Origin of the sequence: Volucribacter amazonae, assembly GCF_029783845.1 — a bacterium.
GTDB classification, from domain to species: Bacteria; Pseudomonadota; Gammaproteobacteria; order Enterobacterales; family Pasteurellaceae; genus Volucribacter; species Volucribacter amazonae.
Genome location: NZ_LWID01000001.1, coordinates 2,165,514 through 2,223,184, shown reverse-complemented (window position 1 = coordinate 2,223,184; position 57,671 = coordinate 2,165,514). Strand labels below are relative to the sequence as shown.

At 37.1% G+C, this 57,671-nt stretch carries 44 protein-coding genes and 1 pseudogene (1 of these 45 only partly in view); 29 read left to right on the top strand and 16 right to left on the bottom strand.

All coding sequences use genetic code 11. From position 1 onward, the window contains the following. The first annotated feature begins 55 nt into the window (after positions 1-55). Together hfq and hflX are read left to right on the top strand one after the other, a co-directional pair. The gene (gene hfq / locus A6A20_RS10645) at positions 56-361 is read left to right on the top strand and encodes an RNA chaperone Hfq (RefSeq protein WP_279573406.1); all 306 of its coding nucleotides are present in this window, start codon (positions 56-58) and stop codon (positions 359-361) included. Beyond that, positions 361-1,755, top strand: a complete 1,395-nt coding sequence (gene hflX / locus A6A20_RS10640) for a ribosome rescue GTPase HflX (protein WP_279573791.1) — start codon at positions 361-363, stop codon at positions 1,753-1,755. The genes hfq and hflX overlap by 1 nt, the downstream gene beginning before the upstream one ends. 59 nt (positions 1,756-1,814) lie before the next feature. Here hflX and A6A20_RS10635 read toward each other — a convergent pair whose 3' ends face one another. Then, positions 1,815-2,612 carry a hypothetical protein gene (locus A6A20_RS10635; protein ID WP_279573405.1) on the bottom strand — a complete coding sequence of 266 codons (798 nt, stop codon included), beginning with the start codon at positions 2,610-2,612 and terminating at the stop codon, positions 1,815-1,817. 85 nt (positions 2,613-2,697) lie between these two features. On the opposite strand from A6A20_RS10635, the gene gloA reads away from it, so the two are divergent. The 3 genes from gloA (at position 2,698) to A6A20_RS10620 (ending at position 5,417) form a co-directional block, all read left to right on the top strand. Then, positions 2,698-3,105 carry a lactoylglutathione lyase gene (gloA, locus tag A6A20_RS10630; protein WP_279573404.1) on the top strand — a complete coding sequence of 136 codons (408 nt, stop codon included), beginning with the start codon at positions 2,698-2,700 and terminating at the stop codon, positions 3,103-3,105. Positions 3,106-3,213: 108 nt separating this feature from the next. Then, entirely contained in the window at positions 3,214-3,849 is a 636-nt protein-coding gene (rnt, locus tag A6A20_RS10625; protein ID WP_279573403.1) for a ribonuclease T, read from the top strand. A 212-nt stretch (positions 3,850-4,061) separates the two neighbouring features. Beyond that, complete coding sequence (locus A6A20_RS10620) at positions 4,062-5,417, top strand: Na+/H+ antiporter family protein (RefSeq protein ID WP_279573402.1); 1,356 nt, start codon at positions 4,062-4,064, stop codon at positions 5,415-5,417. Between the two features lie 159 nt (positions 5,418-5,576). Here the strand turns inward: A6A20_RS10620 and A6A20_RS10615 are convergent, their stop codons facing one another. Further along, positions 5,577-6,068 carry a helicase gene (locus tag A6A20_RS10615; RefSeq protein WP_279573401.1) on the bottom strand — a complete coding sequence of 164 codons (492 nt, stop codon included), beginning with the start codon at positions 6,066-6,068 and terminating at the stop codon, positions 5,577-5,579. 211 nt (positions 6,069-6,279) lie between these two features. Next, positions 6,280-7,653 carry a murein DD-endopeptidase MepM gene (gene mepM, locus A6A20_RS10610; protein WP_279573400.1) on the bottom strand — a complete coding sequence of 458 codons (1,374 nt, stop codon included), beginning with the start codon at positions 7,651-7,653 and terminating at the stop codon, positions 6,280-6,282. Positions 7,654-7,900: 247 nt separating this feature from the next. Between mepM and znuC the strand changes: the two genes are divergently transcribed. The 4 genes from znuC (at position 7,901) to ruvB (ending at position 11,343) form a co-directional block, all read left to right on the top strand. Further along, positions 7,901-8,710, top strand: coding sequence for a zinc ABC transporter ATP-binding protein ZnuC (znuC, locus tag A6A20_RS10605; RefSeq protein WP_279573399.1), 810 nt, complete (start codon positions 7,901-7,903; stop codon positions 8,708-8,710). Positions 8,711-8,713: 3 nt separating this feature from the next. Then, on the top strand, positions 8,714-9,493 hold the full coding sequence (gene znuB, locus A6A20_RS10600; protein WP_279573398.1) for a zinc ABC transporter permease subunit ZnuB: 780 nt from the start codon (positions 8,714-8,716) through the stop codon (positions 9,491-9,493). A gap of 210 nt (positions 9,494-9,703) precedes the next feature. After that, complete coding sequence (ruvA, locus tag A6A20_RS10595) at positions 9,704-10,315, top strand: Holliday junction branch migration protein RuvA (RefSeq protein ID WP_279573396.1); 612 nt, start codon at positions 9,704-9,706, stop codon at positions 10,313-10,315. Positions 10,316-10,335: 20 nt separating this feature from the next. Further along, on the top strand, positions 10,336-11,343 hold the full coding sequence (ruvB, locus tag A6A20_RS10590) for a Holliday junction branch migration DNA helicase RuvB (RefSeq protein WP_279573394.1): 1,008 nt from the start codon (positions 10,336-10,338) through the stop codon (positions 11,341-11,343). A 218-nt stretch (positions 11,344-11,561) separates the two neighbouring features. Here the strand turns inward: ruvB and A6A20_RS10585 are convergent, their stop codons facing one another. Both A6A20_RS10585 and A6A20_RS10580 read right to left on the bottom strand, forming a co-directional pair. Then, a complete protein-coding gene (locus A6A20_RS10585; RefSeq protein ID WP_279573393.1) occupies positions 11,562-17,351 on the bottom strand; it encodes an Ig-like domain-containing protein in 5,790 nt (1,929 codons plus the stop codon). Positions 17,352-17,356: 5 nt separating this feature from the next. Then, on the bottom strand, positions 17,357-19,741 hold the full coding sequence (locus A6A20_RS10580) for an Ig-like domain-containing protein (protein ID WP_279573392.1): 2,385 nt from the start codon (positions 19,739-19,741) through the stop codon (positions 17,357-17,359). 613 nt (positions 19,742-20,354) lie between these two features. Here A6A20_RS10580 and A6A20_RS10575 point away from each other — a divergent pair. From A6A20_RS10575 to rnb, 6 genes are all read left to right on the top strand, one after another. Next, positions 20,355-21,110: a Nif3-like dinuclear metal center hexameric protein gene (locus A6A20_RS10575; protein ID WP_279573391.1), complete on the top strand. Its 756-nt coding sequence runs from the start codon at positions 20,355-20,357 to the stop codon at positions 21,108-21,110. A gap of 135 nt (positions 21,111-21,245) precedes the next feature. Further along, positions 21,246-21,557: an ElaB/YgaM/YqjD family protein gene (locus A6A20_RS10570; protein WP_279573389.1), complete on the top strand. Its 312-nt coding sequence runs from the start codon at positions 21,246-21,248 to the stop codon at positions 21,555-21,557. A gap of 166 nt (positions 21,558-21,723) precedes the next feature. After that, positions 21,724-22,128 (top strand): phage holin family protein, encoded by a 405-nt coding sequence (locus A6A20_RS10565; protein WP_279573388.1) that lies wholly within the window; start codon positions 21,724-21,726, stop codon positions 22,126-22,128. A gap of 10 nt (positions 22,129-22,138) precedes the next feature. Then, on the top strand, positions 22,139-22,393 hold the full coding sequence (locus tag A6A20_RS10560; protein WP_279573387.1) for a hypothetical protein: 255 nt from the start codon (positions 22,139-22,141) through the stop codon (positions 22,391-22,393). A gap of 76 nt (positions 22,394-22,469) precedes the next feature. Further along, positions 22,470-23,252: an enoyl-ACP reductase FabI gene (locus tag A6A20_RS10555; protein WP_279573386.1), complete on the top strand. Its 783-nt coding sequence runs from the start codon at positions 22,470-22,472 to the stop codon at positions 23,250-23,252. 214 nt (positions 23,253-23,466) lie between these two features. Continuing rightward, positions 23,467-25,449: an exoribonuclease II gene (rnb, locus tag A6A20_RS10550; RefSeq protein ID WP_279573385.1), complete on the top strand. Its 1,983-nt coding sequence runs from the start codon at positions 23,467-23,469 to the stop codon at positions 25,447-25,449. Between the two features lie 150 nt (positions 25,450-25,599). Here rnb and A6A20_RS10545 read toward each other — a convergent pair whose 3' ends face one another. Next, positions 25,600-25,968, bottom strand: coding sequence for a helix-turn-helix domain-containing protein (locus tag A6A20_RS10545; protein WP_279573384.1), 369 nt, complete (start codon positions 25,966-25,968; stop codon positions 25,600-25,602). A 130-nt stretch (positions 25,969-26,098) separates the two neighbouring features. Between A6A20_RS10545 and A6A20_RS10540 the strand changes: the two genes are divergently transcribed. Beyond that, complete coding sequence (locus A6A20_RS10540; RefSeq protein WP_279573383.1) at positions 26,099-26,422, top strand: hypothetical protein; 324 nt, start codon at positions 26,099-26,101, stop codon at positions 26,420-26,422. Positions 26,423-26,884: 462 nt separating this feature from the next. On the opposite strand, the gene hldE is transcribed toward A6A20_RS10540, so the two are convergent. Next, entirely contained in the window at positions 26,885-28,312 is a 1,428-nt protein-coding gene (gene hldE / locus A6A20_RS10535) for a bifunctional D-glycero-beta-D-manno-heptose-7-phosphate kinase/D-glycero-beta-D-manno-heptose 1-phosphate adenylyltransferase HldE (RefSeq protein ID WP_279573382.1), read from the bottom strand. A 126-nt stretch (positions 28,313-28,438) separates the two neighbouring features. Here hldE and lpxL point away from each other — a divergent pair, with 126 nt between their 5' ends. Beyond that, positions 28,439-29,386, top strand: coding sequence for an LpxL/LpxP family Kdo(2)-lipid IV(A) lauroyl/palmitoleoyl acyltransferase (gene lpxL / locus A6A20_RS10530; RefSeq protein WP_279573381.1), 948 nt, complete (start codon positions 28,439-28,441; stop codon positions 29,384-29,386). An 85-nt stretch (positions 29,387-29,471) separates the two neighbouring features. Next, positions 29,472-30,677, top strand: a complete 1,206-nt coding sequence (locus A6A20_RS10525) for an aspartate aminotransferase family protein (RefSeq protein WP_279573380.1) — start codon at positions 29,472-29,474, stop codon at positions 30,675-30,677. A 153-nt stretch (positions 30,678-30,830) separates the two neighbouring features. Here A6A20_RS10525 and A6A20_RS10520 read toward each other — a convergent pair whose 3' ends face one another. Both A6A20_RS10520 and yjgA read right to left on the bottom strand, forming a co-directional pair. Further along, entirely contained in the window at positions 30,831-34,400 is a 3,570-nt protein-coding gene (locus A6A20_RS10520; protein ID WP_279573379.1) for a tetratricopeptide repeat protein, read from the bottom strand. A 58-nt stretch (positions 34,401-34,458) separates the two neighbouring features. Then, on the bottom strand, positions 34,459-34,995 hold the full coding sequence (gene yjgA, locus A6A20_RS10515) for a ribosome biogenesis factor YjgA (protein ID WP_279573378.1): 537 nt from the start codon (positions 34,993-34,995) through the stop codon (positions 34,459-34,461). Between the two features lie 207 nt (positions 34,996-35,202). On the opposite strand from yjgA, the gene pmbA reads away from it, so the two are divergent. Both pmbA and hpt read left to right on the top strand, forming a co-directional pair. After that, positions 35,203-36,552: a metalloprotease PmbA gene (gene pmbA, locus A6A20_RS10510; RefSeq protein ID WP_279573377.1), complete on the top strand. Its 1,350-nt coding sequence runs from the start codon at positions 35,203-35,205 to the stop codon at positions 36,550-36,552. A 266-nt stretch (positions 36,553-36,818) separates the two neighbouring features. After that, positions 36,819-37,358, top strand: a complete 540-nt coding sequence (gene hpt / locus A6A20_RS10505; RefSeq protein ID WP_279573376.1) for a hypoxanthine phosphoribosyltransferase — start codon at positions 36,819-36,821, stop codon at positions 37,356-37,358. A gap of 209 nt (positions 37,359-37,567) precedes the next feature. Here hpt and A6A20_RS10500 read toward each other — a convergent pair whose 3' ends face one another. From A6A20_RS10500 to A6A20_RS10490, 3 genes are all read right to left on the bottom strand, one after another. Next, entirely contained in the window at positions 37,568-38,728 is a 1,161-nt protein-coding gene (locus A6A20_RS10500) for a glycerate kinase (protein ID WP_279573375.1), read from the bottom strand. Positions 38,729-38,738: 10 nt separating this feature from the next. Next, positions 38,739-40,115, bottom strand: coding sequence for a GntP family permease (locus A6A20_RS10495; protein WP_279573374.1), 1,377 nt, complete (start codon positions 40,113-40,115; stop codon positions 38,739-38,741). Positions 40,116-40,349: 234 nt separating this feature from the next. Beyond that, positions 40,350-41,447: a CdaR family transcriptional regulator gene (locus A6A20_RS10490; protein WP_279573373.1), complete on the bottom strand. Its 1,098-nt coding sequence runs from the start codon at positions 41,445-41,447 to the stop codon at positions 40,350-40,352. A gap of 446 nt (positions 41,448-41,893) precedes the next feature. On the opposite strand from A6A20_RS10490, the gene aceE reads away from it, so the two are divergent. The 3 genes from aceE (at position 41,894) to lpdA (ending at position 48,060) form a co-directional block, all read left to right on the top strand. After that, positions 41,894-44,557: a pyruvate dehydrogenase (acetyl-transferring), homodimeric type gene (gene aceE, locus A6A20_RS10485; protein WP_279573372.1), complete on the top strand. Its 2,664-nt coding sequence runs from the start codon at positions 41,894-41,896 to the stop codon at positions 44,555-44,557. 95 nt (positions 44,558-44,652) lie between these two features. Continuing rightward, on the top strand, positions 44,653-46,554 hold the full coding sequence (aceF, locus tag A6A20_RS10480; RefSeq protein ID WP_279573371.1) for a pyruvate dehydrogenase complex dihydrolipoyllysine-residue acetyltransferase: 1,902 nt from the start codon (positions 44,653-44,655) through the stop codon (positions 46,552-46,554). 81 nt (positions 46,555-46,635) lie between these two features. Continuing rightward, positions 46,636-48,060: a dihydrolipoyl dehydrogenase gene (gene lpdA, locus A6A20_RS10475; protein WP_279573370.1), complete on the top strand. Its 1,425-nt coding sequence runs from the start codon at positions 46,636-46,638 to the stop codon at positions 48,058-48,060. 212 nt (positions 48,061-48,272) lie between these two features. On the opposite strand, the pseudogene tnpA reads toward lpdA, so the two are convergent. From tnpA to smrB, 3 genes and pseudogenes are all read right to left on the bottom strand, one after another. Beyond that, a pseudogene (tnpA, locus tag A6A20_RS10470) lies at positions 48,273-48,608 on the bottom strand (IS200/IS605 family transposase); the annotation flags it as partial. Positions 48,609-48,814: 206 nt separating this feature from the next. Next, the gene (locus A6A20_RS10465; protein WP_279573369.1) at positions 48,815-49,552 is read right to left on the bottom strand and encodes an NYN domain-containing protein; all 738 of its coding nucleotides are present in this window, start codon (positions 49,550-49,552) and stop codon (positions 48,815-48,817) included. 489 nt (positions 49,553-50,041) lie between these two features. Further along, positions 50,042-50,554: an endonuclease SmrB gene (gene smrB, locus A6A20_RS10460; RefSeq protein WP_279573368.1), complete on the bottom strand. Its 513-nt coding sequence runs from the start codon at positions 50,552-50,554 to the stop codon at positions 50,042-50,044. Positions 50,555-50,722: 168 nt separating this feature from the next. Between smrB and prmB the strand changes: the two genes are divergently transcribed. The 3 genes from prmB (at position 50,723) to A6A20_RS10445 (ending at position 53,624) form a co-directional block, all read left to right on the top strand. Next, a complete protein-coding gene (gene prmB / locus A6A20_RS10455) occupies positions 50,723-51,652 on the top strand; it encodes a 50S ribosomal protein L3 N(5)-glutamine methyltransferase (protein WP_279573367.1) in 930 nt (309 codons plus the stop codon). Positions 51,653-52,248: 596 nt separating this feature from the next. Next, on the top strand, positions 52,249-53,259 hold the full coding sequence (gene purR / locus A6A20_RS10450) for an HTH-type transcriptional repressor PurR (protein WP_279573366.1): 1,011 nt from the start codon (positions 52,249-52,251) through the stop codon (positions 53,257-53,259). Between the two features lie 101 nt (positions 53,260-53,360). Beyond that, positions 53,361-53,624, top strand: a complete 264-nt coding sequence (locus A6A20_RS10445; RefSeq protein ID WP_279573365.1) for a GlsB/YeaQ/YmgE family stress response membrane protein — start codon at positions 53,361-53,363, stop codon at positions 53,622-53,624. 78 nt (positions 53,625-53,702) lie between these two features. Here A6A20_RS10445 and A6A20_RS10440 read toward each other — a convergent pair whose 3' ends face one another. Further along, positions 53,703-54,122, bottom strand: coding sequence for a hypothetical protein (locus A6A20_RS10440; protein ID WP_279573364.1), 420 nt, complete (start codon positions 54,120-54,122; stop codon positions 53,703-53,705). Positions 54,123-54,241: 119 nt separating this feature from the next. On the opposite strand from A6A20_RS10440, the gene A6A20_RS10435 reads away from it, so the two are divergent. The 3 genes in view from A6A20_RS10435 to A6A20_RS10425 are tightly spaced (at most 6 nt apart) and all read left to right on the top strand, a layout consistent with a single transcriptional unit that may run on beyond the window. After that, complete coding sequence (locus A6A20_RS10435; protein WP_279573363.1) at positions 54,242-54,865, top strand: DNA methyltransferase; 624 nt, start codon at positions 54,242-54,244, stop codon at positions 54,863-54,865. Then, positions 54,846-56,372 (top strand): Eco57I restriction-modification methylase domain-containing protein, encoded by a 1,527-nt coding sequence (locus tag A6A20_RS10430; protein ID WP_279573362.1) that lies wholly within the window; start codon positions 54,846-54,848, stop codon positions 56,370-56,372. Before A6A20_RS10435 ends, A6A20_RS10430 begins: the two co-directional genes overlap by 20 nt. Before the next feature lie 6 nt (positions 56,373-56,378). Next, positions 56,379-57,671: the 5' portion of a DEAD/DEAH box helicase family protein gene (locus tag A6A20_RS10425; RefSeq protein WP_279573361.1), read on the top strand. It continues 1,197 nt past the right edge of the window; only the first 1,293 of its 2,490 coding nucleotides appear in the window; the start codon lies at positions 56,379-56,381; its stop codon lies off the right edge, out of view.

Genomic DNA, 57,671 nt, shown 5'->3' with positions numbered 1-57,671 from the left:
CATAAGTAATTATGCTTTGTTTAATCAAACGAAGAAAAATAAGAAGGAAAGTAAAATGGCAAAAGGACAATCATTACAAGATCCTTATTTAAACGCATTACGCCGTGAGCGTATTCCTGTTTCAATTTATTTAGTAAATGGCATTAAATTACAAGGACAAATAGAATCTTTTGATCAATTTGTGATTTTATTAAGAAATACAGTAAGTCAAATGGTTTACAAACACGCCATTTCTACCGTTGTACCTGCTCGGGCGATTTCGCACCACAATAACAACAATAATCATCATCAGCAACAAGTACAACATACCGCAGAAAATCAGATTGAACAACCAAGCGGTGCAGAACCCGTAGCAGAATAATTCTATTGAGTACGATTGAGCATCAACCTAATAAGACAAGTGCGGTAAAAAAAACAGAAAAATCTACCGCACTTTCTGTTTTGCCTGATAACCAAGATCAGGCAATTATTTTACATATTTCCTTTAACAAACAAGACCAACAAGAAGAACTGCAAGAATTTTGCTTATTGGCTAAATCTGCCAAGGTGCATATTTGTCAAATTATCTCTGCCCCACTTAACCAAGCTCAAGCGAAATATTTTGTTGGCACAGGCAAAGCAGAAGAAGTGGCACATGCGGTCAAACAGCAACAAGCAAATGTTCTTCTTGTTAATCATCAACTTACCCCCTCACAAATTCGCAATTTAGAGCAATGTTGCCAATGTCGTGTGCTTGATCGTACAGGGGTTATCTTGGATATTTTTGCCCAAAGAGCCCGTTCACACGAAGGCAAATTACAAGTAGAACTGGCACAACTAAACTATTTAGCCACCAATTTAATCCGCCGCAAAACCCATTTAGATCAACAAAAAGGGGCGATTGGATTAAGAGGACCGGGGGAAACCCAATTAGAAACAGATAGACGGCTCATTAAAATCCGCATTGCTCAATTAAAAAACAAACTTGCCAAAGTGGCTAATCAACGACAACAAAATCGGCGTAGCCGACAAAAATCCAATATTGCAACCATTTCCTTAGTGGGCTATACCAATGCAGGCAAATCCACCTTATTTAACCGACTTACCCAAGCCAAGGTTTATGCCGCCGATCAGCTTTTTGCCACATTAGATCCTACTTTACGTCAATTATCTCTTGAGCATATCGGCAAGGTTGTCTTAGCCGATACCGTTGGTTTTATCCGCCATATTCCCCACGATTTAGTAATGGCATTTAAAGCCACGTTGCAAGAGGTCAATCAAGCTGATTTATTATTGCAGGTAATTGATATTAACGATAGTCGTCAGCAACAGCATATTCTCACTGTTGAACAAGTGTTACAGGAAATTCATGCGGATAATATTCCTAGGTTATTGGTCTATAACAAAATCGATCAAACAGAAAATTTCTCTGCCAAAATTGATTATGATCAACACCATGTGCCTATCGCCGTTTATCTCAGTGCCAACTCTGGCGAGGGCATTGATTTATTATTGCAAGCCATTAAACAGCGTTTAAATAAAGAAGTGCTTGAACTAGCCTTACAACTTAGCCCCACTCAGGGCAATTTACGTCATCATCTTTACCAACTCAATGCCATTAGCCAAGAAACCCTTGATCAACAAGGCAACCTGTTATTAAAGATAAACATTGATAAAGTGCAATGGTTGAAATTAGTTAAGCAATTTCCTTATCTTGCTGAGGGGCAAGACTATAACCATTCTACGTTGAGAAATAATATAGTCGTTTCAATTTAAAATGAGGCAAGGCATGCCAATACTGTATTATTTTAAAGTAGAACGACTATCAATCCCTGCTAAAGCATCATTAATATTGGCAAACAAAAGCCCATTTCAAGCATAAACAATAACGCAATATAATTTAATTTCTTGCTATACCAAATGGGATACGCCCAAAACAGTAACAATAGCAGGTGTAGCCCAAAATAAAGGCTGTAATAAAACATTACGTCCGTTAATTGCTGTTGGTAATTTAACAACATTATCAACCCTGCAATCGCATTGGCAATAAGCGCAAAAATGGCGATTAATGGCAATAATGCAATAAAATTTTGTAGGCGATTTTTACTGAGGATCAATAAAAGGTAAGCCAAAATAACGCCAATAACAAGTTGACTAAAAGGGCTAAATTGTAACCAAGTAATAGGGGGTAAATAGGTTAAGAGCCAAAAATAAATGCCAACACCAAGACAAAGAGCCAGCATACCCATTAACAGCAAACTATGGCGTACCTTTTCTTGTGGCGGTTGCCCCCAAACGGTAATACAAGCGATTATTCCACAAATTGCCATAATATCCATAAGAATATAATGATAATTAGAAAATAGGCTTAAACAAAACCATATTCCCCAAAATAAAGCAAAGACAAAATTAAGTTGTACTAACCGTCCACGTTGTCCCGGGCAAATTTCACCGCGTAAAAACACCATTTGGCAAAGAAATTGTGCGGTAAAAATCGCTAAACTAAAATGAGAAATAGCACGAAAAAAGCTATGACCTTCAAACATTGCCGTTATATCAATCACCAGTAAAAAGACTATCGGTAATAAGGCATAAAGTGCGGTTAAAAATGGAAAAGTTTTTTGTTCTGACATAATTTACCCAATAAAAAATGATTTATGTGGCAGATTATGCCATAATTTCCGTTCAATTACTTAACTTGTAAAAAGGAATATGATGATGAGATTATTACATACTATGATTCGTGTGGGCGATTTACAGCGTTCTATTGACTTTTATCGTGATGTATTAGGTATGCGTTTGCTGCGTACCAGTGAAAATCCTGAATACAAATATTCTTTGGCATTTTTAGGCTATGATGATGAAGACAAGGCCTCTGTGCTTGAGCTAACCTATAATTGGGGCGTGAGTGAATACGATTTAGGCTCGGGTTATGGGCATATTGCTATTGGCTGTGATGATATTTATGCCACTTGTGAAGCGGTGCGTAAAGCGGGCGGTAAGGTAACTCGTGAACCCGGCCCAGTCAAAGGAGGATCGACGGTAATCGCTTTTGTGGAAGATCCTGATGGTTATAAAATTGAATTTATTGAAAATAAAAGTGCCAAAGCTGGGTTAGGTAATTAAGCCGTAAAAGTGCGGTGTAAATTAGGTTATTTTTTAATTGATTAAGGGATATGGCTAATGAAAAAATGAGTTTTCAATCATTAGCCATTCCTAAATGACTTTCCAATTATGACAACAGAACAAACAACGGATTTCAAGCTACTTAAAAACCGTTTTCGTGGCTATTTACCTGTAATTATTGATGTGGAAACGGCGGGATTAAACGCACAAACTGATGCGTTATTAGAATTAGCGGCTATTACAGTGAAAATGGACGAAAATGGTTTACTTCAACCCGATAAAAAATGCCATTTTCATATTCAGCCTTTTGACGGGGCAAATATTAACCCTGAGTCATTAAAAGTCAATGGTATTGATATTCATAATCCTTTGCGTGGTGCTGTGCCTGAATTGCAAGCCATTAGTGAGCTATTTAAAATGGTACGTCAAGCACAAAAAGAGGCGGAGTGTCAACGTTCAATCATTGTTGCCCATAATGCGGCGTTTGATCAGGGCTTTGTTATGGCAGCAGCACAAAGAACAGGGGTAAAACGAAATCCGTTTCACCCTTTTGCAATGTTTGATACAGCTACCTTAAGCGGTTTTATGTTTGGACAAACCGTATTAGTTAAAGCCTGCCAAGCGGCAAATATTACCTTTGATGGTAAACAAGCTCATTCCGCTCTCTATGATACAGAGCGTACCACTGAACTTTTTTGTTATATGGTTAATCGTTTAAAATCCTTAGGGGGCTTTCCTTTATAACAATTAATAACAAAGTGCGGTCTTTTTTTGAAAAATTTTATCTGCTTTCCTTACCACAATAATTTAGGCAAAGAATGATGATTGCGATATTCGTATTCTTTTATGATGAACAAGGATAAAATCATAAAAAATCGCACAAACTGCTAGACAATCTAATAATTTTCGGTAAATTGGATAATCTTTTCATCAATCATCTTGAGCAGGAGAAATTTATGTTATTCACCAATGAAGTGGTGATTTCTATCATTGTATTACTGATACTGAGCTTGCTACGTATTAACGTTGTTATTTCGTTAATCATTTCAGCGTTAGTGGCTGGGTTATGTGGTAATTTAGGGTTATCAGAAACGATCAAAACCTTTACTGGGGGCTTAGGTGGTGGCGCAGAAGTGGCGATGAATTATGCCATTTTAGGGGCTTTTGCGGTTGCTATTTCTAAATCGGGCATTACGGATTTACTTGCTTATAAAGTGATAAAGAAACTTGGCAATACCCCAAATAGTCGCACCTTATTTTGGTTCAAATATTTTATTTTAGCGATTTTATTGCTTTTCTCAATTTCATCACAAAACCTTTTACCTGTGCATATTGCCTTTATTCCGATTGTTGTTCCACCGCTATTGAGTATTTTTAATAAGCTAAAAATAGATCGCCGGGCAGTGGCTTGTGTACTGACTTTTGGTTTAACCGCCACCTATATGTTATTACCCGTAGGCTTCGGTAAAATCTTTATTGAAAGCATTTTAATGAAAAATATTAATCAAGCTGGCGAGGCTTTTGGCTTGCAAACCAATGTGGCACAAATTTCATTAGCGATGCTTATTCCCGTTATTGGTATGATATTAGGTTTACTTATTGCTGTATTTATTAGCTATCGTAAACCTCGTGTATATCAAGTGGCGGGGCCTGAACCTACTACCGCAGAAATTGAAAGCCACATTGCACAAATTAAACCTTATTATATTTGGGTCAGTATTATTGCCATTGTGGCGACCTTTACCCTGCAATTATTTACTAGCTCAACCATTATTGGCGGTTTAGCAGGCTTAATTATTTTTGCCTTAGGGGGCGTATTTAAACTCAAAGAAAGCAATGATTTATTTCAACAGGGTTTACGTTTAATGGCAATGATTGGCTTTGTGATGATTGCGGCTTCTGGATTTGCGAATGTAATTAATGCTACTGGTGGTGTTAATGATCTCGTACAAAGTTTTAGCCAAGGGTTAGGTCATAGCAAAGGATTAGCCGCATTTTTGATGCTTTTTGTGGGATTATTAATTACCATGGGAATTGGTTCATCTTTCTCAACAGTTCCAATTATTACTTCAATTTATGTACCATTATGTATTTCCTTTGGTTTTTCTCCTTTGGCTACCGTATCCATTGTAGGCGTGGCAGCGGCTCTGGGCGATGCAGGATCACCCGCCTCAGATTCAACCCTAGGTCCAACTTCTGGTCTAAATGTGGACGGCAAGCATGATCATATTTGGGATTCTGTTGTTCCAACTTTTATTCACTATAATATTCCATTGCTAATTTTTGGCTGGATTGCAGCTATGGTGTTATAAGCTATAAATAAAAATGGTAGGAAATTTCCTACCATTTTTATTTTTGTTTGTTCTCATTACATCACTAATGGTTTTAACGTACCATTCTTTTTAGCTTGTTGATAAGCTTTTTTAAAATTTTGAGCTGCTTGCTTTTTCATTTCGGCAGCAGTAATTTTTTTAGTCATACTGTATCTCCTTATATGATGGTGTTTTCACAATAAAACAATCTTGGTTACTGCCTAAATCGGTAATTGATTTGAAGTCTAACATAAAATTACTTGGTTTGGCACATAATTTTTTGTACATTCTCACTAATGATGCTCGTTCCCCTACAAAAACATAACAATCGGGTTTAAAGAGTAAGTAATGTTGATATACCGCTTGTTCAAGTTTATTTTTTAATTCTGAAATTTGTTTTCTACCAAACTTATGTTCCAAAGGGGGAGAATATAAATCATTATTATTGTTATCATCAAGATAATCTTTAACTAAGAATTTTATAGAATAAGTTTGCTGATTGACTAAGTGTTCCGCTATATCTTCTTCATCATTAAAGTAGAATAATGTTTCATCATCTTTTGAAAAAATGACTAAATAAGTAACATTTTCAATGTTAAATTCAGTATGAATATATGTAATACCGCTTTCATTAGTTTCAATAAATTGCATTATTATTCCTTTCTTTAGCGATTACCTCTCTAACTATCTATAGTATAGTCGTTTCAATTTAAAATGAGACAAGGCGGTACGGCGAAGACAGTACAAGTAGTACGGCGAGGCGTACCAACGCTGTATCATTTTAAAGTGGAACGACTATAGTATTTAAAAGTTTGTTAGCAAGTTAAAATGGCAGGAAATTTCCTACCATTTTTTCTGTTTATTATAATTTCAACTTTTCTTCTGCACTTTTTGCCACAATCAAGAATTTACGCCGTTCTTGAGTTGCCAATCCGCTGCTTGTCCCCGGCAGTTTTACTGTCATTGGGTTTACTGCGCGTCCGTTAATATGAAATTCATAATGTAAGTGAGGGCCTGTTGAACGTCCCGTATTGCCAGATAGCGCAATACGTTCGCCTTTTTTCACTGTTTGCCCTGCTTTTACTAAAGCACGACTCAGGTGCATATAAACAGTTTTATATTCTCTGGAATGACGGATAATAAGATAGCGTCCAGCACCATTAGCCTGATAAGCTACTTTTTCTACTACACCATCAGCAGGGGCGATAATTGGCGTGCCTATTGGCATAGCAAAATCTACCCCTCTATGCGGTGCAATTCGCCCAGTAACAGGGTGGCGGCGATTAGGGTTAAAATGGGAGGATATTCTTGCTTGGCGTTGCATTGGATAGCGTGAAAAACCCCGATCAAGGGTCTCTCCGTTACGATTATAATAACGTCCATCTTCTGCTTGGATAGCGTAATAGCTTTTACCTTGCGTAATAATATGAATAGCTTCTACATTACCTTGCCCTGTTAATTGATTATCAATATATTCACGAGAAACTAAAAGGGCAAATTTATCACCGTTACGTAATCGCCGCATATTTACTTGCCATTGTAAGGCATTGGATAATTGGTTAATTTGTCGTCCATTCAGCCCCAAGGCTCGCAAACTCTGATCTAAACTATTCGTAATTTCCCCTTTCAATACTTCTTTTTTCCAAATACTTTGTTTTTCTAGTATTTCACGTTGATATTGATTATCCACCAATTCATAAATACGTTCTTCATTCGCCGAAACCAGCCAATTCATATATTCCAATTCATTTTGATTATTTAAAATCCAATAGAATTGTTGCCCAGGTTTTAAATTATTTAATTCAGGGTATTGGTTGGTAAGTTTACTACTGGTGGCTTCATCTAAACCTGATAAAGCTAAAATATCTTGTAAGGTATCGCCACTGACTACAACATGGCTAAACTGATTTTTAATTCGCCACGCCTGATCTGCCACATCAAATAAATCATTAATGGCACTTAAAGCATCTTCAGGTAATTCATCAACTTCATCGTCTTCATCTAATAATTCATCATCATAAGAGGTTGCACTTTCCTGATCATTTACGACATTATCTTGTCCAATAGGCAAAGATTGATTTATATTTTGTTCGTTATTTGGTTCATCAGCAACCTTATCTTGTTGCAATCCTAATAATATACCTGAAATAATAGATAATAATGCTAAACAAACAATGATTAATCTAATTTGTTTTCTTTTTTTTCGTCTATCTCGAGCTAACTTCACATGCTGCACTGGTTATCACGCCTTATTCTGCTTTTCTCGTTTTTATATCACAAAACAAAATCATTTTAACAGTATCAAATGACTTTGGTTTATCCTATAATAATTATCTCTAATAAGTTAATCAGACAAATAAAATCATAAAAAATTCAGCCAGCCTTGTATAAACGGATAAATAATCATCATTATTGGTAATAAACTTGTTAATCGTAAAAAAATAAGTTATTTTAACCGCACTTTTACTCAAAGGCGATAAAAAATGCACATCAATTCCATAAAAATTCCCTTAGTAGAATTAAAAAACATTCATGTTGTCTTCCAACAAAAAACTGCTCTACAAAATATTAATCTCTGTATTTATCCTAATAGTATTACAACCATTGTAGGTCCTAATGGCGGAGGAAAATCTACTTTATTAAAAGTATTGCTCAAACTTATTAAGCCTAGCTCAGGGCAAGTTATTCATCACAAACAACTACGCATTGGTTATGTACCACAGAAAATCCACCTTGATCCAACTTTACCTATTACAGTAGCGCGCTTTTTAGCCCTGAATAAAAAAGTGAAACAAGAAGACATTCAAACAAGCCTAAACCAACTGTCGATTAGCCACCTTGCGAATAACAGTATGCAACGCCTATCAGGTGGTGAAATGCAACGTGTATTATTAGCACGAGCAATCCTAAATAAACCTAATTTGTTGGTACTTGATGAACCCACACAAGGTGTGGATATTAGTGGGCAAGTTGAACTTTATCAGCTTATTCATCAAACTCAAAAGCAACTAGATTGTGCTATTTTAATGGTATCCCATGACTTACATTTAGTCATGGCGGATACCAACGAAGTCTTATGTATTAATCAACATATTTGTTGTGCAGGTACGCCTGAAACCATCTCAAATGATCCCAAATTTATCCATATTTTTGGCGATCAATTCTCTAAAAATATTGCTGTTTATACTCATCATCATAATCATAAACATGATTTACATGGTAATGTATGCTGTACGCCTTATTCACATACCTTACAATGTACACATCAACCAACAACGCAAACGAAAGGTTAATATATGTTTGATATTCTTTTTCCTGCTTGGCTTACAGGAATATTACTCTCTTGCATTACTGCCCCACTAGGAGCATTTGTGGTCTGGCGAAAAATGGCATATTTTGGCGATACCCTTGCTCATTCTGCATTATTAGGTGTAGCCCTAGGGATTTTTCTACAAATTAACCCCTATCTTGCTATTTTGCTTCTTGTCCTATTATTAGCTATCGCTATGGTATGGTTAGAAAACCATAACCAATATTCAGTGGATACCATACTTGGCATTATTGCCCATAGTTGCTTATCACTTGGTGTCATTACTGTTGGATTATTGCAAAATGTTCGTGTTGATCTTATGGCATACTTATTTGGTGATTTATTAGCAATTAACTACCAAGATGTCCTTTATATCGGTTTAGGCGTATTATTGGTTTTTGCAATTTTACTCTATTATTGGAATACTCTTATTTCGGTTACCGTTAGCCCTGAATTGGCACAAGTGGAAGGAATTAATGTCAAGAAAATGCGGGTTATTTTAATGCTACTCACCGCCCTAACCATAGCCTTAAGTATGAAATTTGTCGGTGCTTTAATCATTACTTCTTTACTGATTATTCCTGCGGCTACCGCCAGACGTTTTGCCGATACCCCAGAAAAAATGGCACTCATTGCGGTAATAATAAGTATGCTAGCCGTTTGTATGGGATTAACCCTCTCCGCATACTATGATACCGCTGCTGGTCCGTCAGTGGTGATTAGTGCGGCCTTATTTTTTATTTTATCATTATATAAAAAGCCATAAGTCTAATCATTGTTTAGTTATATAATAGGGGCTGAAGTAGATTAGCTGTTATAATAGATTACTAATTTTAATATAGCCCCAAAAAAACTCTCAAAATTTACCGCCCTTAACATAAATCCTTCCATTATTTTTACTCAACTAAAATATCTGGCTATTTATACAGTTTTTATTTATTATATAGCCCATTATGCTGATAAATTGGGAAAAAATATGATAGGTCGTTTACAAGGGATTTTGCTAGAAAAACAACCGCCTGAAGTATTGCTTGATGTACAGGGGGTGGGATATGAATTGTTATTGCCTATGACCAGTTTTTATAACTTGCCTGAACTTGGTCAACAAGCCACATTGTTTACTCATCTTGTGGTGCGTGAAGATGCACATTTATTATTTGGATTTGCACAAAAAACTGACCGCACTTTATTTCGTGAGTTAATTAAAACCAATGGTGTTGGTCCTAAACTGGCTCTAGCTATATTGTCCGCTATGTCTGTTGATGAGTTTATTTATGCCATTGAACGAGAGGAATTATCTAAATTAGTGAAAATTCCCGGAGTTGGCAAAAAAACCGCAGAGCGTTTGTTGGTGGAGCTAAAAGGGAAGTTTAAGCAACAAAAAACGGACTTTTTTGTGCAAAGCAGTCATTTACCAAGTCAAACGATAGATTTTGCGATTGATAATAATCCATTGGAAGAAGCGATTTCCGCCTTGATTGCTTTAGGCTATAAACCTGCCGAGGCAGAAAAAATGGTGAAAAAAGTCAATAAACCTGAGTTAAATAGTGAGCAGTTGATTCGTCAAGCCTTAAAAACAGCATTATAGCCTGAAATAGAATAAAAATTATGATAGAAGCAGATAGAATTATTAGCCCTTCGGCAAAACTTGATGAAGAATATATTGATCGTGCAATTCGTCCTAAATTATTAGCAGATTATGTGGGGCAACCACAGGTTTGTGAACAAATGAAAATTTTTATTGAGGCGGCAAAATTAAGACAAGATGCCCTCGATCATTTGTTAATTTTTGGTCCACCCGGATTGGGGAAAACCACCTTAGCCAATATTGTGGCAAATGAAATGGGGGTTAATATTCGCACGACTTCAGGACCTGTACTGGAAAAAGCTGGGGATTTGGCGGCGATGTTGACCAATCTTGAGCCTTATGATGTGTTGTTTATTGATGAAATTCATCGTTTATCGCCAGCCATTGAGGAAGTGCTTTATCCAGCAATGGAAGATTATCAGCTTGATATTATGATCGGCGAAGGTCCAGCGGCACGTTCTATTAAATTAGATTTACCACCATTTACCTTGATTGGGGCAACCACTCGGGCTGGTTCATTAACTTCGCCGTTGCGTGATCGTTTTGGTATTGTTCAACGTCTTGAATTTTATTCTATTGAGGATTTGACTTCTATTGTGAGCCGTAGTGCGAATTGCTTAAATTTGCAAATTTCGCCAACTGCTTCACAGGAAGTTGCGCGCCGTTCTCGAGGAACACCAAGAATTGCTAATCGTTTGTTAAGACGTGTGCGAGATTATGCTGATGTTAAAAACAATAGTGTAATTTCCGAGCAAATAGCACAATCGGCTTTGGCTATGCTTGAGGTTGATGAAGCTGGGTTTGATTTTATGGATCGTAAATTATTGTTAGCCTTAATTGAACGTTTTAGTGGTGGGCCAGTAGGATTGGATAATTTGGCGGCTGCCATTGGCGAGGAACGGGATACCATTGAAGATGTATTAGAACCTTATTTAATTCAACAAGGTTTTTTACAACGTACACCAAGGGGACGTATAGCGACAGCAAGAACTTATTTGCATTTTGGTTTGCAATATACAAAAGATTAAAAAATATAGTGGTTTTATAGTCGTTCCACTTTAAAATAATACAACGTCGGCACATCTCGCCATACTCTTTGTACTGTCTTTGGTGCATCGCCTTGCCTTATTTTAAAGTGAGGCGACTATATTATGGTGTAATGAACAAAAATAGGGGGTTATTATTACACCAAAGTTTAGTCCTAAAAAACTGCCCCAAATGGGGCAGAATTATTTAAAAAGACTAATTAGATAACATTAATATCAGTATCAATAAGAATACTATAAGTTTGACCATTTATAGTCGGGCTATATGTATAATATTGCTCACCATCATAAGTAACTGTATCAGAAGATTTAGTATTTAAAATAGCATTATTACTAAAATCAACCGTTCCTGTTCCTTTAATCATCAACATATTAGGTTTGAAATCAATATTACCAAACTGAATTTCTTCCTTAGCCGCATTATTAACAATAGCAGTATCAGTTAGCGTTAAAGTCCCTCCAGAACGATTAACAACCTCAATTTCTGAAACATATTGCAAGTTAAAATTAGAATTCGGTAAATTAATGGTATCAATACCTGAACCGCCTTCGATCTTATAATAAGTTCCATTTAGCTGCCCTAACCATCTTGCTCCTGACTCAACAATAACAATATCGTTACCGCTACCCAAATATACGGTGCCTCTATCAAAAATTCCTGTTTCATCAATTTCAGAATTTTTGGTGCCAACCATCACATAGGTATCATCGCCATCGCCCAAATAGATACGCGCTTTCCCTCTCATACCCCCTAATTTAAAGGTATCATTACCAAACCCAGTATTAAAAATAACTTTATCAGCCCATTGAGTATGATAAATGGCAGAGTTACTTAAATCAAAGAGATCATCGCCTTTCCCTGAGATAATATAACCAATTTCAAATCGAAGCCCCATTCCTTCCGTTGTTGTAAATACATTATTACCATCTCCTAAATCAATAAATGGTGCATCAGTACTAATGGTTTTCAGATTATCGTGATCGCCATTATCTTGGTTTACCTTAACCTGACGTTGTGCTGCACTAGTGTTGATATAGCCAAATACCTTTTTATCATTCCAATGCTCTGAGGCATTAAAGGAAAGAACATCATCACCACTGCCAAAATATACATTGGAATTATTGTGTATTGAACCAACGAAAAGAGTGTTATTTCCTTCGCCCATATCCACCGTAGCACCACTATTCAAGCGATCCTTGATAATTACCATATCATCGCCTGCTCCAGTTTCTAAACGTCCATTTGTGGAAGTAATATTATTTAGGAAAATAACCGTATCACCGTCAGACGTCATTTTTTGTACAGCGGCCTCATTAGTTTGCATAATACCTGTACTTTTAGCTGGAGCCTGCGTCTCTGTTATCGCTTGATTAACATTCCCTTTAATAATCTGAGGCGGAGTAAACACCTTAGAAGAACTGCTATCGCCATTAACATTGTAAAGCGTAACCTCTACTTTACTATCTGCACGTAATGAACCTGCAGGGAATCTAAAACCTCCTGTTTCTTTCTGGACTACCCCCGGGAACTTATCAGAGCCTTCGACAAAGTACCAATCTGGCTTATTCTCCACATCAGGGCCTCTAACAATAATTGAGGTTTTTGCTGTTCCATCACTCATTTTATATTCAGCCACTAATAATGAGCCGGGCTCAAAAGCTGCAGGATTCTTAGCACCGATAAATAATGCTCCATCACTCTCCGCTGACATAATAATATCTGGCGGGGTGTTATCTACCGTAACAGAAATAACCTCAGAATAAACTGTATCCGCTCCTTTTTTCGCCACTGTGCGATAGTAATAAGTACCATCAGCTAAATTAGCTTGTTGAGCTGTTGTGTCTGTCCAAGAATTTTTATCCGAACTCACTTGATAACTAATTTCAGCACCAGACTTATTACTTCCGCCAGATAAATCAAAGGTATTATCTTTCGTAACCATATCTGTCAACGTGTTGGCAGAATGCCCTTTGGCAGCTAAATAAGCTTTACCAGCTTCTGTTGAGCTATCATAGCCTGTATCTTCTAAACCACTAAGCGTAATTGTCGCCGTAAATTCTGTTTTTACGATTGCATCTGTTTCATCTGATTTATTACCAGCCTCATCAGTGGCTGTAACTTTCAATACTGCACCATTTTCTTGAGTTGGAATTTCAACTTTATATTTACCTTCAGAATTCGTCGTTGTGGTTACCGTTTGACCATCTTTTGGTAAAGTAATTGTGATCTTACTGTTTGGCTCCGCTGTTCCTTCAACGCTTTGTTTATCATCATCACCGATTACAACTTCGGCAGTTGGTGCATCAGGTGGTGTTGTATCAGTATCTGCTTTAGAAGTAACATTATTAGTGGAAGTTTTATCTCCCTCGCCTTTCGCTACTGCCGTTACCTCTGAATTATCTTTCACAGCCCCCGGAGAAAGCGTAATTTGTCCTGAATTTTCATCAATTGTTACCTTAGAACCGTCTGTTGGCTGAGTAATTGTCCAAGTTTCTCCAGTTTTCGTTGCAGTAACGCTCTGTGATTTATCTGATTCATCAGTATAACTCACAACCACAGATTGAACATTTTCTTCTGCTGGTGGATTAATTACTACTGAACCATCATCTTTAGCGTCAAGTGTTGGTTTAGCAAACTCAGTGGTTACAGTTGATTGACTTCCCTCTTGTCCGCCCTCAGAAGTTGCACCTGAAATAGGAGGATTCGATGATTCTTTCTGCTCCTCAGCTTGTTCGCCTGTTTGAGCTTCTGGTCTTGGCGTTTCTTCTGCTTCTTCTTGAGCCGTTTCTTGTTCTTCCTCACCCTTGGTTTCATCTTCTGCAGGTGAAGTTTGAGAAGATTGGTCTGATTCAGATTCTTTCTCTGCTGTTTCAGAACCTTTCTCTTCCTCTTTTTGCTCGCCCTCTACTTGACTTTCCTGTGTAGGCTCGGTTTCTGTTCCTGTACCTGTACCTGTTTCATCAGAACCAGTATTATTACCTTGTTCAGCGGTTGAAGTATCTGTTTCTGAGGTTTGTCCATTCTCAGACTCTTGCTCCCCATTTTCCTCTTTAACAGGGGTAGTGGTGTTGCTGTCTTCCGAACCATTGCCATCAGCTTTATCTGATTCTTGTGAATCAGTTTGTTGATCTTTTTCTGATGTATCTTCCGTAGGCTCACTTGCCCCCTGTTGAGGATCTTCTTCATCGGTGGCAACATTCGTCAAATTCGCTTTTGCCTCAACCTTATCCGAAGAAGTCTGCTCATCTGTCCATTTAGCCTCAGCTGTTACAGTAGAATTATCTTTTACTGCTTCTGCTGGAAGCGTAATAGTTCCTGAACTTGTATTAATAGTTACCGTAGAACCATCTGTCGGTTGAGTAATTGTCCAAGTTTCTCCTGTTTTCGTTGCAGTAACGCTCTGCGATTCATCTGATTCATCAGTATAACTCACAACCACAGATTGAACATTTTCTCCTACTGGTGGATTAATTACTACTGAACCATCATCTTTAGCCTCAAGGGTTGGTTTAGCAAGCTCTACCTGACCTGTTGCTCCTGATCCACTAGACTCAGAACTTTGCTCCGATGTTGAATCATCAGCTCCAGTTGATGGCGTTGAAGTTTCTGCTGTTACTGGATTACTGCCCGCAGTATGGCTAGCTGGTTGAGTTGGATTACCACTTATATCCGTTGCGGTGGCCGTTACTGTCGAATTATCTTTTACTTCCGTAGCTGGAATTGTAATTACGCCAGTATCAGGATCTATACTGACTGTTGATTCATTTTCAGGGCTAGTAATTTTCCATTTGCCTTCTTCTTTTGTGGCTATAACGGTTTTTTCTTGCTCTTTTTCATCTGTATAATTTACTGTTACAGACTTCACATCATCGTCTGATGGCGGAATAATTTCAACTGCCCCATTATTATCCTTGAACGTTGGTTTGTCAGGGGCTGTCAAATCCACCGTTACTTCAGTTTTATCAGAAACATTACCTGATAAATCTGTGGCAGTTACATTAATTTTTGCTCCATCTAATTGAGTTGGGATTTCAACTTTATACTTACCCTCTGTATCAGCTGTCGTCGTTACAGTTTCCCCATTTGGTAAGGTAATAGTTACTTTGTTATTTGGTTCGGTAACACCTTCTATGCTTTGTGTATTGTCATCACCAACCACAAAATTAGCAGTTGGTTTGTTCGGAGCTGTGATGTCCGTATCTGCTTTTGAAGTAACACTATCAGATGAAGTTTTATCATCTGTATATTTCGCTACTGCTGTTACCTCTGAATTATCTTGTACAGCCCCCGGTGAAAGCGTAATTTGTCCTGAATTTTCATCAATCGTTACCTGAGAACCGTCCGTTGGTTGAGTAATTGTCCAAGTTTCTCCAGTTTTTGTCGCAGTAACTGTTTGGCTATTACCTGCTTCATCAGTATAACTCACAACCACAGATTGAACATTTTCTTCTGCTGGTGGATTAATTACTACTGAACCATCATCTTTAGCCTCAAGGGTTGGTTTAGCAAGCTCTACCTGACCTGTTGCTCCTGATTCACTAGGCTCAGAACTTTGCTCCGATGTTGAATCATCAGCTCCTCCAGTTGATGGCGTTGAAGTTTCTGCTGTTACTGGATTACTGCCCGCAGTATGGGTAGCTGGTTGAGTTGGATTACCACTTATATCCGTTGCGGTGGCCGTTACTGTCGAATTATCTTTTACTTCCGTAGCTGGAATTGTAATTACGCCAGTATCAGTATTTATGCTGACTGTTGATTCATCTTCAGGGCTAGTAATTTTCCATTTGCCTTCTTCTTTTGTGGCTATAACGGTTTTTTCTTGCTCTTTTTCATCTGTATAATTTACTGTTACAGACTTCACATCATCATCTGATGGCGGAATAATTTCAACTGCCCCATTATTATCCTTAAATGTTGGTTGTTCAGGTGCTGTCAAATCTGGGGCGACTAAATTAATAAGTTTTCCATTATCTTCTCCCTCATTTATTGTTACGATAACTTTCTCACCGTTGGTTAATGCAGGATCGAGAAGTAAAATAACATTACCTGAACCATCTGCCACATCGCCACTAAGAACATTGCCATCAGTATCTTTCACGACAACGACCGCTTCTGGCTCAGTTTTCCCTATAATACTCGCTCCATCAGGAGAGAATTTAATGCCAGTTGAATTATTTTCATTGGCAATCACTTTCGCAGCATTTTCATCTGAGGTAGTATTGCCACTATTATCAGTGGCTTTAGCGATCACTTCTGAACCGTCTTTCACTTCTGTGGCAGGAATGCTAATAACGCCTGAGGTTTCATTGATGGTTGCAACTGTGCCTGTTGGCTCAGTAATTGACCATTTACCTTCATCATTTTTGCTTGCAACAAGGGTTTTCTCAGTACCATTTTCATCGGTGTAATTCACTTGCACTGACTTCACATCGTTATCCGTAGGAGGGGTAACACTGATTGAGCCATCTACTTCAGCAACTAAGTTAGGGGCTGCTGGGGCGGTTAAATCTGGGGCGGTTAAATCGATCTCTTTTACACCACTCTCACCGCTATCAATGATAACCTTAACGTTCTCGCCATTCGTTAATGCTGGATTTAATGGTAAAGTAAATCTACCTTCCCCATCTGAAATACCCTCACTTATAATAATGTTATTTTCATCTTTCACGACAACGACCGCTTCTGGCTCAGTTTTTCCTATAATACTCGCTCCATCGTCAGAGAATTTAATGCCAGTTGAATTATTCTCATTGGCAATCACTTTCGCAGCATTTTCATCTGAGGTAGTATTGCCACTATTATCAGTGGCTTTAGCGATCACTTCTGAACCGTCTTTCACTTCTGTGGCAGGAATGCTAATAACACCTGAGGTTTCATTGATGGTTGCAACTGTGCCTGTTGGCTCAGTAATTGACCATTTACCTTCATCGTTTTTGGTTGCAACAAGGGTTTTCTCAGTACCATTTTCATCGGTGTAATTTACTTGCACTGACTTCACATATCCGTAGGAGGGGTAACACTGATTGAGCCATCTACTTCAGCAACTAAGTTAGGGGCTGCTGGGGCGGTTAAATCTGGGGCGGTTAAATCGATCTCTTTTACATTATCCTCACCGCTATCAATGATAACCTTAACGTCCTCGCCATTCGTTAATGCTGGATTTAATGGTAAAGTAAATCTACCTTCCCCATCTGAAATACCCTCACTTATAATAATGTTATTTTCATCTTTCACGACAACGACCGCTTCTGGCTCAGTTTTTCCTATAATACTCGCTCCATCATCAGAGAATTTAATGCCCGTTGAATTATTCTCATTGGCAATCACTTTCGCAGCATTTTCATCTGAGGTAGTATTGCCACTATTATCAGTGGCTTTAGCGATCACTTCTGAACCGTCTTTCACTTCTGTGGCAGGAATGCTAATAACGCCTGAGGTTTCATTGATGGTTGCAACTGTGCCTGTTGGCTCAGTAATTGACCATTTACCTTCATCGTTTTTGGTTGCAACAAGGGTTTTCTCAGTACCATTTTCATCGGTGTAATTTACTTGCACTGACTTCACATCGTTATCCGTAGGAGGGGTAACACTGATTGAGCCATCTACTTCAGCAACTAAGTCAGGGGCTGCTGGGGCGGTTAAATCTGGCGCTGTTAAATCGATCTCTTTTACACCACTCTCACCGCTATCAATGATAACCTTAACGTTCTCGCCATTCGTTAATGCAGGATTTAACGGTAAAGTAAATCTACCTTCCCCATCTGAAATACCCTCACTTATAATAATGTTATTTTCATCTTTCACGACAACGACCGATTCTGGGGCGGTTTTTCCTATAATACTCGCTCCATCATCAGAGAATTTAACGCCAGTTGAATTATTCTCATTGGCAATCACTTTCGCAGCATTTTCATCTGAGGTAGTATTGCCACTATTATCAGTGGCTTTAGCGATCACTTCTGAACCGTCTTTCACTTCTGTGGCAGGAATACTAATAACGCCTGAGGTTTCATTGATGGTTGCAACTGTGTCTGTTGGCTCAGTAATCGACCATTTACCTTCATCGTCTTTGCTTGCAACAAGGGTTTTCTCAGTACCATTTTCATCGGTGTAATTTACTTGCACTGACTTCACATCGTTATCCATAGGAGGGGTAACACTGATTGAGCCATCTACTTCAGCAACTAAGTTAGGGGCTGCTGGGGCAGTTAAATCTGGGGCGGTTAAATCGATCTCTTTTACATTACCCTCACCGCTATCAATGATAACTTTAACGTCCTCGCCATTCGTTAATGCTGGATTTAACGGTAAAGTAAATTTCCCTGAACCATCTGCCACATCGCCACTAAGAACATTACCATCAGTATCTTTCACGACAACGACCGCTTCTGGCTCGGTTTTTCCTATAATACGCGACCCATCGTCAGAGAATTTAATTCCACTTGGATTATCGTTGGCAATTACTTTTGCTGCTTCAATATCTTCCTCGGAAGTGCTATTGCCACTATTATCTACAGCTTTGGCTCTAACCTCAGAACCATCTTTCACTTCCTCAGCAACAAGATTAATTACACCTGTATCCTCATCAATTAATACATTAGCATTATCTGTTGGATGATTAATAGACCATTTTCCCTCAGTATTTTTTGTTGCTGTTACCGTCTTCGCCACATTGTTTTCATCAGTGTAATATACTTCTACTGACTTAACATTCTCAGCGATTGACCTTGGTACTCTTGCTGTAATAGAACCATTAATTTCTGCAACTAATTCTGGTGCGTCTGGTGTTGTTTCTTGAACTAAATTAATATCGTCCGTTGTTCCTAACCCACCTACTGTATTTGCATTGCCTGACTGCGGAGCTGATTCGCTATCTGTTCCATCTTTTTTGCTACCATTATTTACCGCAAGTGCAATACCGCCACCTAATAAACCTAATCCTAATACCCACCAAGGCATATATACCCAAAAACCATTAGAATCTAACTCTTCCTCGCCTAAAATCTGCGTAGCTGATTCTTGATTATCCAACATCGCAACGGCATCTTGCGTCTCATCAGACTCTGGTACATAAGCATAAATCTTACCATTTGCCGCCTCACCAATAATCATACTATTACTATTAGCTTGCTCTGGGTTATCGCCTTCATAATAGTTCTTAATAATAATATCTGGCGATGAACTCTCAGTATTTAAGGTAATTTGCAAATCATTACCATCTCGTTTTGCAATAATCTTTTCTGGGGCTTTACCTGTGGCATTGTCAACTAACTGATAGTTTATTTTGCTTTGACCATCAAATACAATAGATTCGCCTTTGCTAATGTTATAACTCGCAAGCTCTTTTTTAGAACTTAACAATTTAATTGTTGCTGACATAGATTTCCTCACTATGATTAATTCGGATTAGTACGTTCTTTCCTTGCTTAAAAAAGCAATTTTTTACAAATTAGTAATATTGATGACACGCCCAACTATTGCACAACAATGACCAATAAATGGCTTGACTCCAAAACATAAAACTAGCGGGGGGGGGGGGGAACCCTATTTAAAGCTACAAAATCAAGATAATTTGATTAAAAATTACCTTATATAACACCAAAAATAGGAATAACAATATTACAAAAATTTCGATCGGTATTTTATTAACAATGAAATATTATGTCAATCTATGCAAAATAAATATTTCAACACCAATTACCGTCATTAATGTAAAACTTTACTTATTTTCATCTTCTTCATTGTTAATGTTTTTTATAAACTATTAGACCAACTTAAATATAGTTGTTTCAATTTAAAATGAGACAAGGCGGTATGTCGAAGACAGCACAAGTAGTACGGCAAGGCGTACCAACACTGTATCATTTTAAAGTGGAAGACTATATTTTAAAGTGAGGCGACTATCATAGCGTCAATAACCCACCTTTCACCCTATACAAATCCTAAGGATTAAGCAATAATGGTATTTTTTATTTAACGAGAGCATAGGCTTATGAACAACTTCCATTTAGAAACCTTACTTAACCAAAAACTGAATGTTGACAAAATCAAAGATTATGCCCCTAATGGATTACAAATTGAGGGGAAAAGCGAGGTAAAACGTATTGTTACTGGGGTAACCGCCTCACAAGCCTTAATTGACTATGCCATTGAGCAACAGGCTGATGCCCTTTTAGTGCATCATGGTTATTTCTGGAAAAATGAATCCCCTTGTATTAAAGGTATGAAAGCCAAGCGTATTAAAGCCCTTTTACAAAATGATATTAATTTATATAGTTATCATTTACCCTTAGATATTCATGAAGAACTGGGCAATAATGCTCAACTGGCGAAAAAACTCGGTATCCAACGGCTAAAACCTTTAGAGGATAGCCCTTATAGTATTCCTATGTACGGCGAACTCGATCCCCCTGTCAATGCACAAGATTTTATCCAGCGAATTGAGCAGCAGTTACAACGCACACCATTAGCTTGTAGTGATAACGCCCCTGCCCTTATTCATCGCATTGGAATTTGTACAGGTGGTGGACAAGGTTATATCGATCTTGCGGCGGCAAAAGGCTTAGATGCCTATATTACAGGGGAAGTGTCAGAGCAAACCATTCATTCCGCACGAGAACAAGGCATTCATTTTTTCGCCGCTGGACACCACGCTACCGAACGTTATGGCGTTAAAGCCCTTGGCGAATGGTTGGCACAAGAATATCAATTTGAAGTGATTTTTAAGGATATTGATAACCCTGCTTAATAGAATTTATTTATAAATCATAGAATTAGCTTATAGTAATTATTTGACTTTAACAATAAAAATTCGGTATGATAACAAAGTGCGGTCAATTTTGACCTCACTTTTTTATTCATATAACAAATAGAGGGAACAATTATGAGCTCACAATTTGATAAAAAACGTGATGAATTACTTGATGAAATTCGTGATATTTTAACCAATGCGGAAGAGTTATTTGATGATTCATCTAAATCCAGTGCCGCAGAATTGAAAAAACTCAAAAGCTCGCTTAACTCTCGTATTGGTAAAGCCAAAGAACAATTTAGTGCATTACAAGAAGACGTTGTTGATAGTGCTAAAAAAGTTGCTAAACAAACAGACACCATCGTGCAAGACAATCCTTATAAAGCCATGGGCGTAGCAGGTGTCATTGGTCTATTACTTGGTGTATTGATCAGCAAAAAATAATCTCTTGTTTTATAGTCGTTTCAATTTAAAATGAAACAAGGCGGTACGCCGAAGACAGTACAAGTAGTACGGCGAGGCGTGCCAACGCTGTATCATTTTAAAGTGGAATGACTATAAGATCTTGTTTAAAACAAGACCTTGATTTTCATCTTGATTAGGAACGATCATGCAAGCAATTCAAAATATTAAGAAAGGCATTAAAGCCCTTTTAGTAACGAGCCTTGAACTTCTTCATGTACGTTTAGAAATGGCTCGCATAGAGCTTACCCAACAAAAAGAAAGCCTAATTTTTACCCTTATTCTTACCTTTTTGGGATTAATCCTGCTATTAATTGCCTTTATCAGCGGTTTATTTGGTTTAAATGCCTTACTTGTTGAACCTCAAGATAAAATCAGGGTATTTTTTGGAGTAAGTGCGGTGGCTTTATTGATTGTTTTTGCTTTTGCAGTAATGATAATCCAGTCTTTACGCAAACAACGTCGTTTTATGGTAGAAACCTTGAATGAATTAAAATTAGATATTGCGGCATTAAAAAAACTGGCAAATTCATCACATTTAGATAAAGAATAATGGGGCAAATATGAAAAATAATCTTAATGAAGAAAAAGAATTATTAATGATGAAAGGTCATGCCTTGCGTATTCAGCTTGAACGCCAAGCAATCAATACCCATAAAACCTTTTCTCACCCCTTTGAGCAATTAAGAAAAGTAAGAGGTTCAATATTTACCCCGCTTGTTATTGCATTAATTAAACGCCGTTTTTTCACCAAACGCCGCATTGCCTACTCCTTACTTGGCTTAACCTCCATTTATCTCTTAGCCAAACGCAAATAAAGCTAAGGTCTGATTTGCGTTATTCATTTTTTCGCTTATACTAACGCTTATTTTTTTCATACATTAGGATAACAATATGGGTTTTCTTACAAATAAACGTATTTTAATTACTGGTTTAGCGAGCAACCGCTCTATCGCTTATGGTATTGCTAAAGCTATGCAGCGTGAAGGGGCGGAGTTAGCTTTTACTTATTTAAATGACAAACTCAAAGCACGAGTGGAAGAATTTGCCAAAGAATTTGGTTCAAATATTGTATTACCCTTAGATGTTGCCAGCGATGAAAGTATTGAAACTTGTTTCAGTCAGCTTGCTCAACATTGGGATAAATTTGACGGCTTTGTGCATGCTATTGGTTTTGCCCCTGCCGATCAATTAGAAGGCGACTATGTCAATGCGGCAACACGTGAAGGTTTCCGTATTGCTCACGACATTAGTGCTTATAGCTTTGTGGCTATGGCGAGAGTGGCTCGTCCAATGCTAAACGAGGGAGCGGCATTATTAACCTTGTCTTATCTTGGTGCAGAACGTGCGATTCCAAATTACAATGTAATGTGCCTTGCCAAAGCCTCTTTAGAAGCAGGCACAAGAGTAATGGCGGCGGATATGGGTAAACAAGGTATCCGAGTGAATGCCATTTCTGCTGGTCCAATTCGCACCCTTGCTGCCTCTGGCATTAAAGATTTCAAAAAAATGTTGTCAACCTTTGAAAAAACCGCACCGCTAGGACGTTGTGTTACCATTGATGATGTAGGAAATACAGCAGCATTCCTCTGCTCTGATTTATCCGCAGGCATCACTGGCGAAGTGGTACATGTTGACGCAGGCTTTAGTATTACTGCAATGTCAAATTTAGATTAGTAAAATCTTAGATTTATAGTCGTTTCAATTTAAAATGAGACAAGGCGGTACGGCGAAGACAGTACAAATAGTACGGCGAGGCGTACCAACACTGTATCATTTTAAAGTGGAACGACTATACAACACAAATACCATGAGAATAGCTTTATAGCCACAGCAACCTAATATTGGCTATACTATTCTCTTATTTTATTTCAAATATTGATGAACTATTATGTTGCAAAATAATCCCCTATTAGCCCAACTTAAACAACAAATTCAAGCCAACAAAACCTTTGTGGAAGGCTATGTTAAAGCCACCGATAAATCCTATGGCTTTTTAGAAACCGATAAAAAAAGTTATTTTATTCCACCTAATGCCATGAAAAAGCTGATACATGGCGATAAAATTAAAGCGGCAGTGGAAACCGTTAATGATAAAGAACAAGTAGAGCCTGAGCAATTAATTGAACCTATGCTCACACGTTTTATTGCTCGTGTGCATATTAATAAAGAAAATAAAATGCAATTAAAGGTTGATCACCCAAACATTAAGCCATTTATTGCTTGCCATAAAGCCAAATCCGTTGAGCAAAGACTGGTAGAAGGGGACTGGGTTGTCGCCAATTTAAAAACCCACCCATTGCGTGATGATCGCTTTTTCTTTGCCCAAATTGAACAATTTATCTGCCATGCTGATGATCATTTTGCCCCTTGGTGGGTAACCCTCGCACGCCATGAACAATCCCGCTACCCTGTAAATGGACAAACGGCATATCCAGAGATTGAACAATATCCACGCCAAGATCTGACCGCACTTCATTTTGTTACCATTGACAGTGAAAGTACACAAGATATGGACGATGCACTCTATATTGAACCAACCTATAACGCCGAACAACAGCAAACAGGTTGGAAATTAGTGGTTGCTATTGCTGATCCTACCGCTTATATCGCCCTTGACTCACAAATTGAACAAGATGCGAAACAACGTTGCTTTACCAATTATCTACCGGGCTTTAATATCCCAATGTTACCAAGAGAATTGGCTGATGATCTTTGTTCCCTTGTACCACAACAAAACCGCAATGCGTTAGTTTGTTACATTTATACTGATTTACAGGGTAATCTTAATAACGAGCCAGAATTTGTCAGTGCCATAGTACAATCCAAAGCCAAATTAGCTTATAACAAAGTATCAGACTACTTAGAAAAACAGCCAGAGCACTGGCAACCTGAAGAAGAAAACAGCAAACAACAAATTGACTGGCTTTATCAATTTACCCTAGCTCGTACCCAATGGCGACAACAACACGCTCTTTTATTTAAAGAAAAACCCGATTATAGCTTTGTCCTCGCAGAAAATGGCAAAATTGAGCAAATTAACGCTCAATATCGCCGTATTGCCAACCAAATCGTGGAAGAATCCATGATCATCGCCAATATCTGTGCGGCTCAATATCTGGATACAAAAGTAAAATGCGGTATTTTTAACACCCATAGTGGCTTTGATAAAAAATACCTCGCTAATGTACAACAATTTTTACTTAATCAACTTGCTAACGAAGAAAATCGCCCCCAACTTAGCGAACGTTATTCCGCAGAAAACCTAACCACACTAACAGGTTATTGCCGTATGCGTCATGATATTGAGCCTTTAGCCAGCGATTATCTGGAATACCGCTTACGCCGTTTCCTCACCTTTGCAGAATTTAAAAGCGAAAATGCACCGCACTTTGGCTTAGGACTAACAGGCTACGCCACTTGGACTTCGCCAATCCGTAAATATTGCGATATGGTCAATCATCGTTTGATTAAAGCCTGTATTCACCAACAGCCCTATCAAATCCCTGAACAAAAAGTCTTCGATCGCTTACAAGAAGCTCGCCGCCAAAATCGTTTAGTGGAAAGAGATATTGCAGATTGGCTATATAGCCTGTATTTTGTAGATAAAGTGAGCGAACAACAAGAATATCAAGGCGAAATTATGGATATTAGTCGTGGTGGCTTACGAGTATTATTAATAGATAGTGGCGCTAGCGTTTTCGTCCCAGCCTCAACCATTCACGATAATAAAGAAGAAATTTCAATCAATAATGATGAAATCGCATTTTATATTCAAGAACAACAACGCTATAAATTGGCAGACAAAGTCAAAATAAAACTGCTTGAAGTCAAACCTGAAACACGCAGTATTATTGGACAGATTGTGGAATAAAACTTTTATTGTTTACGCCCCTATTCAGGGGCGAAATAATATTGTTTAGCACGCTTTAAACCAAAACCAGCACCATCAATTAAAAAATAAACAAAGTAACCGCGCTTTAAAGCTCAAAAAAACTAAAAAGAGCTCTCACTTATTAATAAGTCAACAAGATTCTTTACTGAAAGCAATCACTAACTTAATCAACGCCTCTTTTTTAGCATGAGATAATGGCTTAATAAGTGCAAACAAAGCTTCATCTAAAGCAGATTGCTCTTGTTCATCACTAATACCATAACGTAACCATTCTGGTTTAACTTGTAACCATTTCGCCAAAGTTTCGATCTTATCCATTGAAGGAATAGCCAAGCCATTTAACCATTTATGTACTGCTTGCTGAGTAACAGGTTCATTAGGGTGGCGTAAATTAAACCTTGTGGCAATATCACTTGTTTTTAAAGGCTGAGAATAAAGCATAGCTAAAGCTATTTTTAACCGCTCGCTAAATTTTTCTTTTTCTGTCACGATCTTCATACATAAAAATTATGAATGATCGAAAAATAGCTTGTAAACTAAATTAGTTTTATATTAAACCAAGTTAGATTACACAATCATATTTACAAAGAGTATGGTAATAACAAATGTAAGAATATAGTAAAACAAAATGAAGTATCTATTATATAGCTTATTATTTATTTTTATTGGTTATGGCTATTCTCACCATAATGAACACCCCACCAATAATACATTAGAACAAGAGAAAATCATCAATCATATTACTACAGGTATGGATCATCAACATATTATCGCATTGTTGGGGCAACCGAGTAATACCAGTGATTATAGTAACCATACTCAATGCTTAATATATTCATTAACTAATCAGCAATATTTTTACCTTCTTCTCTCCCATGATGTATTATTGCTCTATAGTGATCAACAAAATTGTACTCAGCTTGTTGATAAAATGAATTCATCTCATTTATAGCCAAATAATAATCTCACGTAAAACATAAGCTTTTGGAATAATAGATAAAATAGTTGCTGACTTATTATTTTCTACTATGATTAGCAACTATTTTATCCATTACACCTTTAGAAGGATAAACCAGCTAATCAATGTATTGTCCTTTCAATATTTAAGTTCTCATGCTTTTCGAAGGCAAATAAATATTTTTCATAGCATTTAAAAATTGTTAAAGCCCTGTTACGTTTTTATATTTACAAGGACTCCCCTTTCATTTATTTAAATGTTAATTTTTAAACTATCTTTAATGCTAATAGCAAGTTTTGAGCCATTACACTATTAGTTCTCCAATTTTACCAACGGCAAAATCAATTAACAAAATCAGAGAAATAACAATAAAAATTCCAAAACTCACCGCACTTTAAAGTAGCTAATATTTCATTAAGCCAAATTGTGTTTTATGTTTTTTTCCTTAAAATTCAACTAACTAAGCTCTTGAATTTTTTTAATCACATTACTGGTTGAGCAACCATTTTCAAAGTTTAGTACTTTTACGTCGCCACCATTCGCCCAAACTTCTTGGCTACCTGCAATTTGCTCAGGGTGATAATCGCCACCTTTTACTAATAAATCAGGTAAAATCTCGCTAATAAGGCGTTGTGGCGTATCTTCATCAAAGGCAACCAACCAATCTACTGAACGTAAGCCTGCTAATACGGCTAAACGAGTGTGTAAATCATTAATTGGGCGATTATCCCCTTTAAGGCGTTTCACAGAATCATCGCTATTTACCGCCACAATTAATCGGTCGCCCAGTTTGCGAGCATTGTCTAAATAAGAAACATGACCGGGGTGTAAAATATCAAAACAACCATTGGTCATCACAATTTTTTCGCCACGATTTTTGGCTAATTGCACCGCTTGTTTTAATTGGCTTTCAGTCATAATGCCAAAGCCATTTTCGCAGTGTCCATGAATGGCATTCTCGAGTTCGCTATTGGATACGGTGGAAGTGCCGAGCTTGCCTACTACGATACCTGCTGCCACATTAGCTAAATAACAGGCTTCTTCAAGAGAGCGTTGATCGGCGAGGGCAGTAGCGAGGACGCTAATTACTGTATCGCCAGCCCCTGTTACATCAAACACTTCTTTGGCTTGGGTAGGTAAATGATAGGCTGGATAATGAGGGCGTAATAAGGTCATTCCTTTTTCTGAACGGGTAACTAATAATGCCTCAAGGTCAAAATCCGCAATTAATTTTAGCCCTTTATCAATTAATTCTTGTTCAGTATGACAAGTCCCCACAACCGCTTCAAATTCGGCAAGATTTGGGGTTAATAGAGTCGCCCCACGATAACGCTCAAAATCTGTTCCTTTGGGATCGATTAGCACAGGCACTTGCACCGCACGAGCTAACTGAATCATTTGTTGCACTTGGTTGAGCGTGCCTTTGCCATAATCTGATAAAATTAATGCTCCATAATCACTGAGTGCTTGCTGGAGCTTATCCAATAAAGCAGAGCAATCTACTTGATGAAAATTTTCCTCAAAATCCAAGCGTAATAATTGTTGATGACGAGAAAGAATTCGCAATTTGGTTATCGTAGGGTGGCTTGCCAATTCCACAAAATCACAATCAATATTTTGTTCACTTAATAACTGCGATAAGGCTTGCCCTGTTTCATCTTGCCCTATTAAACCTAATAATTTAACAGGCACATTTAACGCACTGATATTCATAGCCACATTAGCCGCTCCGCCCGCTCGTTGTTCATTTTGTTGTACTTTTACCACAGGAACAGGGGCTTCTGGCGAGATACGATTGGTCGCACCGAACCAATAACGATCCAGCATTACATCACCTAACACTAACACTTTTGCCTGATTAAATTGAGCAGAATATTGCGACATTGCAGTTCTCCGAAAAAATAGTTTGGGCTATTTTAGCATATCCAATAATTTTCAAAATGCCATTTGCATAAAATTCCGTTAAACTATGGGGCATTTGTTTGGCTAAAAATAGCGATATTGTTAAGTATGAGCAATCCAAAAAATAAACTTCCAACATTTCAATGGGCATTTTTAAAACCTAAATATTGGGGATTATGGTTAGCCTTAGCCCTTTGGCGATTACTATTATTGTTGCCCTATCCTTTATTATTAAAAGTGGGGCAAGGGCTAGGTTGGTTATTCGCCCATTTAAAGGTAGGCAAACGCCGTCAGCAAATTGCTCGGCGTAATTTGCAATTATGTTTTCCTGATTATAACCCACAGCAAATTGAACAAATTTTGCAGGAAAATTTAAAAGCCACAGGTATGGCGATTATTGAAACAGGCATGGCGTGGTTTTGGTCGGATAAACGAATCAAAAAATGGTCAAAAATTGAGGGGTTAGAGCATCTCAATAAACAAGATCAGCAAGGCATTATTTTTGTGGGAGTGCATTTTTTAACCTTAGAATTAGGGGCAAGAATTGTAGGGATTGCCCATTCTGGGGTAGGGGTTTATCGCCCTAATGATAATCCCTTGTTAGATTGGTTACAAATGCGTGGGCGTTTACGTTCTAACAAAGCAATGCTTGATCGCAAAGATCTGCGCGGAATGATGAAAGCCTTACGGCGTGGCGAAACCATTTGGTATGCCCCTGATCACGATTATGGACGGCGTAATGCGGTGTTTGTACCGTTTTTTGCAGTGCCTGATGCTTGTACCACCACAGGATCTTATTATTTACTCAAAGCTGCTCCACAAGCGAAAGTCGTGCCTTTTGCACCTTTGCGTAATGCTGATGGTTCGGGTTATACCGTTAGCATTTCGCCACCAGTGGATTTTAGCGATTTAAATGATGAAGTGGCAGTGGCTACACGTATGAATCAAGTGGTGGAACAAGAAATTAACAAAGGCATTAACCAATATATGTGGCTACATCGCCGTTTTAAAACACGCCCAGAACAGGATAGCCCTGATTTATACCAAAACAAATGAATATAAATTCATTTTTATTGACTAGTTATTCATATTTATTTATGCTCTAGGCAATATTGAGCTATAAGGAAAAAAGGATAAGATAATGACAAACTATCATCGCCAATTATTTGATCAAGTCATGGTACAAAATTATGCCCCTGCTCAAATGATCCCAGTGCAAGGCAAAGGGAGCCGAGTATGGGATCAGGCAGGGAACGAATATATTGATTTTACCAGTGGCATTGCGGTAAACGCCCTAGGGCATTGCCCTGAGGAGATTGTAGAAGTTTTAACTGAGCAAGGGCAAAAATTATGGCATTCCAGCAACTGGTTTACCAGTGAACCCGCCTTAGCGCTTGCCAGCCAATTAGTACAGCATACCTTTGCCCAACGGGTAATGTTTGCCAATTCTGGGGCAGAGGCGAATGAGGCAGCCCTTAAATTAGCACGCCGTTATGCCTTAGATCATTTTGGTTACCAAAAAAATAAAATTATTTCCTTTAAACAAAGTTTTCATGGACGTACCTTTTTTACCGTCAGCGTAGGGGGGCAAGCCAAATATTCAGACGGTTTCGGACCAAAGCCTGCGGAGATTATCCACGTTCCTTTTAATGATTTAACCACAGTGCGTGCGGTAATGGACGAGCAAGTCTGTGCGATTATTGTTGAACCAATTCAAGGGGAAAGCGGTATTTTACCAGCGGAAAAATCTTTCTTGCAGGGATTAAGAGCCTTATGTGATGAATATCAAGCTTTGCTTATTTTTGATGAAGTGCAAACAGGAGTAGGGCGTACAGGCTATTTATACGCTTATATGTATTATCAAGTACAACCCGATATTTTAACCACCGCCAAAGCTTTAGGTAACGGCTTTCCTATTAGTGCAATGCTGACCACCGACCATATTGCCAAAAGTTTTTCGTTAGGTGTACATGGCACAACCTTTGGTGGCAACCCCTTAGCCTGTGCCGTTGCCAATAAAGTGCTAGAAATTATTCGCCAACCTGACTTTTTAGCCAATGTCCAACATACCTCGCAACAATTTACCCAAACTTTAAGCGAAATTAACCAAGAGCTTGGCATATTTAAACAAATTCGTGGTATGGGATTATTAATTGGAGCAGAGCTAAACGACAAATGGCAAGGCAAAGCCGCCCAATTTGTTACCCAAGCCTTGGAGCAAGGCGTTATGATTTTACAAGCAGGCCCAAACGTCCTACGTTTCGCTCCAGCGTTAAATATTAAACCTGATGAAGTCAGCGAGGGGTTAGCAAGATTGCGCAAAGGGTTTCTGAGTTTTTGTGGTTAGCTGTTAAGTGCGGTGGGGTTTAAGTTTTTTTGTTATTTGGTTTTGCTAAGAATTTTGTTGTTCTTTCAAAGAGAAAATACCGCATAAAGTAAGTGAAAAGCTTAGCAAAAGTATTTCTGACTTTTGCTAAGCATAACTGATAAATTTTGTCTATTATTTTTTCTTATAATAATTAATAGGTAAAGAGGATTGAATAACGTTAATGGGATTTTCTCCATATATTTCTTTCATCTTTTGGTCTATTTGATATCTCAGATATTCTATTTTCCGACCTTTTTCGGTATTTTCATAATTAGTACCTACAATAATCTCATCCACACAAGAAGTAATATCAGCATATTCTATATAAAGTTGTTGTGTATTTTCACAACATTCTACCCCATCATAGTTATCTTGCACTTTTAATAAGCGAAATTCATCTTCATCTTTAAAGGCATAATCTTTAAATAAATAGCGGATATATTCTAGGTTATCTATATCGGTAATATTTTCTTTTTTTAATAAATCGTTAATTGCTTTTTGAAATTCATTTTTTCTATAACCATTCAAAAATTCATACTTATCATTGTTATATATATCGCTAATATATATGCCAAATTCTCTATTTTTAGTATCAGATATTTTAGTTTCAAAGTCATTATTGTTATTATAATTATCAAGATAAGCAATATAGGCAACTTGATAAATAGGTAAATATATATTTTCTCTTTTATAATTAATATCTTGATTTATAGATATAGTTAATTGCTTAAAATTATTAATGTCTGAAGTTAAGTCTTTAACTTTGTTAGAAATAGAAAAGCTATTATTAATATTTGGCTTATTTCTCCAAAATGCTTTTTTATCAAATACTAAACAACAACCAGAGGCTTCAATGTTATCTTCTTTACCATATAATCTGAATTGGTTAAGATCATTGACACGTTTAGAGAAACAAGTAATAAATGTATGGTATTTTGAATTATTTTTAATATTTTCTATTTCTAACTCTTGTTGACTAAGTAAGTTTAGTAATACTTTTCCTTCATAAGGATCATTCATATAAGTTATACTGTTCATTCTCATCATGGATATAGCATTATCTTGATTGTTTTGTCTATTCAAATTATTTGAATTAATCCCAAATAGTTTCTCACAAACATTTGGTGTTGTATAGTGAGAAAGTTTAATGTGTTCTAGCTCACAAGGCATTAAGTATAAAATATTTAAAATATCTAGAATAGGGTTATCTATTTTATTTAGTTTTTCATTTTTAGATATTATTTGTTTTTTATAGTCAAAAAATTTATTTAAACTTTTATTATCTTTTATTTTTAAGGATTTCTCAAAATAACAGCGTGCTATCCAAATTTGAATATTATTTTTATTTTGTAATTTTTGTTGTTCATCTTTAAGTTTTTCAACAAACTCAAGTGCTTTTTCAAAGTTTTTGATCGCTTTTTTAAAATAATTTAGGGATTCTTTTTGATATTTAATTTTTAATTCTTGTTCCAAGTATTCTAGGATTTTTTCTTGATATTTTGTTTTTAATAATTTTTCCAAGTATTTTAGATATTCTTTCTGATGTTTAGTTTTTAATGTTTTTTCTAAGGGTTTTAGAGCTTTTTCTAGATATTCAGTTTTTAATATCTGTTCCAAATTTTTTAGGACTTTTTCTAGATTTTCGTCTTTTAACTCTTCTTCAAAGTATTTTAGGGCTTCTTCTTGATATTCTATTTTTAATGCTTGCTCAAAATAACAACGTCCAAGCCAATATTGCGCAGTATTTTGCTCTTGGTATTTTTGTTGTTCATCACTAAGTTGTTCAGCAAATTTAAGAGCTTTTCCAAAGCGTTGAATTGCATTTTTAAAGTATTTTAGGATTTCTTCTTGATGTTCTGTTTTTAATGCTTGTTGAAAATAACACTGCCCTAGCCAAAATTGATTATTATTTTGTTCTTGGAGTTTTTGTTGTTCATCGCTAAGTTGCTCAGCGTATTTAAGTGCTTTTTTAAAGTGCTGGATTGCATTTTTAAAGTATTTTAGGGCTTTTTCTTGAAGTTCTGTTTTTAATGCTTGTTGAAAATAACAGCTCCCAAGCCAATGTTGTGCAATATTTTGCTCTTTGAAATTTCGTTCTTCATTACTAAGTTGTTTAGCAAATTTAAGGGATTCTTTAAAGTGGTAGATTGCTTGTTCAAAGTATTTTAGGGCTTCTTTTTGTTGTTTTGTTTTTAATGCCAGTTGAAAATAACAGCGTCCCAACCAATATTGCGCATTATTTTGTTCTTGGAGTTTTTGTTGTTCATCGCTAATTTGCGATGCAAATTCAAGTGCTTTTCCAAAGTGTTGGATTGCATTTTCAATGTATTTTAGGATTTCTTCTTGATGCTTAGTTTTTAATGCTTGTTGAAAATAACAGACTCCTAGATAAAATTTCGCAGTATTTTGTTCTTGGAATTTTTGTTGTTCATCGCTAAGTTGCTCAGCAAATTCAAGTGCTTTTCCAAAGTGCTGGATTGCATTTTCAAAGTAATTTAGGGCTTCTTCTTGATGATCTGTATTTAATGCTTGTTGAAAATAACAGCGTCCTAACCAATATTGCGCATTATTTTGTTCTTGGAGTTTTTGTTGTTCATCGCTAAGTTGCTCAGCAAATTCAGGGGCTTTTCCAAAGTGTTGGATTGCATTTTCAAAGTAATTTAGGGCTTCTTCTTGATGCTCTGTATTTAATGCTTGTTGAAAATAACAGCGTCCCAACCAATATTGCGCATTATTTTGTTCTTGGAGTTTTTGTCGTTCATCGCTAAGTTGCTCAGCAAATTCAAGTGCTTTTTCAAAGTGGTCGATTGCATTTTTAAAGTATTTTAGGGCTTCTTTTTGTTGTTTTGTTTTTAATGCCTGTTGAAAATAACAGCGTCCCAACCAATATTGCGCATTATTTTGTTTTTGGAGTTTTTGTTGTTCATCGCTAAGTTGCTCAGCGTATTTAAGTGCTTTTTTAAAGTGCTGGATTGCATTTTTAAAGTATTTTAGGGCTTCTTTTTGTTGTTTTGTTTTTAATGCCTGTTGAAAATAACAGCGTCCCAACCAATATTGCGCATTATTTTGTTTTTGGAGTTTTTGTTGTTCATCGCTAAGTTGCTCAGCGTATTTAAGTGCTTTTTTAAAGTGCTGGATTGCATTTTTAAAGTATTTTAGTGCTTCTTTTTGATGTTCCGTTTTTAATGCTTGCTCAAAATAACAGCGCCCAAGGATAAATAGTGTATCATTTTTTTCCGGAAGTTTTTGTTGTTCATCTCTAAGTTGCTCAGCAAATTCAAGGGCTTTTCCAAAGTGTTGAATTGCATTTTCAAAGTAATTTAGGGCTTTTTCTTGATGTTCTGTTTTTAATGCTTGTTGAAAATAGCAGTGCCCAAGCATAAATAGTGCATTATTTTGTTCTTGGAGTTTTTGTTGTTCATCGCTAAGTTGCTCAGCAAATTCAAGGGCTTTTCCAAAGTGCTGGATTGCATTTTCAAAGTATTTTAGGGCTTCTTCTTGATGCTCTGTATTTAATGCTTGTTGAAAATAACAGCCTCCTAGATAAAATTTCGCAGTATTTTGTTCTTGTACTTTTTCTTGCGGATCTTCAATATCATCAGCTAATTTTAAAGATTGTTTCGACATTTCAATGGCTTCTGAATATTTCCCATGTTGAAGTAACTGATCTAATTCTTTATATATTTGTTCTAACCTACTCATTTTTAACCCCTCTAAATTTAATAAACCTATCAATAATATTATATCTTACTTATTTTAATCACTCCCCCAACACCAACAACTTCAACTGTTGATAAATCTCTCGATAGGCTTTAGGGGGCTTGTTTTGTTGTTGTTCTTTTTGTGCGGAGCGGATTAGATTGCGTAGCTGTTGGCGATCTGCTTGCGGATATTGTTGTAGTAGATCGTTGAGGGCTTGATCCCCTTGTTGGATAAGCTGATCTCGCCATAATTCCAATTTATGTAGCATTGCTTGCTGTTGATTATGCTTATTCTCTAATTTAGCTAGGGCTTCTTGAATAGGTTCAGGATCGGTGGTGCGGAGCAGTTTGCCTATATATTGTAATTGGCGGCGGCGTGCTTCTTTTTGTAAACGTTGAGCCAGTTCAATGGCGGCTAATAGATTTTCTTCTAGGGGAATTTTTTCCAGTTTCGCTGGGGTTAATTGCGTGAGTTTTTCGCCTAATTTTTTTAATTCTTCTGCATCTCGTTTAATTTCACTTTTGCTGACCCAAATAATTTCTTCTTGTTCTTCATCTAACCAATCTAATTCTGCTTGTTTATTTTTTCTTGCCATTTTTTCTTCCTTTTATCATCTTTTTAAATTTGGGCGACAATATCATCAAAATTTTTGGTATTTTATCACAATGGGATAGAATATATAGGATTAAAGTGGAAGGATAGCCGTCCTCTTTAAAATGATACAGCGTTGGTACGCCTTGCCGTACCGCTTTGTCTTATTTTAAATTAAACGGCAATAATATTGACAGAAAAAGGTTAAAAAATGGATCAAAATCAGACCGCACTTTTGCGACAACAACAAACAGAATTATGTGAGGCGGTGAGTTATGCCGTTGAGTTAGCAACACAAGCAGGGGCAACGGCGGAAGTGGCGGTAACGAAAGTAAGTGGCTTATCCGTATCAGTCCGTTTGAGAGAAGTGGAAAATGTGGAATTTAATAATGACGGAGCATTAGGCATTTCGGTGTATTTAGGGCAACAAAAGGGCAATGCTTCCACTTCGGATTTAAGCCCAACGGCGATTAAAAGTGCAGTGGAAGCGGCGTTAGCCATTGCGAAATATACTTCGCCTGATCCTTGTACAGGCTTAGCGGATAAAGCCTTAATGGCATTTGATGCGCCTGATTTAGATTTATATCATCAAGCGGATATTGATGTGGATCAGGCGTTAGCATTGGCTTTGCAAGCGGAACAAGCGGCGTTAGATTATGATCCGCGTATTGTTAATTCAGAGGGAGCAAGTTTTAATTCTCATTGTGGGATTCGTGTGTATGGTAATAGTTATGGTATGTTGCAAAGCTATTTATCAAGCCGTTATTCTTTGTCTTGTTCTATGATTGCGGCAACGGATAATCAACTGGAGCGTGATTATGAATATACGGTGGCACGCAATATTAATGAATTGGCTGATCCTACTTGGGTAGGCGAGCATTGTGCCAGTAAAACCTTGGCGAGATTACAACCTCGCAAAATTGCCACTCAACAAGTGCCAGTGATTTTTGCCAATGATGTGGCAACAGGCTTAATTTCTCATTTGACCGCTGCAATCAGTGGTGGCAGTTTATATCGTAAATCCAGCTTTTTATTGGATCATTTGGGGAAACAAGTGTTGCCTGATTGGTTTCAAATTAGCGAACGTCCCCATTTAAAAGGGCGTTTAGCTTCCACACCATTTGATAGCGAGGGCGTACGGACGCAGGCAAGAGAAATTATTGAGCAAGGTATTTTACAAACTTATTTGCTTACCAGTTATAGTGGTAAAAAATTAGGTATGCCAAGTACAGGGCATGCGGGCGGTATCCATAATTGGTTGGTTAAACCTAATTTAAACGGAAAACTGACCGCACTTTTACGCCAAATGGGGACAGGATTATTGGTTACCGAAGTCATGGGGCAAGGAGTCAATTTAGTAACTGGCGATTATTCTCGAGGGGCTGCTGGCTTTTGGGTGGAAAATGGCGAAATTCAATATCCAGTTTCAGAAATTACCATTGCAGGACAATTAAAGGATATGTTGCGTCATATTGTAGCAGTGGCTGATGATGTAGAGCATCGCTCAAATATTCAAACAGGCTCAATTTTGCTAGAGAGTATGAAAATTTCTGGTAATTAGATCTAAATGATAATAATTCTTATTGACAAGGTTTTTTTATTTGTTAATATAGCTCCCATCCTGTTGGGAAGTGCGGTAAAAAATACCATTATTTTTGGCTTGCATAGAGAGATTCCAATTAACAGGTAGAGTAGAAAGTAAATTCGTTAGGGTTAATGAAAGGTCGGGGATATACCCCGACTTTTTTTTGACTATAGGTTTGTGAGATAGTGTTATAATAGCGAGCGGTTAGAACGTTATTCAGGTGTAATAATTAAGGAATAAGAATGAAAAAACATTATGTAGAAACATTAATTACACAAGCCGATGTGGCTTCACGCATTAGCGAATTAGGGCATGAAATTAGCCAATATTATCAACATCAGCAAGCGGAAAGATTGATTGTGGTTGGTTTGCTCAAGGGATCTTTTATGTTTATGGCGGATTTAGTGCGTGAACTTCAAGTGCCTGTAATCGTAGATTTTATGACCACTTCCAGTTACGGCTCAGGTATGACTAGTAACCATGATGTTCGTATCGCTAAGGATTTAGAGGGGGATATTAAAGGGGAACATGTGTTAATTGTGGAAGATATTATTGATACAGGTTATACCTTGCAAAAAGTGCGTGAAATTTTAAACTTGCGTGAGCCTAAATCCTTGAGTATTTGTACCTTATTAGACAAACCTTCACGCCGAGAGGTAGAAGTGCCAGTGGATTGGATTGGTTTTTCAATTCCTGATGAATTTGTAGTGGGCTATGGCATTGATTATGCTCAACATTATCGCCATTTAGGCTATATTGGCAAGGTGGTGTTGGAAGCGTAAAAAATTTTGCGAAAACTTACCGCACTTTGAACGATATAGTGAAAAGCAGGCTTATTAGTAAGCCTGTTATTTTGTTTGTTTTATAGTCGCTCCACTTTAAAATGATACGGCGTTGGTACGCCTCGCCTACTTGTACTGTCTTCGGCGTACCGCCTTGTCTCATTTTAAATTGAAACGACTATAAATAAACAGTGTTGGTAGGTTTTACCCTATTTTAAATTGAAACGACTATAATGTCCCTGTGCCAGTTGATAAAGTCTGGCGACATTATGCGCCGTTGAAATCAGGTTTTGTTCAGCTTGAGCTAGGGTATCCGTTAAGTCTGCCACTTGGCGAATAATAGGAAAAACCGCATCAATTCCATAATTATACACCAAGGGATAATCCGATTTTAAACTGCCGACAAGGGCGATAACGGGTTTGTTAAATTGTTTGGCAATATTGGCGACTCCAATGGGGGTTTTACCATGGATACTTTGTGCGTCCATTCTGCCCTCGCCTGTGATAACTAAATCAGCCTGTTTTATTTTCTCTGCTAAATTAACCGCATTGATGACGATTTCTACCCCTGATTTGAGCGTTACCTGTGGTAATAACAATAAACCGCCCCCCATACCCCCTGCCGCACCTGCACCAGCGGGGGTAAGAATATCAAGTTGACAATGCTGTTGTACCATTTGGGCAAAATGTTGTAGAGCAAGGTCTAATTGTTTAATCATTGCTGGGCTTGCCCCTTTTTGTGGGGCAAAAATGGCTGATGCCCCTTGTTCGCCACAGAGCGGATTATTTACATCGCAAGCGACTTCAAGTTGTACATATTGCAAGCGAGGATCGCATTGGCTTAAATCAATATGTGCAATATCCATTAAGGCTTGTCCACCAAAACCGATATCGCGTTGTTGTTGATCTGTAAATTTGATGCCTAAGGCTTGCAACATACCTACTCCACCATCATTGGTGGCACTGCCACCAATACCGAGAATAATGTTATTGACCCCATAATCTAACGCAGCTTTGATTAACTCTCCAGTGCCATAACTGGTGGTAATTAAAGGATTGCGTTGTGCTGGGGGGACGAGATGTAAGCCTGAGGCGGCTGCCATTTCAATAAAGGCTGTTTGCTTATCGCCCGATAATCCCCATACCGCTTGGATTTTATTACCAAGTGGTGCGGTAACTTGCTGGCTTAATAATGTGCCTTGTGTGGCATCAACTAGCGATTGTACCGTTCCTTCGCCACCGTCAGCCATTGGCACTTTTTGATAAGTGGCTTGTTTAAAGATATGTTTAAAGCCGATTTCAATGGCATTGGCAACTTGTAAAGCGGTCAGGCTTTCTTTAAAGGAATCAGGGGCGATAAGGATATTCATAGTTACTCCGTTATAGCAAAATTAATGATAATACATAGACGGTTAATATTCCGACTATTCCCATAATCAAGGTTAGCAAGGTTTGGGTTTTGTAGCCTTGTTGAGGGGTAAGTTTGGTAAAATTAGTAACAACCCAATAATAGCTATCGTTGGCGTGCGATACGCACATTGCACCAGCGGCAATCGCCATAACACAAAGTGTGGCGGCAATTTCTGAAGTTAATCCCAATACTGCCATAAGTGAATCATTAGCGTTAAACATACCCATAATGGCAGCAGTGGTTATAATAGCGACGGTTGAACTACCTTGGGCTGTTTTGAGAATCGCTGAAATGATAAAAGGAAAGAATATGCCAAACGTGCTAATATGATGTGCATTTTGTTTAATATACTCAACAAAACCTGCTTCAATAATAATTTTACCTAAAACACCACCTGCGGCTGTAATAAATAAAATTGGACCAACGATTTTTAGGGTTTCATTGGTAAGTTGATCAAACTCCTTAATTTTTTCTGTTTGCAATAATAAACCAATGGCAAAGATAACTCCAACAGTGAGAGCAATAATAGGATTACCTAGAAATTGAATTATTTCGCCTAATTGTCCACCGATCCCCAAAATTTTTCCTATTGAACCTAGTGCCATAAGCAGGATAGGGAATAAAATTGGGGCTAAACTGAGTAAACCATTGGGAAGTTTACCGTAATGTTGCAGTAATTGTTCATAACTTTGTTGAATAATATGATCTGCCTCTGGCTGTTCTATGCTAACTTTGTTGCCAATATATTTAGCAAAAAGATAGACCGCAAGCAAAACAGGAAGAGATACAACAATTCCCATAATGATAACTAGTAATAAATTATGGCTTAGTCCTAATGCTCCAGCAGCGGCAATAGGTCCCGGTGTAGGCGGAATAAAGACATGTGAGGCATAAAGTCCACCACTTAATGCGACAGCCATACTCACAGGATTTGCCGCAATTTTGCTACGAAGTGCCTCTCGGATAGGGTTAAGTACCACAAATCCACTATCACAAAAAACAGGAATGCCCACAATCCAGCCCATCATAAGCATAGCTAAATCAGGACGTTTTTGTCCTACTAGGCGGACGACTAAATCTGCCAGTTTTAATGCTGCACCTGTTTTTTCCAGAATTGTACCAATGATTGCACCAAGAATAATTACAATGCCAATACTTTTAAAAATGGCACTAAATCCCTCGCCGATAATTGTTGGGATACGATTAAGCTCAATACCTGCGAGCATGGCTAAGGTTAATGATACGCCCATTAAGGCAAGAAATGGGTGAACTTTGATTTTAGCGATTAACCAAATCATAATAATAATCGCTAGAATAAAGGTAATAATAAGTGAGATACCAGTCATAATAGCCTCCAAGGGGATACTATAGTCGTCCAACTTTTTAAATTGAAACGACTATAAGTTGTTATCCTTAGTAATAGATTATTTGGTTAAGCCCGAAATACGGCTAACTTGGGCTAATGTTGATGAGATTAACTATCATCAATAACCATATTAGTGATTTTGCTTAAAAGATGCTTTAGTCAAATGACTAAATTTTTAGCGATATTTCAAGTTATTTTTGTTATTTTATACAAATTATCGGCTTAATAAGGCACAAAGATACAGGTTGAATTTGTCTTCTATGTTATTGATTTTTAAGTTTGTTATTTGTTCAATGCGAGCTAAACGATAGCGTAAAGTATTGGGGTGAATAAAGAGTTTTTGTGCGGTGCGATCAAGATCACAATTTGCTAAAAAATATTGTTGTAAGGTTTTTAACAGCACTTTTTTATTATCTTGTTGTTTAAGTTTTTCGCTGTGTTGCAGGATTTTTTGCATATACCAAGTATCTGTCAAATTAAATAATAACGCAGGAAGAGAATGTTGATCAAAAAAATAATAATGTTGTTTAGGACGCATAGCTAAACCATAGGCGAGAATATTTTGTGCCGTTTGATAAGAGATATACAAGTCTTCAAGTTGCGTACATACTGAGCCAATAGCGACTTTATAATGCTGTTTATTCTGTTGAGGCAATTGTTTATTTAATTGGTGATTTGCTTGTTCCAATGAATTAATATGTTGCAATAAAGCGATTTGAGTAAGATTAATCACAGCATAATCGGTAAAACCAATTTGTTCTAAATGATTAATAAATTCTTGCAAATATTCTGGGCTAGAATGTAGCAATTTAATTACAATAACACGTCTTGTTTGCTGAGGATCAAAGGTAAAGAAAGTAGATTGTTGACGTAATGTAGTGAGATCACCTGTGCCATTAAGTAATTGTAATAAAAATTCCTCTTTATAACGCTTATTCCATTGTTGTTGTTCTTGAATAACAGCTTGCTCAACAATAAGTTCTGTTGCCATTTTAGCCAGTTCTACATAATGCCTTACTTTGTCAGGTTCACCAGAAATACCAATAACACCTATTGATTGATTAAGGTAACGAATGGGAAGATTAATGCCTTGTTTAACTTGATGTTGCCATTGTTGAGCTAGAGTTTGGTTTATTTCCACCATACGATTTTCTCGTAGTGCAATGATGGCACCAATATGGCTTTGCCCAATGCGATTAAGATCCCCTGAGGCAATAATTGTTCCTGTTTCGTCCATAACATTAACGGAGTAGCCGATAATTTTCATTGTACGTTGTACAATTTTTTGTGCGATTTGTTGGTTAAGTTTCATCTTACTAGGTTTTATTTCTTCATTAAATCAAGATAATCCATTGGGTTTAATTTAGCAAATCTTATTATCGCAAAGTATGAATAAGTGGAAACTAAGGTATAAATGCTCAAAGGCTATATAATGATCGGATTGATAGTTATATGGTAATAAATGGCATTTGCGAGTAAATTTGCTGTAATGGCGTGTTAAAAATAGACAAAAACAGGAAAATTTGCTATTTTAGGGGCAAAAATTTTCTATCTTTATTTCAAAAAATTTAATAAAATTTGTATTAATTGTTAAATCCGCTAGAAAAACAGTTTGATTTAACACCGCACTTGAATAAAGCAGATAGGGTTAATTAACAAGTTTAGTTAGCCTTATTGTTATGGACAGAATTAGTTATTCATTGGTTATTTAATCTTCGGATTAAATAGTAACTTTTAACTTAAAAAAAGGAAATGCCCATGTCAGATATGGTTAAGCATGACGTGGATCCGATTGAAACCAACGATTGGTTGTTGGCAATCGATTCAGTAATTCGTGAAGAAGGTGTTGAAAGAGCACAATTTATTATTGAGCAAGTGATGCAACATGCTCGAGCTAATAATGTGGCTTTACCAACGGGAACAACTACCGATTATATTAATACTATCCCAACTTCAGAAGAACCTAATTATCCGGGAAATCTTGATTTAGAACGCCGTATTCGTGGGGCGATTCGTTGGAATGCGATTATGACCGTATTACGTGCGTCTAAAAAAGATTTAGAGTTAGGCGGACATATGTCTTCTTATCAGTCAGCGGCAACAATTTATGAAGTGTGTTTTAACCATTTCTTTAAAGCGCGTACTGAGAAAAATGGTGGCGATTTGGTTTTCTTCCAAGGTCATATTTCGCCAGGGATTTATGCTCGTGCCTTTTTAGAAGGACGTTTAACGGAAGAACAACTTGATAATTTCCGTCAAGAAGTGCATGGTAAAGGCTTATCTTCTTATCCTCATCCGAAATTAATGCCAGAATTTTGGCAATTCCCAACGGTATCAATGGGGTTAGGCCCATTGAATGCTATTTATCAAGCACGTTTCTTAAAATATTTGCATCATCGTGGTTTAAAAGATACTTCGGATCAAACCGTTTATGCTTTCCTTGGTGATGGCGAAATGGACGAAGTAGAATCTCGTGGCGGTATTTCTTTTGCGGCTCGTGAGAAATTAGATAACTTAGTTTTTGTTATTAACTGTAACTTACAGCGTTTAGATGGGCCTGTAACCGGGAATGGTAAAATTATTCAAGAATTAGAAGGCTTGTTTAATGGTGCTGGCTGGGAAGTGATTAAAGTGATTTGGGGGCGTCGTTGGGATCGTTTATTGCAACGTGATACTTCAGGTAAATTATTACAATTAATGATGGAAGTGGTTGATGGCGATTACCAAACCTTGAAATCAAAAGACGGTGCTTATGTGCGTGAGCATTTCTTTGGTCGTTATCCTGAAACTGCTGCTTTGGTTGCAGAAATGACTGATGATGAAATTTGGGCATTAAATCGTGGTGGTCATGATCCATTAAAAGTGTTTGCGGCATTTAATAAAGCCAAACAAGTAAAAGATAAACCTGTGGTATTATTGGTAAAAACCATTAAAGGTTATGGTATGGGTGAAGCGGCGGAAGGACGTAATATTGCTCACCAAGTGAAAAAAATGGATATGTCAGGCGTGAGATATGTGCGTGATCGTTTCAATATCCCTGTATCTGATGAAGATATTGAGAAATTACCATACATTAAGTTTGAAGAGGGTTCAGAAGAATATAAATATTTACATGAACGTCGTCAGGCATTAAATGGTTATTTACCAACACGCTTACCGAAATTCACTCAGAAATTAGAAGTGCCTGCTTTAGAAGATTTTGCTCAATTATTTGAAGCACAATCTCGTCCAATTTCTACCACAATGGCATTTGTTCGCTCATTAAATATCCTATTGAAAAATAAATCCGTAGGTAAACATATTGTGCCTATTTTAGCGGACGAAGCACGTACTTTTGGTATGGAAGGTTTGTTCCGTCAAATCGGTATTTACAATCCACATGGGCAAAACTATACCCCACAAGATCGTGAGCAAGTGGCTTATTATCGTGAGGCAGTTGATGGTCAAGTGTTACAAGAGGGGATTAATGAACAAGGTGCAACAGCCTCTTGGCTTGCAGCTGCAACCTCATATTCTACCAATGATGTGCCAATGATCCCATTCTATATTTATTACTCAATGTTTGGTTTCCAACGTGTGGGTGATTTAATGTGGGCGGCAGGTGATCAGCGTGCAAGAGGATTTATGGTTGGTGGAACTTCAGGGCGTACTACCTTAAATGGTGAGGGATTACAGCACGAAGATGGTCATAGCCATATTCAATCTTTAACCATACCTAACTGTATTTCTTATGATCCTGCTTTTGCGTACGAAGTTGCAGTAATTATGCAAGACGGTGTAAACCGTATGTATGGCGAGGCACAAGAAGATATTTATTATTATATCACTACTTTAAATGAAACCTATGATCAGCCGGCAATGCCAAAAGGGGCAGAAGAAGGTATCCGTAAAGGGGTTTATAAATTTGAAACGGTAAATGGTCAAGGTAAAGGTAAAGTACAGTTACTTGGTTCTGGGGCGATTTTACGCCATGTGCGTGAAGCGGCGAAATTACTCGCTGATGAATATGGTGTAACCTCAGATGTGTATTCAGTAACTTCATTTACTGAATTAGCTCGTGAAGGTGCGGATGCAGATCGTTACAATTTCTTACACCCAGAGGCGGAAAATCGTGTACCTTATATTGCACAAGTAATGAATGATGCTCCAGCAGTAGCAGCAACAGACTATATGAAACTCTTTGCTGAGCAAGTGCGTGCTTATGTGCCAGCACAAAGTTATCGTGTATTAGGAACTGACGGTTTCGGACGTTCTGATAGTCGTGAAAATTTACGTGAGCATTTTGAAGTGAATGCACATTACGTTGTGATTGCAGCATTAACTGAGCTTGCTAAACAAGGTACGCTTGATAAGAAAGTGGTTGCTGATGCTATTGCTAAATATGGCATTGATGCAGATAAAATTAACCCACTTTATGCATAATCTGAAATTTGTTTTTTAGTTTTTAGAGGGGAATGTGCTTATTCCTCTCTTCATTAAAATAGATACTAAAAAACAGCACAAAAAGGTAAGATAATATGTCAAAACAAATTCAAATTCCTGATATTGGTGGCGATGAAGTTACGGTTACAGAAGTGATGGTAAAAGCTGGCGATACAATTGACGTTGATCAAAGTGTCATTAATGTTGAAGGCGATAAAGCCTCAATGGAAGTGCCTGCGCCAGAAGCAGGTGTTGTTAAAGAAGTTTTGGTAAAAGTGGGCGATAAAGTGTCCACAGGAACACCAATGTTAGTGCTTGAAGAAGCAGGCGCATCTCAACAAACCTCTGCCCCTCAAGCAGAAAGTCAACCTCAATCAGCACCACAAGCAAGCTCAGTAGTTGAAGTTCATGTGCCTGATATTGGCGGCGATGAAGTCAATGTTACCGAAATTATGGTAGCAGTGGGCGATCAGGTTGAAGAAGAACAATCTTTAATTACCGTTGAAGGCGATAAAGCTTCAATGGAAGTGCCAGCTCCGTTTGCGGGTAAAGTGGTGGAAATTTTAGTGAAATCTGGCGATAAAGTGTCAACAGGTTCATTAATTATGAAATTTGAAGTGGCAGGAGCTAGTTCAACAGCAGCACAAGAGAATTCAGCATCAGCGACAACAGAAACTTCCGCTGCACCAGCTACAACAGGTGTAGTTGATGTAAATGTGCCTGATATTGGTGGCGATGAAGTGAATGTTACCGAAATTATGGTGGCAGTGGGCGATCAAGTTGAAGAAGAGCAGTCGTTAATTACCGTTGAGGGCGATAAAGCCTCAATGGAAGTGCCAGCGCCATTTGCGGGTAAAGTGGTAGAAATTTTAGTGAAATCTGGCGATAAAGTGTCAACAGGTTCATTAATTATGAAGTTTGAAGTGGCAGGTTCAGCACCAGCTAAAGTGGAAACAACGGCGACAGCTCAACCACAAACCGCTGCGCCAGCAACCTCAACCGCATCAGCAAGCTCAGCACCAGTGGCAGATCAAAATGAAGTTACTTCAGCCTCAACCTTTGCTCACGCAACACCAGTGGTACGCCGTTTAGCACGTGAATTCGGGGTAAACTTAGATAAAGTAAAAGGCACAGGACGTAAAGGTCGTATCTTAAAAGAAGATGTTCAGGCTTATGTGAAAGCGGCGGTCAAAGCAGTAGAAAGTGGTAGCGTGTCAGCATCGGCAGGAACAGCAGGAGCAAATGGTGCTGGCTTAGGCTTATTACCATGGCCGAAAGTGGATTTCAGCAAGTTTGGGGAAACCGAAGAAGTTGAATTAGGTCGTATCCAAAAAATCTCTGGAGCGAATTTACACCGTAACTGGGTAATGATCCCACATGTAACCCAATGGGATAAAGCGGATATTACTGAACTAGAGAAATTCCGTAAAGAACAAAATGTTTTAGCTGAAAAACAAAAACTTGAAGTAAAAATTACTCCATTGGTGTTTATTATGAAAGCGGCGGCGAAAGCCTTAGAGGCTTATCCACGTTTTAATAGTTCAATTTCAGAAGATGGACAACGCTTAACCTTGAAAAAATATGTCAATATTGGGGTAGCTGTTGATACACCAAATGGATTAGTGGTACCTGTATTCAAAGATGTGAATAAAAAAGGCATTATTGAATTATCGCGTGAATTAGCCGAAGTATCTAAAAAAGCACGTGCAGGTAAATTAACTGCGAGTGATATGCAAGGTGGTTGTTTCACTATTTCAAGTTTAGGTGGTATTGGTGGTACACACTTTACCCCAATCGTCAATGCCCCTGAAGTGGCAATCTTGGGTGTATCTAAATCTGAAATGACACCAGTTTGGAATGGTAAAGAGTTTACGCCTCGCTTAATGTTGCCATTGTCTTTATCTTACGATCATCGTGTGATTGATGGTGCAGACGGAGCAAGATTTATTACCTTTATTAATGGGGTATTAAGCGATCTACGTCGTTTAGTGATGTAATGTAATAATGGGCATTTATGCCCATTATGAATTTCAGTAAAAGTGCGGTGCAAAATCGCAAAATTTTTACGAGGAAAGAAAATGAATAAAGAAATAAAAACTCAGGTAGTGGTGCTAGGTGCAGGTCCAGCAGGCTATTCTGCCGCTTTCCGCTGTGCTGACTTAGGTTTAGATACAGTGATTGTTGAACGCTTTTCTACTTTAGGCGGTGTTTGTTTGAATGTGGGCTGTATTCCCTCAAAAGCCTTATTACACGTTGCTAAAGTTATTGAAGAGGCGAAATCTCTTGCAGAACATGGTATCGTCTTTGGCGAGCCAACCACTGATATTGATAAAATCCGTAGCTGGAAAGAAAAAGTCATTAGCCAATTAACGGGCGGTCTTGCTGGTATGGCAAAACAACGTAAAGTGCAAGTGGTAAATGGTTACGGTAAATTCTCTGGAGCAAATTCCATTATTGTGGCTGGTGAAGAAGGCGAAGTAACCGTACATTTTGATAATGCTATTATTGCTGCGGGTTCTCGTCCAATTCAATTACCTTTTATTCCCCATGAAGATCCTCGCATTTGGGATTCAACCGATGCCTTAAAATTAACAGAAGTGCCAAAAAATCTCTTGATTATGGGCGGTGGTATTATCGGTTTAGAAATGGGAACAGTTTATCACGCATTAGGGGCAAATATTGATGTGGTTGAAATGTTTGACCAAGTGATCCCTGCAGCGGATAAAGATATTGTTGGTATTTACACCAAACGTATTGAGAAGAAATTTAACTTACTACTTGAAACCAAAGTAACTGCGGTAGAGGCTAAACAAGACGGTATCTATGTTTCTATGGAAGGCAAAGCCGCCAACGAAACACGCCGTTATGATGCCGTATTGGTAGCCATTGGACGTACACCAAATGGTAAGTTAATTGATGCACATGTAGCAGGTGTGGAAGTTGATGAGCGTGGCTTTATTCACACTGATAAACAAATGCGTACCAATGTACCACATATTTTTGCTATTGGTGATGTGGTAGGACAGCCAATGTTAGCCCATAAAGGGGTACATGAAGGGCATGTGACTGCGGAAGTGATTGCCGGACAAAAACATTATTTTGATCCAAAAGTCATTCCATCTATTGCTTATACTGAGCCAGAAGTAGCGTGGGTTGGTAAGACCGAGAAAGAATGTAAAGCCGAAGGGATTAACTATGAAGTTGCTAAATTCCCTTGGGCGGCATCAGGACGTGCAATTGCTTCTGATTGTGCTGATGGTATGACCAAATTAATCTTTGATAAAGATAGTCATCGTGTAATTGGTGGTGCTATCGTTGGTACAAACGGTGGCGAATTATTAGGCGAGATTGGCTTAGCCATTGAAATGGGCTGCGATGCCGAAGATCTTGCTTTAACTATCCACGCTCACCCAACCCTACACGAATCAGTAGGACTTGCCGCTGAAGTATTTGAAGGTTCAATTACTGACTTACCAAATCCGAAAGCGAAAAAGAAAAAATAGGCTGATTTAAGCAAATAATAACCCGCACGTAAAACGTGCGGTTTTTTTAGGCTCTATTCCTATTACTTCATATGCTCCTCAAAGAGCGTATGAAAACTAACAACCGCACAATAATTCTATTACTTACCCCTTATAAAGAAGTCAACATATTTTTTCTTCAATAAATTATCCTTAGTCATATCTTCTTTTTCTTAATTTCTTATCTATTCCTATATCACTTTTGTATTTAAACCTACCCTAATTACATAATTCCCCTTTTCCTCAAAGTTTCGGTTTTCATACTTATATTTTTCTTTCAAATATCCGCAACGAAGATTTCCCTTTCAAGTATCCCATAAAACTTGATACCGATAACTTTGGAGGAATTCTTAAAAGCATATGAATATGCTCCTTCATTGTATGTGCTTCTATGGCTCCCACATTTTTATAACTGTATAATTACCTTAATATGCCTCCTATACCAAATCTTAATTTCCCATATACCACCTTTCTTCTATATTTGGGAATAAAGACTATAGATACTTATAGTTACACTTTGTGTGATATAATTAAATCGTCATTAGATTTTGTTACGGTTGACCTATCCTACTATATTTTGAATTTTAATTACCAGCCTTATTCATTATATAGGGAGGATTTTTCTTTTCATCACTTAAGCCCTTTGATTCTATACGCATAACATATGTTTTTTATAGCTAAATTTTAGAGCTGATTTTAAGGGTGTATTTTTTTGAAATCAGTTACTTGAATAATATTATTTTTTTAATTTTATATAAAATTGGTTGTTACCTATAATTTTACAGTCAAATATTTGATGATATTCTTTTACTAATGTGCTTAGTTTTTTAAAGCCATAATTTTTAGGAGTAAATTTAGGATCAATTTCTCGCCATTTTTTACCTAACAAGCCTAATTGAATCCAATGATTTTCTGGCAAGTTCTTTTTTAGTTGTTGCTTTACTTTTTCTATTTTTATTTGATTAACAGATTGAGTAGGATAATAAAATATTATTTTTTCATTATTTATGCTGATATCAAATAAATGTTCAACATTAATAAATCTAGTACAAGCATAACGGAATGCTTTAGGTGTTTTTTCCATACCGAAACCATAAACATACATACCTTGTTCTTTTAATCTAATGGCAAGCGAGGTAAAATCACTATCGCTGGATACAATACAAAAACCTTGAATATGTGGATATTGATAAAGTAAATCCATAGCATCAATAATCATAAAACAATCAGTTGCATTTTTACCTTTTGTATATTCAAATTGTTGTATGGGCTTAATAGCATATTTATTAATTATTTCTTTCCATTGGTCATTCTTTCCAATAAAGTTGCCGTAAACCCGTTTTATAATAGGGTTACCCAATTTATTTATTTCATTAAGTATTACTTCAATATATTTAATAGAAATATTGCCATCATCAATTAACACCGCTAAGGATATAGATGTTGAAGTCTTATTTAATAAGTTTTTTAACATATATAAACAATACATAATTTTTAAATTTATATTCGGCATTTTATTGGAGAAAGTAGAAAATGGGAAATTAAATATAAATAATTATAAATTTTTATCAAATTTTGCGTTTTATATCTCAAATTGAAAATTTTTATTAAGGATTTTTGTGGGGATTTATCATTTTTTGTGAAGTAAGAACGATAAAAGGGAGTAAAATATAGTCATCCTTCTTTAAAAGAATATAGCTTCAACCAGCCTTTACTGTACTACCGTTACAGTTTTTAGCTAATCACCTTTTCTTATTTTAAAATGGAATGACTATAATTTTTTGCCGTGAAAAAGTAAAATGAGAAAATATTATAGCCAATTTTTAAATCCTGTTTATAGTAACAAGATAATGTGCAATTAGATTATAAAAAGAGCAAGAGATCTTCATTGACAATAGTATCCTCCTTGAAAAAGTATAAAAAATCTATTGATTTTTCATTGCAAGTAAAAATTTTAGCCCAATTAATTTTCAACCAAAACCAAAATCGCCGCTTCACCGCCCCATTCTTTTGGGGCTTGATGTAATGCGCGTACTTTGGGGTGTTGCACGAGCCAACGCGGGATTTGTCGTTTTAAGGTAAAGGTGCCGTAACCTGTCATAATGCAAGCACAAAAAAGATGTTCTTTTTCACAAGCCAACAGTAATGCAGCTAATTCTTGCTTGGCTTGTTGCTTGGTTAAACCATGTAAATCTAAAAATAAATCAGGGCAAAAATCACCACGGCGTAATTGTTTTAATAAATGGGGATTTTCGCCCTCCCGTAAATATTTCACATTATTTTCTTCATTAAGCAAGGGTTCGTATTGGTCGGAAAAATAAAATAAATTATCCTGTTTCTCACGTTGTTCTCGCTTTGGTGAGCGAGTGATTGTTTTCTTATTTTGTATTGCTACAAATGTATCTTGTTTGATTGGTTTACAGCCTTTTACGGCAGTTCTAAATAACGCAATGTCTTGCTGTGCTAATTTTTTCATCTTAAAAACTTTTCTATTTTATACCGCATTTATTATCGCCATTTGAATTTGCAATAAGCCAAGGCGATATTCTTGCAAAGCAGAACGACGATAAATCCAACGGAAAGAGATTTAGCTCCCAAGCTAAATATGATATAACTAGCGACAATATTTTTAAAGGAGCAAATAATGACAAATTTTATTGATACCGATTTAATAGAAAAAGATTTACACAGTATTAAAGATTACTTGCGTTGGGCATATAGTCAATTTAATCAAAATGATATTTTTTATGGGCATGGTTATGATAATGGGTGGGACGAGGCAAGTCAGCTAGTTTTAACCGCTCTGCATTTGCCACCAGATGTACCAAGCGAATTATATGACGCTAAACTTACCCAAGTAGAAAAACAACGGATTATTGAATTGGTCATTGCCCGCATTGAACAACGTATCCCTGTAGCTTATTTAACCCATACTGCTTGGTTTTGTGGCTTGCCTTTTTATGTTGATGAATGTGTATTGATCCCTCGTTCCCCCATTGGTGAACTAATTCAGCAAGGATTTTCCCCTTTACTTGAGCATAGTCCAAAACGTATTTTAGATTTGTGTACAGGAAGTGGCTGTATTGCCATTGCTTGTGCAGAGCGTTTTCCTCAAGCGGAAGTTGATGCCGTAGATTTATCTTTAGAGGCGTTAAATGTAACGGAAATAAACATTGAACGTCATCAGCTACTTCATCGTGTTTTCCCAATTCAATCAGATTTATTTGAACAATTACCCCTTGACCAATATGATTTGATCGTTACAAACCCACCTTATGTGGACAGCGAAGATATAGCGGATATGCCAGCGGAATTTCATCATGAACCCATGCTTGCTTTGGCCGCTGGGCAAGATGGTTTATTATTAACGAAACGTATTCTAGCCAAATCCGCAGATTATCTTAGCAAGAAAGGGATCTTGGTTTGTGAGGTAGGAAATAGTATGGTGCATTTAATAGAACAATACCCACAAGTCCCATTCCAATGGCTAAGTTTCAAACAAGGTGGAGACGGTGTTTTTGCGTTAACCAAAACACAATTAATAAAATATCGTGCTTTGTTTGAAACAGAATAAATCAATAAGTGCGGTGAGTTTTACATAAATTTGGCGTTAAAACTACCCACATATATTTTGAACTTTGATGGCCAACCTTATTTACGATCGTCGTTCCACTTTAAAATAATGTTACGTTGACACATCTTGTACTTTTTAAAGTGGAGCAACTATATACGTCTACCACTTAAATAATTCGATTCTATACGTATAACATACTGTTACAGGAAAAAATAAAGGGAATGGCACACATTCCCCTTAATCATAAATTGTATCTACATTAAAAAATTAATGATGCTAAAAATACGATCATAGCTAAAGCAAAAACCACTGTTAGCATTGAATAACCAAAAGTACCCATAATAATCACCTCTTTAAAAGTCAAAAATTTGGTTAAACTCTAACAAATTTTGAGCGAAAAAGCCATTAATTTATGTTGAGTAATGCCAAACAAGCAAATTATATAGTCGTTTCAATTTAAAGTGGAATGACTATAGTTGCTCCACTTTAAATTGAAACGACTATATTTCTCTACCTAATCAGCATATTGTATGCCATAATTAACCATTTTATAGGCAATTTAATCCCCATAATAATCACATTAAATCGGAGAATATATGGCAACCATTAAAGATGTGGCAAAAATGGCGGGGGTATCTACCACAACGGTATCCCATGTTATTAACAAAACACGCTTTGTCGCAGAAGATACGGCTAAACAAGTACTTGATGCCATAGAAAAATTAAATTATTCACCCAGTGCTGTGGCTCGTAGCCTAAAGATTAATACCACAAAATCCATTGGTATGATTGTTACCACCAGCGAAGCGCCCTATTTTGCTGAAATTATCCATGCCGTAGAAGAACATTGCTATCGGCAAGGTTATTCATTATTTTTATGTAATACGCAGAATGATCCTGAAAAAATTAAAAATCATTTAGCCATGTTGATTCAAAAACGGGTTGATGGCGTATTAATTATGTGTTCAGAATACAATCCAGACTCTTTAGATCTCTTTAGCCAATTTAGTCAATTACCTATGGTAGTAATGGATTGGGGCTTAGATAACGGCAAAACTGATGTTATTCAAGACAATAGCTTTGAAGGTGGCTACCTTGCCACCAAGTGTCTTATTGAACATGGACATAAAAACATTGGTATTATTGCAGGAAATTTACACAAAATTACTGCTCAAACTCGTTATCAAGGTTTTATCAAAGCAATGGAAGAAGCCCAATTAACCATTAATCCTGATTGGATAATGGAAGGCTCTTTTGAACCTGAAGATGGTTACGAATGTATGAATAAAATCCTCAACCAAACCACCTTACCCACCGCAGTATTCTGTTGTAATGATGTTATGGCATTAGGGGCAATTTCTGCTATTACCGAACGAGGTTTATCCGTACCTAAAGATATTTCCATTATTGGTTATGATAATATTCATTCCTCACGTTTTTATGCTCCTCCGCTCACTACAATTCATCAATCTAAAACCCGTTTAGGCGCTAAAGCCATTGAATTATTATTAGCGAGAATCCATGGTGAAGCCGCTACACCAACAACCATTGAAATGTATCCTGAATTGGTGGTACGCCAATCAGTACGCAACATAACAAAATCATAGCTATTACTCTAATATTTTGATTTTATTCATAAAACAAGTTAAACTTACACAACCTAGTATAAACTAGGTTTTTTATTAATTATTTAAGTAGGAGAAAAGCTATGGGCTGGATTGCAGCAATTATTATAGGTGCTTTAATTGGTTGGATCGCAGAAAAAGTCATGAAGAGCGATATGGGCTTATGTATGAATATCATAATCGGTATCATTGGTTCATCATTAGGGCGTTGGATTTTTGGTGATTTATTAGGCATTGGCTCTGCCCACGCCGCAGGACAATTAAATATTGCAGGGTTACTCTTTGGTGTAGCAGGTGCCTGTATTCTTATTGTTATCTTACGTTATCTCAATATTATGAAAAAATAATAAGATAACTACAAAAAGTGCGGTGAAATTGACCGCACTTTTAGCGTCTATTGAGTTGTTTTCTATCTATATTAACTATCAATATTTATTCGTCCGATAAGCCTTGTGCATGGCAATAATCACTTCTCTAACGGTTTTACGTTGTTCTCTTGGCAAATTCAAAAAAATCTTAAATAAACGTTGATCATCATAACTGGCTTGAGTATGCCAAAAAGTGTCTTCACTATCTTGACGTTGTTCAGACAAATTAATTCGTTGCACTCGTTCATCAGAAACAAGCTCTCGCAAATCTACATCAAGCCAATCAGCTAAGGTTTTTAAACGCTCATTGGTAGGAATCACTTCGCCACGTAACCAGCGTGCCATTGCATGTAATCCAATGGGTTTACCATAATGGCGTAAATTAAACTCTCGTTCTAAGGTTGCGGCAGTTGGCTCGTAACCTCTTTTTTGCAATAAGTCTTTTAGTTTAATTGAAAAATTTTTCTTCTCGTCCATATCATCATCTCAAATTGAACGATGCCATTAAATGAGATTTTGACATTTATAAACGTAACTATTATTATTTGTTACGTTAATTATTCCAATTTAGTTACATTAAAAGTTACGTTATTCCAATGAAATCACAAATTAAATCCAAACAACGTGTTACCGATCATGGCGAAGTGTTTACACGTGAGCAAGAAGTGAATGCAATGCTGGATTTAGTCAAAGATGAAACCGAGAAAAAAGATGACGCTCGCTATTTAGAACCAGCTTGTGGCGATGGAAATTTTTTGATTGAAATTTTGCGGCGACGATTACGACATATTGAGCAGCGTTATCAACAATCGCAACGTGAATATGAGTTTTATGCGGTATTCGCCCTGGCTGGACTCTATGGCATTGATATTCTAAAAGACAATGTTTTTGCTTGTCGCCAACGATTATTGGGTTATTTTGGCGAGCAATACCAACGCCTTTTTCCTCAGCATAATCCTAAAGTGATTGAGGTGGCACGATTTATTCTTTCGCTCAATATTTTGCATGGTAATGCCTTAACCATGAAATATGTGGAACAAGATGAATTTCTGCATTTTTCCCAATGGTCGGCAGTGTCTTTTCCGAGAAAATGGTCGCTTAAACGGCATGATTTTCGCTATACCGATTTAGTTGACTATGCTGATGAGCCTTATCAATCCATACAAGAATATCAAAGTTGTTATTTTCTGGAGATAGAAAATGCTAAAAAAATCCTATGAATATAACCCTGATGTCTTATCTTGTTTAGCCAATTTATCAAATGATGAAGTGTTTACATCGCCGAGTGTGGCAAATGCGATGATCGACTTAATTCCTGCGGAATATTTTTCTGATCCAGACCGCACTTTTTTAGACCCTGTTTCTAAAACGGGCGTCTTTTTAAGAGAAATTGCTAAGCGATTAATTGTTGGGTTGGCAGATGAAATCCCTGATTTACAAACCAGAATTAACCATATTTTTACGAAGCAACTTTTTGGCATTGCCATTACTGGGCTAACCGCTGATTTATCCAGACGTACCCTTTATTGTAGTCGCCACGCCAATGGGCAATATGCCATTTGTTCTTTATTTGAAAACCAACAAGGCAATCTCTTTTTTCAGGTAGCTGAGCATCAATGGCATAACGGTAAGTGTCGTCAATGTGGGGCAGCTCAATCCGTCTATCAACGAGATTCACATTTAGAAAACCATGCTTATGGGTTTATTCATTTATCCATTGAACAAATTCGAGAAATTAATCCCAATTTTCCTATGCACTTTGACGTTATTATCGGTAATCCGCCATATCAATTAAGCGATGGTGGGGCACAAGCCAGTGCCACTCCTATTTATCATCATTTTATTGAGCAAGCTAAAAAACTGAAACCTAAACATTTAATTATGATTATCCCTGCTCGCTGGTACACAGGCGGGAAAGGATTAGATTCATTTCGTGATGCCATGTTGTCAGATAAGCAAATCGTTGAATTACATGATTTTCCTAATTCAGCGGATTGTTTTTCAGGTGTTGATATAAAAGGCGGTGTTTGTTATTTCTTATGGCGTTCAGGCAGCGAACAAGATTGTAAAGTGGTAACTCATGAAAATAACGAAATTACTTCACAAAAAATTAGATCTTTAAAAGAAAAAAACTTAAATATCTTTATTCGCTATAATCAAGCAGTACAAATTTTACATAAAGTATCCAATTTACAAGAGCCTAGTTTTAGCGAAATAGTCAGTTCTGCAAAACCTTTTGGATTACGTACTTTCTTTAAAGGGAAGCCTAAACCTTATCAAGATACATTTAATAATGTTACTTTATATCAAAATAAAGGCATTGGTTATATTCAAAAACAAGATATTCCTCTAAATAAGCAATGGATTGATTGCCATAAAGTTATTGCTCCTTATGCCGTAGGCTCTGGCGACAGTAAAACTGACTGGGTTAAACCTATCTATGCTCCCCCTAACTCTGCTTGTACTGAAACTTATCTGGTATTCGGACCTTTTGATAATGAAAATATTTGTGAAAATGTAATGAGTTACATTAACACACGTTTTTTTCATTTTATGCTTACATTAAAAAAGAATACTCAACACACAACCAAAAAAACTTATGAACTTGTCCCCCAACAAGACTTCTCCAAGCCTTGGACAGATGAAGAACTTTATCAAAAATATCAACTGACTAAAGATGAAATTGCCTATATTGAAAGTATGGTACGCCCAATGGATAAGGATTAACAAAAAATGAATACATTACTCACGCCATTACGCCAACCGAAAATCTATGCCTATTCTGATACCCGCTTTGAGGGTTGCCTCAAAATTGGTTATACCGAACGTTCTGTGGAACAACGAGTTCAAGAACAATACCCAGTGAAAACGCCCCATCAAAGTTGGAAAATTGAGTTAGACGAATTAGCACAACGTAATGATGGTTCATTATTTAAAGATCACGAAGTTCATCAATATCTCAAGCAACAAGGTATTTTTCCTATTGAGGGCGAATGGTATGCGTGTCGCTTAGAAGACTTAAAAGCGGCATTATTAGCCATTAGAAAAGGCATTATCAACCAAGAAAACCGCATTTGTGATTTTGCAATGCGTCCAGAACAACAAGCTGCTGTTGAAAAAACATATCAATATTTTCAGCAGTTTCAACAAGATGAGAAAAATACTCAAAAAACACCGCACTTTTTATGGAATGCTAAAATGCGTTTTGGCAAAACCTTTGCCGCTTATCAACTTGCCAAAAAAATGGGCTGGAAAAAAATCTTAGTCTTAACGTTTAAGCCTGCGGTACAACATGCTTGGCAGGAAGATTTGCAAAACCATATTGATTTTGAACGTTGGCATTTTGTTACCAAACAAGCACAATGGCAGGAAAAGTACGACTATCCACAAATCTGTTTTGGTTCATTCCAAGATTATCTCGGCAAAAATAAAGCAGGTGGCATTAAACTGAAAAATGAGTGGGTACATGCTATTCATTGGGATTGCATTATTTTTGATGAATACCATTACGGCGCTTGGCGAGAAAAAGCCAAAGATTTATTTGATCAAACCGCTTGGCAATCACAACAAGAAGCAGAAGAAATGGAAATGGCATTGCCCGATTATTTTGATGAAGAAATGTTGCCCATTACCACCAATCATTATCTCTATCTTTCAGGTACTCCCTTTCGAGCATTAAATTCTGGCGAATTTATTGAAGAACAAATTTATAACTGGACCTATAGTGATGAACAACAAGCCAAAAAACAATGGCAAGGTGAAAACAATCCTTATTTATCCTTGCCTAAAATGGTCATGCTAACCTACCAATTACCTGAAGAAATAAGAGAAGTGGCTTTGAAAGGGGAATTTAATGAGTTTGATCTCAATGTATTTTTCTCGGCAACTGGCGAGGGCGATAACGCAAAATTTGTTTATGAAAATGAAGTACAACAATGGCTATCCTTTATTCGTGGACAACTCAGAACTACCACCATTGATAACCTTAAATTAGGGGCAGAAAAACCACCAATGCCTTTTGCCGAT

What these genes read in the sequence shown, in the direction of transcription:
- hfq (WP_279573406.1), top strand. Translation starts at nt 56, where the DNA reads ATGGCAAAAGGACAATCATTACAAGATCCTTATTTAAACGCATTACGC.
- A6A20_RS10635 (WP_279573405.1), bottom strand. Translation starts at nt 2,612, where the DNA reads ATGTCAGAACAAAAAACTTTTCCATTTTTAACCGCACTTTATGCCTTA.
- gloA (WP_279573404.1), top strand. Translation starts at nt 2,698, where the DNA reads ATGAGATTATTACATACTATGATTCGTGTGGGCGATTTACAGCGTTCT.
- rnt (WP_279573403.1), top strand. Translation starts at nt 3,214, where the DNA reads ATGACAACAGAACAAACAACGGATTTCAAGCTACTTAAAAACCGTTTT.
- A6A20_RS10620 (WP_279573402.1), top strand. Translation starts at nt 4,062, where the DNA reads ATGTTATTCACCAATGAAGTGGTGATTTCTATCATTGTATTACTGATA.
- A6A20_RS10615 (WP_279573401.1), bottom strand. Translation starts at nt 6,068, where the DNA reads ATGCAATTTATTGAAACTAATGAAAGCGGTATTACATATATTCATACT.
- znuC (WP_279573399.1), top strand. Translation starts at nt 7,901, where the DNA reads ATGCACATCAATTCCATAAAAATTCCCTTAGTAGAATTAAAAAACATT.
- znuB (WP_279573398.1), top strand. Translation starts at nt 8,714, where the DNA reads ATGTTTGATATTCTTTTTCCTGCTTGGCTTACAGGAATATTACTCTCT.
- ruvA (WP_279573396.1), top strand. Translation starts at nt 9,704, where the DNA reads ATGATAGGTCGTTTACAAGGGATTTTGCTAGAAAAACAACCGCCTGAA.
- ruvB (WP_279573394.1), top strand. Translation starts at nt 10,336, where the DNA reads ATGATAGAAGCAGATAGAATTATTAGCCCTTCGGCAAAACTTGATGAA.
- A6A20_RS10580 (WP_279573392.1), bottom strand. Translation starts at nt 19,741, where the DNA reads ATGTCAGCAACAATTAAATTGTTAAGTTCTAAAAAAGAGCTTGCGAGT.
- A6A20_RS10575 (WP_279573391.1), top strand. Translation starts at nt 20,355, where the DNA reads ATGAACAACTTCCATTTAGAAACCTTACTTAACCAAAAACTGAATGTT.
- A6A20_RS10570 (WP_279573389.1), top strand. Translation starts at nt 21,246, where the DNA reads ATGAGCTCACAATTTGATAAAAAACGTGATGAATTACTTGATGAAATT.
- A6A20_RS10565 (WP_279573388.1), top strand. Translation starts at nt 21,724, where the DNA reads ATGCAAGCAATTCAAAATATTAAGAAAGGCATTAAAGCCCTTTTAGTA.
- A6A20_RS10560 (WP_279573387.1), top strand. Translation starts at nt 22,139, where the DNA reads ATGAAAAATAATCTTAATGAAGAAAAAGAATTATTAATGATGAAAGGT.
- A6A20_RS10555 (WP_279573386.1), top strand. Translation starts at nt 22,470, where the DNA reads ATGGGTTTTCTTACAAATAAACGTATTTTAATTACTGGTTTAGCGAGC.
- rnb (WP_279573385.1), top strand. Translation starts at nt 23,467, where the DNA reads ATGTTGCAAAATAATCCCCTATTAGCCCAACTTAAACAACAAATTCAA.
- A6A20_RS10545 (WP_279573384.1), bottom strand. Translation starts at nt 25,968, where the DNA reads ATGAAGATCGTGACAGAAAAAGAAAAATTTAGCGAGCGGTTAAAAATA.
- A6A20_RS10540 (WP_279573383.1), top strand. Translation starts at nt 26,099, where the DNA reads ATGAAGTATCTATTATATAGCTTATTATTTATTTTTATTGGTTATGGC.
- hldE (WP_279573382.1), bottom strand. Translation starts at nt 28,312, where the DNA reads ATGTCGCAATATTCTGCTCAATTTAATCAGGCAAAAGTGTTAGTGTTA.
- lpxL (WP_279573381.1), top strand. Translation starts at nt 28,439, where the DNA reads ATGAGCAATCCAAAAAATAAACTTCCAACATTTCAATGGGCATTTTTA.
- A6A20_RS10525 (WP_279573380.1), top strand. Translation starts at nt 29,472, where the DNA reads ATGACAAACTATCATCGCCAATTATTTGATCAAGTCATGGTACAAAAT.
- A6A20_RS10520 (WP_279573379.1), bottom strand. Translation starts at nt 34,400, where the DNA reads ATGAGTAGGTTAGAACAAATATATAAAGAATTAGATCAGTTACTTCAA.
- yjgA (WP_279573378.1), bottom strand. Translation starts at nt 34,995, where the DNA reads ATGGCAAGAAAAAATAAACAAGCAGAATTAGATTGGTTAGATGAAGAA.
- pmbA (WP_279573377.1), top strand. Translation starts at nt 35,203, where the DNA reads ATGGATCAAAATCAGACCGCACTTTTGCGACAACAACAAACAGAATTA.
- hpt (WP_279573376.1), top strand. Translation starts at nt 36,819, where the DNA reads ATGAAAAAACATTATGTAGAAACATTAATTACACAAGCCGATGTGGCT.
- A6A20_RS10500 (WP_279573375.1), bottom strand. Translation starts at nt 38,728, where the DNA reads ATGAATATCCTTATCGCCCCTGATTCCTTTAAAGAAAGCCTGACCGCT.
- A6A20_RS10495 (WP_279573374.1), bottom strand. Translation starts at nt 40,115, where the DNA reads ATGACTGGTATCTCACTTATTATTACCTTTATTCTAGCGATTATTATT.
- A6A20_RS10490 (WP_279573373.1), bottom strand. Translation starts at nt 41,447, where the DNA reads ATGAAACTTAACCAACAAATCGCACAAAAAATTGTACAACGTACAATG.
- aceE (WP_279573372.1), top strand. Translation starts at nt 41,894, where the DNA reads ATGTCAGATATGGTTAAGCATGACGTGGATCCGATTGAAACCAACGAT.
- aceF (WP_279573371.1), top strand. Translation starts at nt 44,653, where the DNA reads ATGTCAAAACAAATTCAAATTCCTGATATTGGTGGCGATGAAGTTACG.
- lpdA (WP_279573370.1), top strand. Translation starts at nt 46,636, where the DNA reads ATGAATAAAGAAATAAAAACTCAGGTAGTGGTGCTAGGTGCAGGTCCA.
- A6A20_RS10465 (WP_279573369.1), bottom strand. Translation starts at nt 49,552, where the DNA reads ATGTTAAAAAACTTATTAAATAAGACTTCAACATCTATATCCTTAGCG.
- smrB (WP_279573368.1), bottom strand. Translation starts at nt 50,554, where the DNA reads ATGAAAAAATTAGCACAGCAAGACATTGCGTTATTTAGAACTGCCGTA.
- prmB (WP_279573367.1), top strand. Translation starts at nt 50,723, where the DNA reads ATGACAAATTTTATTGATACCGATTTAATAGAAAAAGATTTACACAGT.
- purR (WP_279573366.1), top strand. Translation starts at nt 52,249, where the DNA reads ATGGCAACCATTAAAGATGTGGCAAAAATGGCGGGGGTATCTACCACA.
- A6A20_RS10445 (WP_279573365.1), top strand. Translation starts at nt 53,361, where the DNA reads ATGGGCTGGATTGCAGCAATTATTATAGGTGCTTTAATTGGTTGGATC.
- A6A20_RS10440 (WP_279573364.1), bottom strand. Translation starts at nt 54,122, where the DNA reads ATGGACGAGAAGAAAAATTTTTCAATTAAACTAAAAGACTTATTGCAA.
- A6A20_RS10435 (WP_279573363.1), top strand. Translation starts at nt 54,242, where the DNA reads ATGAAATCACAAATTAAATCCAAACAACGTGTTACCGATCATGGCGAA.
- A6A20_RS10430 (WP_279573362.1), top strand. Translation starts at nt 54,846, where the DNA reads ATGCTAAAAAAATCCTATGAATATAACCCTGATGTCTTATCTTGTTTA.